General features: G+C 41.7%; 59 protein-coding genes and 1 tRNA gene (1 of these 60 only partly in view). 7 read left to right on the top strand and 53 right to left on the bottom strand.

The genetic code is table 11. The features are described from left to right. The first annotated feature begins 7 nt into the window (after positions 1-7). Positions 8-574: a DUF5606 domain-containing protein gene (locus CDW55_RS09540; RefSeq protein WP_088469498.1), complete on the top strand. Its 567-nt coding sequence runs from the start codon at positions 8-10 to the stop codon at positions 572-574. 138 nt (positions 575-712) lie between these two features. After that, positions 713-1,483, top strand: coding sequence for a nucleoside triphosphate pyrophosphohydrolase (gene mazG / locus CDW55_RS09535; protein WP_088469497.1), 771 nt, complete (start codon positions 713-715; stop codon positions 1,481-1,483). Between the two features lie 198 nt (positions 1,484-1,681). Here the strand turns inward: mazG and CDW55_RS09530 are convergent, their stop codons facing one another. From CDW55_RS09530 to CDW55_RS09390, 29 genes are all read right to left on the bottom strand, one after another. Next, positions 1,682-2,635 (bottom strand): T9SS type A sorting domain-containing protein, encoded by a 954-nt coding sequence (locus CDW55_RS09530; protein WP_088469496.1) that lies wholly within the window; start codon positions 2,633-2,635, stop codon positions 1,682-1,684. A gap of 115 nt (positions 2,636-2,750) precedes the next feature. Beyond that, complete coding sequence (locus CDW55_RS09525) at positions 2,751-3,170, bottom strand: DUF779 domain-containing protein (RefSeq protein ID WP_088469495.1); 420 nt, start codon at positions 3,168-3,170, stop codon at positions 2,751-2,753. A 66-nt stretch (positions 3,171-3,236) separates the two neighbouring features. After that, positions 3,237-4,745, bottom strand: coding sequence for an aldehyde dehydrogenase family protein (locus CDW55_RS09520; RefSeq protein ID WP_088469494.1), 1,509 nt, complete (start codon positions 4,743-4,745; stop codon positions 3,237-3,239). A 184-nt stretch (positions 4,746-4,929) separates the two neighbouring features. Continuing rightward, complete coding sequence (locus CDW55_RS09515) at positions 4,930-5,430, bottom strand: hypothetical protein (RefSeq protein WP_088469493.1); 501 nt, start codon at positions 5,428-5,430, stop codon at positions 4,930-4,932. Further along, on the bottom strand, positions 5,427-5,798 hold the full coding sequence (locus CDW55_RS09510; protein ID WP_088469492.1) for a hypothetical protein: 372 nt from the start codon (positions 5,796-5,798) through the stop codon (positions 5,427-5,429). Before CDW55_RS09510 ends, CDW55_RS09515 begins: the two co-directional genes overlap by 4 nt. 42 nt (positions 5,799-5,840) lie before the next feature. After that, complete coding sequence (locus CDW55_RS09505; protein WP_228399634.1) at positions 5,841-6,965, bottom strand: ABC transporter permease; 1,125 nt, start codon at positions 6,963-6,965, stop codon at positions 5,841-5,843. Positions 6,966-6,984: 19 nt separating this feature from the next. Beyond that, a complete protein-coding gene (locus CDW55_RS09500; RefSeq protein WP_088469491.1) occupies positions 6,985-8,085 on the bottom strand; it encodes an ABC transporter permease in 1,101 nt (366 codons plus the stop codon). Positions 8,086-8,098: 13 nt separating this feature from the next. Then, positions 8,099-8,851 (bottom strand): ABC transporter ATP-binding protein, encoded by a 753-nt coding sequence (locus CDW55_RS09495; protein ID WP_088469576.1) that lies wholly within the window; start codon positions 8,849-8,851, stop codon positions 8,099-8,101. Positions 8,852-8,896: 45 nt separating this feature from the next. Continuing rightward, the gene (locus tag CDW55_RS09490) at positions 8,897-9,823 is read right to left on the bottom strand and encodes an ABC transporter ATP-binding protein (protein ID WP_088469490.1); all 927 of its coding nucleotides are present in this window, start codon (positions 9,821-9,823) and stop codon (positions 8,897-8,899) included. A 33-nt stretch (positions 9,824-9,856) separates the two neighbouring features. Further along, positions 9,857-10,828 carry an HlyD family secretion protein gene (locus CDW55_RS09485; protein WP_088469489.1) on the bottom strand — a complete coding sequence of 324 codons (972 nt, stop codon included), beginning with the start codon at positions 10,826-10,828 and terminating at the stop codon, positions 9,857-9,859. A gap of 39 nt (positions 10,829-10,867) precedes the next feature. Next, positions 10,868-12,127, bottom strand: coding sequence for a TolC family protein (locus CDW55_RS09480; RefSeq protein WP_088469488.1), 1,260 nt, complete (start codon positions 12,125-12,127; stop codon positions 10,868-10,870). Between the two features lie 26 nt (positions 12,128-12,153). Continuing rightward, a complete protein-coding gene (locus tag CDW55_RS09475; RefSeq protein WP_088469487.1) occupies positions 12,154-12,753 on the bottom strand; it encodes a TetR/AcrR family transcriptional regulator in 600 nt (199 codons plus the stop codon). Between the two features lie 123 nt (positions 12,754-12,876). Next, positions 12,877-14,256 (bottom strand): NADH-quinone oxidoreductase subunit N, encoded by a 1,380-nt coding sequence (locus tag CDW55_RS09470; RefSeq protein WP_088469486.1) that lies wholly within the window; start codon positions 14,254-14,256, stop codon positions 12,877-12,879. 72 nt (positions 14,257-14,328) lie between these two features. After that, positions 14,329-15,822, bottom strand: a complete 1,494-nt coding sequence (locus tag CDW55_RS09465; protein ID WP_088469485.1) for a NuoM family protein — start codon at positions 15,820-15,822, stop codon at positions 14,329-14,331. A gap of 3 nt (positions 15,823-15,825) precedes the next feature. Beyond that, positions 15,826-17,721 carry an NADH-quinone oxidoreductase subunit L gene (nuoL, locus tag CDW55_RS09460; RefSeq protein ID WP_088469484.1) on the bottom strand — a complete coding sequence of 632 codons (1,896 nt, stop codon included), beginning with the start codon at positions 17,719-17,721 and terminating at the stop codon, positions 15,826-15,828. A gap of 6 nt (positions 17,722-17,727) precedes the next feature. Continuing rightward, positions 17,728-18,057, bottom strand: coding sequence for an NADH-quinone oxidoreductase subunit NuoK (gene nuoK / locus CDW55_RS09455; RefSeq protein WP_088469483.1), 330 nt, complete (start codon positions 18,055-18,057; stop codon positions 17,728-17,730). 4 nt (positions 18,058-18,061) lie between these two features. Beyond that, positions 18,062-18,556 (bottom strand): NADH-quinone oxidoreductase subunit J, encoded by a 495-nt coding sequence (locus CDW55_RS09450; protein WP_088469482.1) that lies wholly within the window; start codon positions 18,554-18,556, stop codon positions 18,062-18,064. Continuing rightward, the gene (locus CDW55_RS09445; RefSeq protein WP_088469481.1) at positions 18,557-19,105 is read right to left on the bottom strand and encodes a NuoI/complex I 23 kDa subunit family protein; all 549 of its coding nucleotides are present in this window, start codon (positions 19,103-19,105) and stop codon (positions 18,557-18,559) included. Between the two features lie 57 nt (positions 19,106-19,162). Further along, the gene (gene nuoH, locus CDW55_RS09440) at positions 19,163-20,221 is read right to left on the bottom strand and encodes an NADH-quinone oxidoreductase subunit NuoH (protein ID WP_088469480.1); all 1,059 of its coding nucleotides are present in this window, start codon (positions 20,219-20,221) and stop codon (positions 19,163-19,165) included. A 63-nt stretch (positions 20,222-20,284) separates the two neighbouring features. Beyond that, complete coding sequence (locus CDW55_RS09435; protein WP_088469479.1) at positions 20,285-21,286, bottom strand: 2Fe-2S iron-sulfur cluster-binding protein; 1,002 nt, start codon at positions 21,284-21,286, stop codon at positions 20,285-20,287. Positions 21,287-21,312: 26 nt separating this feature from the next. Continuing rightward, positions 21,313-22,173: a hypothetical protein gene (locus CDW55_RS09430; RefSeq protein WP_088469478.1), complete on the bottom strand. Its 861-nt coding sequence runs from the start codon at positions 22,171-22,173 to the stop codon at positions 21,313-21,315. 1 nt (position 22,174) lies between these two features. Beyond that, positions 22,175-23,530 (bottom strand): NADH-quinone oxidoreductase subunit NuoF, encoded by a 1,356-nt coding sequence (gene nuoF, locus CDW55_RS09425; protein ID WP_088469477.1) that lies wholly within the window; start codon positions 23,528-23,530, stop codon positions 22,175-22,177. A 93-nt stretch (positions 23,531-23,623) separates the two neighbouring features. Beyond that, complete coding sequence (gene nuoE / locus CDW55_RS09420; protein WP_088469476.1) at positions 23,624-24,133, bottom strand: complex I 24 kDa subunit family protein; 510 nt, start codon at positions 24,131-24,133, stop codon at positions 23,624-23,626. 131 nt (positions 24,134-24,264) lie between these two features. Then, a complete protein-coding gene (locus CDW55_RS09415) occupies positions 24,265-25,488 on the bottom strand; it encodes an NADH-quinone oxidoreductase subunit D (RefSeq protein WP_088469475.1) in 1,224 nt (407 codons plus the stop codon). Between the two features lie 21 nt (positions 25,489-25,509). Next, positions 25,510-26,004 (bottom strand): NADH-quinone oxidoreductase subunit C, encoded by a 495-nt coding sequence (locus tag CDW55_RS09410; RefSeq protein WP_088469474.1) that lies wholly within the window; start codon positions 26,002-26,004, stop codon positions 25,510-25,512. A 7-nt stretch (positions 26,005-26,011) separates the two neighbouring features. Further along, on the bottom strand, positions 26,012-26,569 hold the full coding sequence (locus tag CDW55_RS09405) for an NADH-quinone oxidoreductase subunit B (protein ID WP_088469473.1): 558 nt from the start codon (positions 26,567-26,569) through the stop codon (positions 26,012-26,014). Between the two features lie 42 nt (positions 26,570-26,611). Beyond that, complete coding sequence (locus CDW55_RS09400; protein ID WP_088469472.1) at positions 26,612-26,983, bottom strand: NADH-quinone oxidoreductase subunit A; 372 nt, start codon at positions 26,981-26,983, stop codon at positions 26,612-26,614. A 117-nt stretch (positions 26,984-27,100) separates the two neighbouring features. Beyond that, complete coding sequence (locus CDW55_RS09395) at positions 27,101-27,289, bottom strand: hypothetical protein (RefSeq protein WP_088469471.1); 189 nt, start codon at positions 27,287-27,289, stop codon at positions 27,101-27,103. Positions 27,290-27,313: 24 nt separating this feature from the next. After that, complete coding sequence (locus CDW55_RS09390) at positions 27,314-28,441, bottom strand: GNAT family N-acetyltransferase (RefSeq protein ID WP_088469470.1); 1,128 nt, start codon at positions 28,439-28,441, stop codon at positions 27,314-27,316. 110 nt (positions 28,442-28,551) lie between these two features. Between CDW55_RS09390 and CDW55_RS09385 the strand changes: the two genes are divergently transcribed. Continuing rightward, positions 28,552-29,259 carry a zinc metallopeptidase gene (locus CDW55_RS09385; RefSeq protein ID WP_088469469.1) on the top strand — a complete coding sequence of 236 codons (708 nt, stop codon included), beginning with the start codon at positions 28,552-28,554 and terminating at the stop codon, positions 29,257-29,259. A gap of 1 nt (position 29,260) precedes the next feature. On the opposite strand, the gene CDW55_RS09380 is transcribed toward CDW55_RS09385, so the two are convergent. The 10 genes from CDW55_RS09380 to rbfA all read right to left on the bottom strand — a co-directional run bounded on the left by CDW55_RS09380 (position 29,261) and on the right by rbfA (position 40,472). Beyond that, positions 29,261-29,863, bottom strand: coding sequence for an IMPACT family protein (locus tag CDW55_RS09380; RefSeq protein ID WP_088469468.1), 603 nt, complete (start codon positions 29,861-29,863; stop codon positions 29,261-29,263). Positions 29,864-29,865: 2 nt separating this feature from the next. Further along, positions 29,866-30,888 (bottom strand): bifunctional diaminohydroxyphosphoribosylaminopyrimidine deaminase/5-amino-6-(5-phosphoribosylamino)uracil reductase RibD, encoded by a 1,023-nt coding sequence (ribD, locus tag CDW55_RS09375; RefSeq protein WP_088469467.1) that lies wholly within the window; start codon positions 30,886-30,888, stop codon positions 29,866-29,868. A gap of 70 nt (positions 30,889-30,958) precedes the next feature. Beyond that, a complete protein-coding gene (locus CDW55_RS09370) occupies positions 30,959-31,558 on the bottom strand; it encodes a hypothetical protein (protein ID WP_088469466.1) in 600 nt (199 codons plus the stop codon). A 3-nt stretch (positions 31,559-31,561) separates the two neighbouring features. Beyond that, positions 31,562-33,565, bottom strand: coding sequence for a DUF349 domain-containing protein (locus CDW55_RS09365; protein ID WP_088469465.1), 2,004 nt, complete (start codon positions 33,563-33,565; stop codon positions 31,562-31,564). Between the two features lie 85 nt (positions 33,566-33,650). Further along, positions 33,651-34,379: a shikimate dehydrogenase family protein gene (locus CDW55_RS09360; RefSeq protein WP_088469464.1), complete on the bottom strand. Its 729-nt coding sequence runs from the start codon at positions 34,377-34,379 to the stop codon at positions 33,651-33,653. Between the two features lie 221 nt (positions 34,380-34,600). Next, positions 34,601-35,383 carry a TIGR00266 family protein gene (locus tag CDW55_RS09355; protein WP_088469463.1) on the bottom strand — a complete coding sequence of 261 codons (783 nt, stop codon included), beginning with the start codon at positions 35,381-35,383 and terminating at the stop codon, positions 34,601-34,603. A gap of 123 nt (positions 35,384-35,506) precedes the next feature. Beyond that, positions 35,507-37,552, bottom strand: coding sequence for an endonuclease (locus tag CDW55_RS09350; RefSeq protein ID WP_088469462.1), 2,046 nt, complete (start codon positions 37,550-37,552; stop codon positions 35,507-35,509). 182 nt (positions 37,553-37,734) lie between these two features. After that, positions 37,735-38,817, bottom strand: a complete 1,083-nt coding sequence (locus CDW55_RS09345) for an endonuclease (protein WP_088469461.1) — start codon at positions 38,815-38,817, stop codon at positions 37,735-37,737. Positions 38,818-38,875: 58 nt separating this feature from the next. Beyond that, positions 38,876-40,084 (bottom strand): ABC transporter permease, encoded by a 1,209-nt coding sequence (locus tag CDW55_RS09340; protein ID WP_088469460.1) that lies wholly within the window; start codon positions 40,082-40,084, stop codon positions 38,876-38,878. A gap of 25 nt (positions 40,085-40,109) precedes the next feature. Further along, positions 40,110-40,472 carry a 30S ribosome-binding factor RbfA gene (rbfA, locus tag CDW55_RS09335; RefSeq protein ID WP_088469459.1) on the bottom strand — a complete coding sequence of 121 codons (363 nt, stop codon included), beginning with the start codon at positions 40,470-40,472 and terminating at the stop codon, positions 40,110-40,112. 91 nt (positions 40,473-40,563) lie between these two features. Between rbfA and mce the strand changes: the two genes are divergently transcribed. Together mce and CDW55_RS09325 are read left to right on the top strand one after the other, a co-directional pair. Then, positions 40,564-40,962 (top strand): methylmalonyl-CoA epimerase, encoded by a 399-nt coding sequence (gene mce, locus CDW55_RS09330; protein ID WP_088469458.1) that lies wholly within the window; start codon positions 40,564-40,566, stop codon positions 40,960-40,962. Between the two features lie 75 nt (positions 40,963-41,037). After that, positions 41,038-41,111 (top strand) — tRNA-Ile (locus tag CDW55_RS09325). Positions 41,112-41,229: 118 nt separating this feature from the next. Here CDW55_RS09325 and CDW55_RS09320 read toward each other — a convergent pair. The 8 genes from CDW55_RS09320 to CDW55_RS12535 all read right to left on the bottom strand — a co-directional run bounded on the left by CDW55_RS09320 (position 41,230) and on the right by CDW55_RS12535 (position 51,135). Next, positions 41,230-41,931 (bottom strand): DUF421 domain-containing protein, encoded by a 702-nt coding sequence (locus CDW55_RS09320; protein ID WP_088469457.1) that lies wholly within the window; start codon positions 41,929-41,931, stop codon positions 41,230-41,232. Between the two features lie 87 nt (positions 41,932-42,018). Next, entirely contained in the window at positions 42,019-44,142 is a 2,124-nt protein-coding gene (locus tag CDW55_RS09315; protein ID WP_088469456.1) for a Tex family protein, read from the bottom strand. 142 nt (positions 44,143-44,284) lie between these two features. After that, positions 44,285-44,584 carry a response regulator gene (locus CDW55_RS09310; RefSeq protein ID WP_088469455.1) on the bottom strand — a complete coding sequence of 100 codons (300 nt, stop codon included), beginning with the start codon at positions 44,582-44,584 and terminating at the stop codon, positions 44,285-44,287. Between the two features lie 267 nt (positions 44,585-44,851). Then, positions 44,852-46,135, bottom strand: a complete 1,284-nt coding sequence (locus CDW55_RS09305; protein WP_143756215.1) for an amidohydrolase family protein — start codon at positions 46,133-46,135, stop codon at positions 44,852-44,854. A gap of 14 nt (positions 46,136-46,149) precedes the next feature. Next, positions 46,150-49,128 (bottom strand): amidohydrolase family protein, encoded by a 2,979-nt coding sequence (locus CDW55_RS09300; protein WP_088469453.1) that lies wholly within the window; start codon positions 49,126-49,128, stop codon positions 46,150-46,152. A 169-nt stretch (positions 49,129-49,297) separates the two neighbouring features. Next, on the bottom strand, positions 49,298-49,681 hold the full coding sequence (locus CDW55_RS09295) for a YbbC/YhhH family protein (RefSeq protein WP_088469452.1): 384 nt from the start codon (positions 49,679-49,681) through the stop codon (positions 49,298-49,300). A 42-nt stretch (positions 49,682-49,723) separates the two neighbouring features. After that, positions 49,724-50,644, bottom strand: coding sequence for an alpha/beta fold hydrolase (locus CDW55_RS09290; protein WP_143332951.1), 921 nt, complete (start codon positions 50,642-50,644; stop codon positions 49,724-49,726). Between the two features lie 281 nt (positions 50,645-50,925). Next, a complete protein-coding gene (locus CDW55_RS12535; protein WP_228399633.1) occupies positions 50,926-51,135 on the bottom strand; it encodes a YkvA family protein in 210 nt (69 codons plus the stop codon). 105 nt (positions 51,136-51,240) lie between these two features. On the opposite strand from CDW55_RS12535, the gene CDW55_RS09280 reads away from it, so the two are divergent. Then, positions 51,241-51,894, top strand: coding sequence for a DoxX family membrane protein (locus CDW55_RS09280; protein ID WP_088469450.1), 654 nt, complete (start codon positions 51,241-51,243; stop codon positions 51,892-51,894). On the opposite strand, the gene CDW55_RS09275 is transcribed toward CDW55_RS09280, so the two are convergent. Both CDW55_RS09275 and CDW55_RS09270 read right to left on the bottom strand, forming a co-directional pair. Next, positions 51,863-52,219 (bottom strand): hypothetical protein, encoded by a 357-nt coding sequence (locus tag CDW55_RS09275; RefSeq protein WP_088469449.1) that lies wholly within the window; start codon positions 52,217-52,219, stop codon positions 51,863-51,865. The genes CDW55_RS09280 and CDW55_RS09275 overlap by 32 nt on opposite strands. 36 nt (positions 52,220-52,255) lie before the next feature. Then, positions 52,256-52,711 (bottom strand): hypothetical protein, encoded by a 456-nt coding sequence (locus CDW55_RS09270; RefSeq protein WP_088469448.1) that lies wholly within the window; start codon positions 52,709-52,711, stop codon positions 52,256-52,258. 198 nt (positions 52,712-52,909) lie between these two features. On the opposite strand from CDW55_RS09270, the gene CDW55_RS09265 reads away from it, so the two are divergent. Further along, a complete protein-coding gene (locus CDW55_RS09265) occupies positions 52,910-53,500 on the top strand; it encodes a phage N-6-adenine-methyltransferase (protein WP_228399632.1) in 591 nt (196 codons plus the stop codon). Here the strand turns inward: CDW55_RS09265 and CDW55_RS09260 are convergent. The 4 genes from CDW55_RS09260 to CDW55_RS09245 form a co-directional block, all read right to left on the bottom strand. Then, positions 53,497-54,609 (bottom strand): hypothetical protein, encoded by a 1,113-nt coding sequence (locus CDW55_RS09260; protein ID WP_088469447.1) that lies wholly within the window; start codon positions 54,607-54,609, stop codon positions 53,497-53,499. The two genes, CDW55_RS09265 and CDW55_RS09260, sit on opposite strands and share 4 nt — an antisense overlap. Next, positions 54,609-54,821, bottom strand: coding sequence for a helix-turn-helix domain-containing protein (locus CDW55_RS09255; protein WP_088469446.1), 213 nt, complete (start codon positions 54,819-54,821; stop codon positions 54,609-54,611). Before CDW55_RS09255 ends, CDW55_RS09260 begins: the two co-directional genes overlap by 1 nt. 147 nt (positions 54,822-54,968) lie before the next feature. Further along, on the bottom strand, positions 54,969-55,934 hold the full coding sequence (locus tag CDW55_RS09250) for an SPFH domain-containing protein (RefSeq protein ID WP_088469445.1): 966 nt from the start codon (positions 55,932-55,934) through the stop codon (positions 54,969-54,971). A gap of 615 nt (positions 55,935-56,549) precedes the next feature. Beyond that, positions 56,550-56,599, bottom strand: partial view of a M23 family metallopeptidase gene (locus CDW55_RS09245; protein WP_088469444.1) — the final stretch only. 865 nt of this gene lie beyond the right edge of the window; the window shows 50 of its 915 coding nt (coding positions 866-915); its start codon lies off the right edge, out of view — the gene reads right to left on this strand; it ends in the stop codon at positions 56,550-56,552.

Below are 56,599 nucleotides of genomic sequence, written 5' to 3'. Positions count from 1 at the left end.
AAGAAAAATGCAGTTAGAAAAAATAATCTCAATTTCCGGTAAGCCGGGGCTTTACAAACTGATTTCGCAGTTGAAAAACGGTTTCATTATCGAAGATGTAGTTTCTAAGAAGAAAGTGAGCATCGGCAATACTTCTCAGGTAAGTTTGCTCGATAATATCGCGATGTTCACCTTTGATAAAGAAGTTCCTTTATTTGAAGTGTTCGAAAATGTTGCCAAGAACTACGATTATAAAGAAGCCATTTCTCACAAGTCTTCGGATGCGGAACTGAGAGATTTCATGGCCCAGTCGCTGCCAGATTACGATACCGAAAGGGTATATGTTTCAGATATCAAAAAACTGGCACAGTGGTATAATATCCTGAGCAAAGCAGGATACATCACCCCTGAAAGCTTCGTAAAAGCAGAAGTTCCTGCTGAGGAAAAAACTGAAGAGCAGCCTGCGGAAGTTACTGAGAAAAAAACAGCGAAAAAAACAGCACCCAAAACTGAGAAAACTGCTGCTCCTAAAGTAAAAGCTTCTACTTCTTCTGCGAAAGGTACACCCAAAAGTACCCACAGAAAAATGGGATAAACCATAGGAAATGAAATGAAAACCTTGTCTTTACCGGCAAGGTTTTTTGCATAAATGAAGTAAATTTGTAATTCGGTACCAAACATCCACCATCCATCATCCATCATCTAGCATCCAGCATCAAATATCACCCATCACATGAATACCAAACAACAGAAACTTGAAGCCTTTTCTAAGCTCCTCGACATCATGGACGACCTTCGGGAAAAATGCCCCTGGGACCGGAAACAGACACTTCAAACCCTGAGGCATCTTACCCTGGAAGAAGTGTACGAACTTTCCGATGCTTTGCTGGAAGAAGACCTGCCCGAAATTAAAAAGGAACTGGGTGATGTACTGCTGCATCTGGTATTTTACGCAAAAATTGGATCAGAAAAGGGAAGTTTCGATATTGCCGATGTCATCAACGCGCTGAATGAAAAACTCATCTTCCGTCATCCGCATATTTATGGTGATGTGGAGGTTCAGGATGAAGAGGAAGTAAAGCAGAATTGGGAAAAGCTCAAACTAAAGGAAGGCAACAAATCAGTACTTTCCGGCGTGACTAAAGGAACACCAAGTATTGTGAAAGCCTACAGAATTCAGGACAAAGTAAAAGGAATCGGGTTTGAATTTGCCAGTGCTGAAGATGCCTGGAAGAAAGTGGATGAAGAACTTACAGAATTTCACGCGGAAGCCGATCCCGACAAAAAAGAGCAGGAGCTGGGAGATGTGTTCTTTTCCTTGATCAATTATGCCAGAATTTCAGGCATCAATCCAGACTCAGCGCTGGAAAGAACCAATATCAAGTTTATTTCCCGCTTCCAGAAAATGGAGCAGCTGGCATCGGATAAAAATTTAAAACTGGAAGACCTCTCGCTGGAGGAAATGGATAAACTTTGGGAAGAAGCTAAAGTCATGATCCGATAAAGACCCATCATTATTGTGAGGGTATGTTAACATATAATTTGTTTTAGTCTTTAATTTTCGTTAGCTTTTCGCCACAAACGGACTTTTAAGGAACACTAAATTTCTGAAAGTGTAAAATAAAAGACACTTCGAGAGAAATGTCTTTTATTAAAATGATTACATATCACGTTGTGCCTCCGAATTCGGGGTGAGCAGATTTTAATTTTTCATAAATTTTGTAGATTCTGTATTCCCTTCCTTGTCCGTAAGTTTCAGAACATAAGAACCAACCGGCAGGCGCGAAAGATTGATGCTCTTTCCGGTCATTTTATCTGAAGAAACCTTTTGTCCGGCCATATTATAAACAGAATAAGAAGTAAATTCCCGTTCAGATTTTATAAACAACATGTCTTTTACAGGATTTGGGTAAATATTTACAGCCGCTCCAATTTTCACTGAATTTGTACCTAACGGACCATCTGCAGTAATTTCTACCTGTGTAAAGTTGCCCTGTAAAACGTCGCCTGTAGATTGCCAAAGTGCGGAATATAAAGTCCCGTAACCCGCCGAACTTGTAGAAGCTGCCTGAACACTTCTTGAAGAAATTCCGGTTCCGCTGTGTCGAACTTCTATCAGGAGGTTGCCACCGTTATACTGCCATGCACTTGTAAAATTAATCTTAAAACTGAAATTATTTGGATTGGAACCTACAGTTAGCGCACCTGCCGGAATCTGTAAACTTCCGGAGCGTACCTGAGTTTGTGTACCTACCACATTAGCGGCAAAATTAAGCTGTCGCTCCGCCGGTTCAACACTCTCACTCAGATAAATATCAAATGCATTCATCGTCAAATTGTTCGGTGGCCAACTGGTAGCTGTACTTGCCGGCAGCCTGAAGGAAATGGAGGTAAGGTTTTTTCCGACTAGGGAAGTAAGGAGCGTATCATCGATAATCATCTGTAACTGTCTAGCGGCATTTCCATAAGGACCGATGAATGCACTGCCCTCATTGGAATCGGGTATTACCAAAGCTGTTTGTGCCTTGGTGGTCGTATATCCGGCCATCATCATAAATCCTATGACAACGGAAGATATACGTTTGTTCAGAAGCCGCAAAGAAAGGGCTTTGGGAAGGTAATCCTGTTTTTTGAAAAGAGTAGTTTTTGTTTCCATAATTGTATATTTAGTTGATGATGAAGTTAGTAAAAAGTATGAATAATAAACCTGTCAATTAAAAAAATTAACAGCTTTTAAAAATAATATTTGCCGGGTATATCTTTATTCTGATTTAAATTTTCTGCGAATTCTCTTTTTTCTGAATCATATACTGATGATAAAGAATGGTGTCCTCCAGGTACTCCAGTTCGTCTTTACTGAAAAGTCTGTAATTCACTTTGAACGTTTTGCTTTTAGCGGTTTCAAGAGAAAATCCACCAGCACCGAAACCGTCCGTCACATCAAGTTCGAAATGGCTGTACTTCCAGTATTCAAAAAGATCATGATCGATCCAGAAATGAAAGCCCATCACCGTTCCAATACTTACGTCTTTGGTCCGCGGATAAAAATGCCCTTCACGGAAACACTGTGGCTGGGTACCTTCGCAGCAGCCACCGGCCTGGTAAAACATCAGTTCGCCAAACTCTTCAGAGAGTTGTTTTACGAGTTCCAAGGCTTTTGGAGTTACTGAAAGACGTGGGATTTTTTCCATGTTGAAACTTTTTAATTGAAATCAGAAAAAAAGACGGATTTACAATAAAAATCCGCCTATTATCATTTAGAAGAATCCTAATTTTTCTTTGCTGTAAGAAATGAGCATATTCTTGGTTTGGCGGTAATGATCGAGCATCATCTTGTGATTTTCTCTACCGATTCCCGACAGTTTGTAACCTCCGAAAGGTGCACCTGCAGGATAAGAATGGTATTGATTCACCCAAACTCTTCCTGACTGGATTGCTCTTGGTACTTGGTACAATTGGTGAGCATCTCTGGTCCAAACTCCGGCTCCTAGACCATAAATGGTATCGTTTGCGATCGCGATTGCATCTGCTTCATCCTTGAAAGTGGTTACCGCAAGTACGGGTCCGAAGATTTCTTCCTGGAAAACTCTCATTTTATTGTGGCCTTTCAGTAGGGTTGGCTGGATGTAGTAGCCGTTTTTCAATTCGCCTTCCAATACATTAGCGTCGCCACCTGTTAGCACTTTGCAACCTTCTTCTTTACCTAGGTTGATGTAGCTAAGGATTTTGTCGTACTGGATTTTCGAAGCTTGCGCACCAATCATTGTAGAGGTATCGAGTGGATTTCCTGCTTTAATGGCTTTAACACGTTCTACGACTCTTTCGATGAATTTGTCAGCAATGCTTTCCTGTACCAATAATCGGGATGGACAAGTACAGATTTCACCTTGGTTTAAGGCAAATAATGCGGCTCCTTCCAAAGCTTTGTCGAAGAAAGCATCGTCTTCATCCATCACAGATTCGAAGAAAACGTTTGGTGATTTACCTCCCAATTCCAAAGTTACCGGAATGATGTTTTCAGTAGCATATTGCATCACCAGTCTTCCTGTCGCGGTAGAACCCGTGAATGCTGCTTTTGACACTTTTTTGTTGGTAACCAGGGCATGACCTAATTCTCCACCAAAACCATTTACAATATTTACAACTCCCGGTGGAAGCAAATCGCCGATGATTTCCATCAATACTAAAATTGAGATTGGAGTACTTTCAGCCGGTTTCAGTACCACGCAGTTTCCTGCTGCCAAAGCTGGAGCAAGTTTCCAAACAGCCATCAGAATCGGGAAATTCCAAGGAATAATTTGAGCAATCACTCCTAAAGGTTCATTCACAATTAAGGAAACCGTATCATTGTCTAATTCCATTAAAGAACCTTCTTCCGCACGAATTACCCCGGCGAAATATCTGAAATGGTCAATCGCCAAAGGAATGTCGGCATTCAGGGTTTCGCGAACTGGTTTACCATTGTCCATGGTTTCTACCACTGCAATTTTTTCCAGGTTGGCTTCCATGCGATCCGCAATTTTAATGAGGATGTTGCTTCTTTCGGTAACGGAAGTTTTTCCCCAAGTTACAAAAGCCGCTTCCGCAGCATTTACTGCCATTTCCAGATCTTGTTCGTTGGAATGTGCCGCTTGGCCCATCACTGTTCCATCCAATGGGGTGATTACATCAAAATATTTTCCACTTGCCGGTGGAGTCCATTGTCCGTTAATGTAGTTGTCGTACTTTTCTTTCAGTTGTACTCTGTCGTAAACTTTTGAACTCATTGTAATATTGTTTAATTATTGTTTTTAAAATTAACATTATTCTTGCGGATGAAAAAGCCAAAATCTGTTAATTGATGTGAAATTGATAATTGGCGTCGATAGAAAATTTCAATCGAAAATATTTCTAAAGAAAAACCTCCAGAAAAAATTCTGAAGGTTGATGAATGAGGTTAATTTTAAGTTATTATTCGAAATACTGGTGGTAAGATTCCATAGAATGCTCCAGTGCTTCTGCAATTTTTTCAGCTTCCTTTTGTGTGGCCGCTTTGGCAAGCAGATTAATTTTTTTTATGTGATCGGTAAGCCAAACGTGAAGCACATCGTGAGATTTTCCGGTCATGGTGCAGCTTTTAATCAGCTGCTCATTGGCCGTTGAAAGGTCTGCTGCGAGTTTTTTGTAATCTCCGGTTTCATCGTCGTACGCATCAATGAGCTGTTCCTGTTTTTGGATGTAAGGCAGCATTTCGGTGTTGGTTTTCCATTTTTTGCCATTGTTGAGTTCCAGATTTGCACTGGTGTCGGCATGATCGTCATGGGTAGCTTCTGCCGGAGCTTCGGCTTCCGTTTCAGCTGCAACATTTTCGGTGTGATTCGTATGATCCTGATTTTCGGTAGTTTCCTGTTTCTTTTCACAGGAAATTACGATGGCCAGCCCTAAAAGTGCTGAAAGCAATGTTTTTTTCATTTTTTAAAAATTTTTATGGTTGTAAAAAGGAATAACGCAGTAATACCGACCCGAAATGCCATGGCGCCCACTGTTTTTGTTTCGTACAGACCGCCGTTACTGATGTGGATAAAGAGATAGAGATATGCTGCAATCAAAATGAAGACTGCAGTAATCAATGGAATTTTTGCCCGAAGGCTGTTTTTAAAGACTGCATAAGCAGCAACCAGATAAAGAAATCCGCACAGCCAGTTTGCCCAGACCACGACAGGAACAAAATTCCCTTCTTTTTCGCGGATGCCCAGCCAGTCGAATAAAACCGCGCTGCTCATAAAGAGGGTAACTAGACCGAAAAGAAACAGAAAAATAAGTAACAGGGTATGTTTCATGGCTTTCTAAATTTAGTGATTATATTTCAGATTACAGGGTTTTTAATTTGTTTTCCGGTAGCGCAGTACTGCCCATGTGATCACTACAAGTCCTAAAGAAACAATAAAGGCGAAATGTGGCAGCAAATCGGTGAAGCCGCTGTTTTTAAGCATAATCAGCCGGATGCCGTCAACACCATAAGTCACAGGATTGAGGTACGCGATGTATTTTGCCCAGTCGGTCATGCTTTCAACCGGCGTGAAAAGTCCGCTCATCAGCACGAAAATCATCATGAAAAAGAATACCACAAACATCGCCTGCTGCTGGGTTTCGCTGTAAACAGAAACCAGAAGCCCCACGCCAAGAATGGTGATAAGATAAACCGATACAAAAGCGTAGAGCAGAAGAAGGCTGCCTTCCATCCTGATATCATACACAAAAACCGTCACCAGTAAACCAAGGCTGAAAGCAACCATGGCCAGAATCCAGAACGGGAACAGTTTGCCGATGATGAAATCAACTTTTCGGATCGGGGAGACATTTATCTGCTCAATGGTTCCGGTTTCTTTTTCGGCTACGATGTTCAGTGCGGTAAGATATCCACCGATTAAAGTCACAAGGAAGGCCAGAATTCCCGGAACAAGAGCAAGACGGTAATTATAATGTTCATTAAACCAGAACATCGGCACGGTTTCCAGACCGGAGATTTTGCTCATACTTTTGAGTTCGGGCGACATTTTGAGTTGAATCTGCGAATTGAAATCCTGAAGAATCTGCACAAGATAACTTGCAGAAAGTCCCGCCTTTGTACCGTTGATGGCATTGATGGCGATCAGCACTTTCTGGCGGTTTTCTTTTACAATGTCTTTTTCAAAATTGTTGGGAATTTCGATGATGAGGTCGGCACGGTCTTTTTCTATTTCCTGATACGCCTGCGTGTAGTTTTCCCCATAAGCGGTCATTTTAAAATATCCTGAAGCTGTAATTTTGCGGATCAGTTCCCGCGATAAAGATGATTTGTCGTGGTCGGTCACCGCAATTTTTATGTCTTTGATTTCGTAACTCGCCGCCAACGGCAGAACCACCAGCTGTACAACAGGCATCACGAAAATTATAGCCAGAATAGCTCTGTTCCTGAAGATTTGCAGGAACTCTTTTTTGATTAATATGCGAAGGGTGCTCAACATTTTTTAAAACATTTTAAAATTACTCAAGCCGAACTTTAAACTTCCTCACGGCGATAAGGAAGAGCATCATCATCATTCCGGTAAGAACGGCGGTGTGCTTCCAGATGACTTCCAGGCCGGTGCCTTTAATCATGATATTTTTCACGATTTCATAATACCATTTGGCCGGAATCACATTCCCGATAACCTGCAGCGGTACCGGCATATTTTCTACCGGAAACATAAAGCCGCTCAGCATCAGCGTAGGCAGCATGGTGCCGACCAGCGAAATAAGCATCGCCGTTTGCTGTGTCTGGGTGAGAATGGAGATGACGATCCCAAGCAAAAGATTGGTGATGATAAAAATAATGCTGATTCCGAAAAGTAAAAACAGATTTCCTTTTATGGGTAAATCGAGACCCGTGACGCTTAAAATGAGTATGGAAATGAGTATAATAACCGAAAGGATAAAATAAGGAATCGCTTTGGCCAGAATAATCACATAAGGTTTCATGGGTGAAACCAACAGCACTTCGAGGGTGCCGGTTTCTTTTTCGCGCACAATCGCAATGGCAGTCATCAGTACACAGATGATGAGCAGGATAAAGGCCATAACGCCGGGTACAAAATTGGGCGCACCCTGAAGCTGCGGATTATAAAGCATCCGGATTTCAGGCTGTACGCCGGATGATTGAACTAAAGTTTGCTGTCCATAAAAATCAAGTATGATGTTCGACATGAAATTATAAATCTGGTTCGCCAGATTCAGGTCGGTTCCGTCGGTGATGAGTTGAAGCTGAGTTTTTTTTCCACTGCTAAGATCTTCAGAAAAACCCGCAGGAATTACCATAATCATTTTAATGCGTCCACCTTTGAATGCGTCTTCCGCTTCATGGATGGATTTCAGGTCCTGCTCGAGATCAAAATAAAGGTTGGCGTGGATTTTCGAAACCAGTTCGGTAGAAGCCTGAGATTTGTCCTGATCCAGAACACCGATCCGCGTGTTTTTCACCTCAGTACTCAGAGCGAAACCAAAGAGCAGAATCTGTACCACCGGCATCCCGAAAAGGATGAGCAGCGTCCTTTTATCACGCAGAACGTGTAAAAATTCTTTCCGGACAAAAGTTAGTAACTGTTTCACTTCATTTAATTAATTATTCCGATCGTTTTGCGCCGCGCGCCAGTTCATAAAACACTTCATCCATCGTTTGGGAGCTGAACTGTTTTTTGAGATTTGAAGGTGTATCAAGTGCTGCAATTTTTCCGTCAACCATGATCGAAACACGGTCGCAGTATTCCGCTTCATCCATATAATGTGTTGTTACGAAAACTGTTATTCCACGTTCTGAAGCTTCATAAATCAGATTCCAGAACTGGCGTCTGGTTACAGGATCCACACCGCCGGTAGGTTCATCCAGAAAAACAATCTGCGGATTGTGGAAGACAGCGACAGAAAAGGCAAGTTTCTGTTTCCAGCCTAAAGGGAGTTCAGAAACCAGTTTGTTTTTTTCTTGTTCCAGATCGAGTTTTTGCAGCAGTTCATTACATTTTGCTTTGAGTTCTTTGCGTGGAATTCCGTAGATGCCGCCGAAGAAATTAAGATTTTCGGTTACCGTGAGGTTGCCGTAAAGTGAGAATTTCTGACTCATGTATCCGATGTTTTTCTTGATTTTTTCGGTTTCTTTATAAACATCAAAATCTGCCACAGTTGCCGTCCCCGAAGTCGGGACCGAAAGTCCGCAGAACATGCGCATCGCTGTAGTTTTTCCGGCACCGTTCGCTCCCAGGAAACCGAATATTTCTCCCTTTTCCACCTCAAAACTGATATGATCCACGGCTGTGAAATCTCCGAAAACCTTGGTGATTTTTTCTGCTTTTATGGCGATATGCTTTTCTTTGGAATTCATTCTTTTGTATTTCACGATTGAAAGTTCAAATCTCATTTATAACTTTCACCTGTCTGAAAGAAGTCTTATAAAACTGTCCTCAATACTTGCTTTTACAGGTTTTATCTCAATGTCTGTAAACCCTTCGTTTTTTAGATAGTCTGTTAGAATTGCGGTGTAGAAATCTCCATTTCGGTCTACCGTCAAATGCACCGATTCTCCATAAGCATATACATTCTTTTTCTGTTTGAAATTCTCCAGTGCGCGCAATACAGCGGAAGTTCTACCTGCTTTCACTTCAAAAAGCAAATCGGGGAAACTTTCACTGATCTGCTTCGGAGTGTCAATAGAGAGGATTTTTCCATGCTGGAATAAGGCGATCCGGTCGCAAAGTGAGGCTTCATCCATATATGGTGTTGCGACTACCATGGTGATGCCCTGTTTTTTCAGACGCTGAAGCATTTCCCAGAATTCTTTCCGCGATACCGGATCCACACCCGTTGTGGGTTCATCCAGGAATAAAACCTTTGGTTTATGAATAAGCGCACAGCAGAGGGCCAGTTTCTGTTTCATTCCACCGGACAGAGCGCCGGCTTTCCGGTCTTTAAAAGGTTCAATCTGGATATAAATATCTTTGATCAGATGATAGTTTTCATTGATTGTTGTATTGAAAATACTGGCAAAGAAATTCAGGTTTTCTTCCACCGTCAAATCCTGATACAAAGAGAATTTTCCGGGCATATAACCCAGAATCCGGCGTATTTTTTTATAATCCTTCACCATGTCGAGTCCCTCAACTGTAGCGGAGCCGGAATCGGGCAGCAAAACAGTCGTCAGCATTCTGAAAATGGTGGTTTTTCCTGCACCATCTGGACCGATAAGCCCAAAAATTTCTCCCGGATTCACATCAAAACTCACATCATCCACTGCAAGAATCTTTTCATTTTTCTTGCCATAGATCTTTGTAAGGTTATTGACTTTGATGGATTTCATTTCAGCTGATTCTTTTGACTTTTTACCTGGCTCTTAAAATTTTACATCACCGTACATCCCGATTTTCAGGAGGCCGTCGTTTTTCACATGTACTTTTGCGGCGTATACAAGGTTGGCCCGCTCATTTTTAGTCTGAATGGTTTTTGGGGTGAATTCGGCTTTGGGACTGATCCAGTACACCGTTCCGGGAAGTTCTTTTGTTTTTCCGTCACTCATGTCGATGAAAACTTTAACCTGCTGACCTGTTTTTACCTGCGCCAGCTGATCGCTCGTGATAAAGATTTTTAAAATCATCAGCTCCAGATCAGCCATCTTGAAAACAGGTTTACCGATGATGGCAAATTCGCCTTCGTTCATGTATTTGGTGAGCACCATTCCTGCAATCGGACTTTCAATCGTGTTGTTTTTTAGTTGCTCATCCATTTGTTCTACTTTTTTCTGGGTAGGTTTTCTTTCGCTTAAGATGGCGCGGTTCTGAATGGATACATTTTCTTTCGCCGTCGAAATCTGCTGTTGAAGGGTACTAAGTTGAGTGCGTGCTGCCGAAATCTGTTTCTGTAAGACAAGGATCTGTCCGTTGGCGTCATCCAGCTGCTTTCGGGTGGCAGCATCTCTTGCGACGAGATTGGCGGTTCTGTCACGTTCGCGAACCGCGTTACGCAACTGTTCCTGAAGCACGGAAACATTAGCAGACTGAGCTGAGATTTGGGTCTGCAGTACCTGGATTTGTGGAACTGCGGAACCTGTTTTCTGTTCCAAAGCATCTATGCTGGCGATGACCTGTTCTTTCTGAAGTTCTATGTTTTTTGGATCAATTTCGCCTACTTTTTCATGAAGAGCGAGTTGCTGGCCTTCCTCCACCTCGAGTTTCAGAATCGTACCGGTGGCTTTGGCAGTAACGATAATTTCTTCGGCTTCAAAGGTTCCGGAAGCGTCGTATGTTGCTTCTGACTTCGAACAGCCCATTATAGTCATCAAAAACAGTAGAAGGATATATTTATTCATAACGGTAAATTTTGATGTTCATTTTCAACGCTGAAATTTTCAGTTATTAAGCTGGGCCTTTTGGTTATACTGGGTTAAGAGAAACTGAATCTCATGAGTCATTTTCTGGATTCTGGCCTGTTCTTCGGCATTTACTTCACGAAGATAGTCGCTAGTGTTGAGGACCCCGTTTTCAAGTTGCGCAAGGCTGGCTTTTTTAATGCTTTGCCTTAATGCGATGAGTTCTTCATCTTTCTGAATAAGTTTCTGTAGTTTATCCAATTCTTCATTGTTCTGGATAGTGGAAAAATTTTGGTTAAAGAGAAAGTTTTCTTTCTGAATTTCCAGATCCTGCTGCTGGGTGTTGAGTAGCGTCAGGTCATTTTTTTTGGTGTAAAATCCGGAAATGGGAAACTGCAGCCGCAGGCCGCCGATATAGAATATATCGAATTCATTGCTAAGCATATTGAAGCCCGGCTTGCCATATCCACCCTGGAAAAAAGCTCCAAGTTTGGGAAGGTTTTTAGATTCCACAAGAGACTTCTGAGTTTCCAGCATCTGTTGCTGAAGGGTGAAAAGTTTCAGTTCGGATCGGTTGTTTTCTCCGGTGAGCAGCAGTTTTTCCGGTGTTTCGAAAACTGTATTTTCACTGAAATCTTTTTTGGTAAACAGAGAAAGGGTTTCGATTAAATTTTTACGAAGTGACTGAACTTCGATCTCACGCTGTTCCAACCCAATCAATTGTGCTTTCAGCACATCAACCTGACTTCTGAAGATGATACCATATTCCAGCTGTGCACTAGCTTTCTTCAAGCCGTTTTCGATGTCGTTTTTTGTGATTTCAGTTTGCTGCAGCTGTTCCTGGCTTTGAAGAATTCCGAAATAAATCTGGTTGATTCTTTCTTCAAGTTTATCGAGCTCGACTTCGTTTTTCTGAATCTCGGTTTCTGACTGAATTTTTGCCAGTTTCTTTTGATTAGAAATCATTCCGCCATCATAAACCGTCTGTTGAATATCGGCGTAAACTTTATACTGGTCCTTGCTCAGCGGTTCCACCAAACTGTTGGGAAGTGAGAATGGCAGTTGGGTCACTTCGTTCTGGTAGGTGGCCTGGCCCACAACGCTAATCTGAGGCAGCCAGCCTTTTGAAACGTTTTCTACGGTATAATCTCGTGTCTTTTCAAGGAGTGCATTTCTTTTGATAAGCGGATAGCTATTTTTCGCAAGCTCCTGCACTTCCTCCAAAGTCGCCGTTTCCTGGGCTTTCAACTGAAAATTTAGAAGCAGCGCGACTACGATCAGGTATTTTAATGTTTTCATTTGATGGGTTTTAAATGAAAAGTCTGTTAACTGTTAAGGAACATTTTGGTCCAGAGCGGAACCAAAGTCCTACGCTCCGCAACAAATTTCTGGAATTCCTCATCGCTCAGGATGTTGAAATTTTTAAGAATAGGCTTCCCGATATAAGGGAAGGCAGTCATACTCAGGAAATTAACAATGAAGTGAAGAGGATTAAGGTCGGGTTTCTTTTCCCTGATCTGTTGGAGGAGGACTGAAGTTTTCAGAAACTGATCGACAGGAATCAGCGAAGTGATATTGGAAGGTTTTTTCTGTATTTCGCTCAGGACGAAAAGGGGAAGATTTGGATTTTTAGACAAAATCTCGAAATATTTTTCACTAACAAGATCTATTTTTTCTTCAATACTTATTTGTTCGCTGGTAATAATAGGAATGATCTTACCGAACAGGAGAACAATTTTTACTTTCATGACCTGCTCAAAAAGTTTCTCCTTACTGCGGAAATAATAATTCAGTAATGCCAGATTAATTCCGGCTTCTTCTGCAATATCTCTTGTCCGTGTTCCCGAGAACCCTTTCTCAGTAAAAACCTTTGATGCTGAAATAAGGATTTTTTCTTCGGTTGAAATGTCTTTTTCGGAATCCATGATTAAATTATTTTAGCAAAGTTAAGATTAATATTTTGATTTAATCAAATGATTAAAATATTTTTATACATAAAAAAACGCAGCTCAAAAGAACTGCGCTTTATATTTTAATGTGTGAAATTCTTACATTCCGAACTGTGTTGCGAAGAGGTCCGGGAAAATTCCTAAGGCTAACAGTGCAAAAATAATGAACACTGCAACAATGTTATAGGTTAACGGAACTCTTTCTGAAGTTTTGAAACTGCTTTCTTTCGGGAAGAACATCACCATAATGAGTCTTAAATAGTAAGCAATGGAGATCGCGGAACCCAATACTGCCACCAAAACAAGGAAAGGAGTGGTTTCTATCGCCTGTGCAAAGATGGAGAATTTTCCCATGAAACCAGCTGTTAACGGAATTCCGGCCATAGAAAGCATCGAAATAGCTGCGGCAACTGCCAATAGCGGTTCGGTATGTGCCAATCCTTTGAATGCGTTGTAAGAAGTTTCGCGTTTCAGTTTTTCAACCCAGATTAAGCACATCATTACGCCAATTGTAGCCAATGAATAGGCAAACAGATAAAAAGCAAGGTTGTAAGCAGACAGGTTGTTCAGTCCGAAGAAAATAAGGCCAAGATAACCTACATGAGAAACGGAAGAATAAGCCAGCATTCTCTTCGCATTGCTTTGGGCAAGCCCCATTACGTTGGCTAAAAACAGGGTGATGATAATGAGAACGCCAACGATGTTAATCCATTCTCCGGTGATTCCGAAAAAGCCGATCGACATTACTTTGAAGAAAGCAAAAAATGCAGAAATTTTTACAACCGACATCATAAACGCGGTAATAAGGGAAGGTGAACCCTGGTAAACATCGGGACTCCACATATGGAACGGCGCCATTGAAACTTTAAATGCCAGGGCAACCAACATTAATACTGCACCTGCATTAAACATCAGATCCTTGGAGTTTTCAAGTGAAAACTGATGAATTTTGTATAGATCGAAGCTGCCGCTGCTTCCGTAAACCAAGGCAATCCCGAATAAAAGAAATCCGGTGGCAAATGCACCCATCAGGAAATATTTAACCGAAGCTTCATTGGAGCGTAAATCTGTTTTGTTACTTCCGGCCAATACGTAAAGCGGAATAGAAAGAATCTCAACACCCAAAAATAAGGTTACCAAATTCTGGAATCCGAAAAGCACAATACCGCCACAAAGCGCAAACAGCATCAGCGCATAGAGCTCTGATTGGTGGCTGCGGTGGTTGCTGAATGAAAAACCTCCCAAAAAGAAGAGCAGAATCGTGATGACAATAGCAATCTTGGTGAAAAGAGCCGCGTTTACGGTATAGTCGAACATCGATTTGTATTGGTTAAAGAATTCCGCTTCCGGTAGAAAGCTTACATAAAATGCCACCAAAAGCCCAAGAATACTGATGTACCTTGAAAATTTTCCCTGTTCAAAAACCCCTGCAAATAATGCGACAACTGCAGTAAGGAATATGATGATTAAAACGCTCATTTAGTTTAGATTTGAGATTTGAAATTCGAGATCTGAGGTTCTTTCTCTGTCTTAAATATTAAAATTATTTTCTTAGTTCATCATCGAAGTGAAAATAAACTTCAGTGAACTGTTTACCATTTCGATAAGAGGCTGTGGGAAAAGTCCCAGCAGAATTACAAATACCGCCAAACTCGCCAGCACCGTAAATTCTACACCCGATAAGTCTTTCGCAGAAGACAAAACACTTTCATCTCCTTCACCGAACATCGCTTTTCCGTAGAATCTTAAAAGATAAACTGCGGACAGAATCATGGTAAGTCCGGCAAATACGGCTGCGAGTTTGCTATAATCGAAAACAGATTTAATCAGAATAAACTCCCCGATAAAACCATTCGTTAAAGGAAGTCCTACAGAACCAAGTAAAATTACAAGGAAAAGAACGGCAAATTTCGGTGCAACTTTAGCTAAACCACCCATTTGACGGATATCTCTTGTTTTGAATCTTTTATAAAGAATATCAGCACAGTAAAAAAGACCTACAACATTAATCCCGTGAGCGAAAGCCTGTACCATTGCTCCTTCGCCACCTTCAGTCATCAACGTACCTTTTACCGTTAAAATCGCTGATGCCATAATACCTGCTACCATTAATCCAACGTGTGATAATGATGAATAGGCGATAAGACGTTTAGCGTCATTTTGCACAATGGCAATCAGTGCGCCGTGAACAATTCCTACAATAGCAAGAACCAAAACAATTTGTCCTGAAATTCCTAAAATTGGGTCCGGTGTTATCGGTAACAGATATCTTAAAAGTCCGTACACTGCCATTTTCAGCATGATTCCCGAAAGAAGCATGGTTCCCTGAGTTGGTGAGTACGTGTACGTATCCGGCTGCCACGAATGGAACGGGAAAACAGGCAACTTCACTGCGAAGGCAAAGAAGATGAACCAGAAAATAACCGTCTGTTCAGAAGCGTTAAGGTTGGCGTTGTAAAGGTCGGTTAGTGCAAAAGACGCGGAATGTGTGTACACATAAATCAGCCCGATCAGCATAAATAATGATCCTACGAAAGTGTAAACAAAGAACCTGGTTGTGAACGCAATCTTCTTGTTTTCCTGACCCCAGATTCCGGCGATTAACCAGATTGGGATAAGGGTAACTTCCCAGAAAATATAGAACAGCAAACCGTCAAGTGCAGTGAAAACTCCGATTAACCCGAACTGCATCAACAGAATAAGTCCGTAAAAAGTATTCCTGTACCCAGGTTTCTCATTAAAGGAAGACAGAATGATGAGTGGCGTTAAAATATTGGTAAGCAGCACAAGCAGCATGCTCATCCCATCGATCCCGAAATGCAGGTTACTCTTGATAAACTGTGACCAGGGATAATTGATTTCATACTGCAGAACTCCGTCCACCGTAGGAGTGGAATTGAAATTTGCCAGCATATAAAATGAGAGAAACATTTGGGCAAATGCAAACCCCAATGCCAAATATTTACTAGTGGAGTTTTTCCACGCGAATACCACTGCAGAACCTACGAGAGGTAATAGTAACAATGTTAATAATAGATACGACATTTACTATTGTAATATAAAGTTAACAATTAAAATAATTCCGATAGCCAGAGACATGATGAGCACATAATTCTCCACGTTTCCGTTCTGGAGTCTTTTTGCTGCCCGTCCTGAATCTTCAGCGCCGCTTCCGATGAAGTCTACAAACCGGTTCAGCACGCCTTTATCGAACATATTTCCACCAACACCTAAACCTTCAATAAACCTAACGAAGGTCGCATTATTCAGCTCATCCAGGAAGAGTTTTCTGTTCGAAAGTCTTTCCCAGCCGGTATATTTTTCATCTGGCAATGCCATTTTTTTCTTGTTGACGTAAATGTTTTTTACAACGAACCAAACGGTAAAGAACATCAGAACAGTTAATGCAAGAAGGATCATTTCGGTTCCAAAATTCACTTCCGGAAGTTCAAGATCATAAACATAGATGGATTTCAGCCACTGATCAAGCTTTGCATAATTACCGTGACCGATGAAGTGGGGTAGGTTGATGAAACCGCCAACTACTGATAACACCGCCAGAACAATCAAAGGAATCGTCATGTTCGACGGACTTTCATGAACGTGATGTTTCTGCTCTTCAGTTCCTCTGAATTCTCCATGGAAGGTCAGGTAATACATTCTGAACATATAAATCGCTGTAAGCGTGGCTACCAGGAACAGGATTACCCAAAGTACCGGGTTTTTACCGTAAACATTGGTTAAGATTTCATCTTTGGAAATCATCCCTGAAAGGAACGGGAAACCTGAAATCGCAAGTGTTCCGATAAGGAAAGTAATATGTGTAACTTTAATTTTGCTTTTCAAACCACCCATAAATCGCATGTCCTGTTCGCCGCTCATTGCGTGGATTACAGAACCTGCACCTAAGAACAGCAACGCTTTGAAGAACGCATGCGTCATCAGGTGGAACATTGCGGTAGTATATGCGCCAACTCCCAGTGCAACAAACATAAATCCTAATTGCGAAACCGTAGAGTAGGCTAAAACTTTTTTAATATCATTTTGTCTGAGACCGATAAACGCTGCAACCAAAGCGGTAAGAAGCCCGATAAACAGGATTCCGTCCATGGTCGTAGGAGCAAGCGAGAAAAGGAAATTGGATCTTACCACCAAATAAATACCGGCAGTAACCATGGTTGCCGCGTGGATTAACGCAGAAACCGGTGTTGGACCAGCCATCGCATCAGGTAACCAGGTAAATAGCGGAACCTGTGCAGATTTACCCATTGCTCCGATAAATAAACTCGCTGTAATAAAGATGATTACCGGTGAATCAAGTTCAAATTTTGAGGAATTTTGAGCAACAGAAAGGAAATCTACAGCGTTGGTTTGGTAAGCGATCATTAAAATCCCGATAATCATCCCAAGGTCACCGATTCTGTTCATGATGAAGGCTTTTCTTGCCGCCGCACCATATTCTTTATTGGTATACCAGAAACCGATGAGTAAATAAGAACATAGACCGACACCTTCCCAACCGATGAAAAGGATCAAATAATTGCTGCCCATCACCAAAAGGAGCATGGAGAAGATGAACAGATTCAGGTAAGCAAAGAATTTATAAAAGCCTTTATCGTGGCTCATGTAGCCGATAGAGTAAAGATGAATCAGTGAACCGATTCCGGTAATGATCATAATCATCATTAATGACAGCTGATCGATCTGGAAGCTGAAATTAACCTGGATTCCGTTAACCCTGAACCATTCAAAAGCCCTTACAATGACCGGCTGTGAATCTGCATCAAATTTTAAAAATAAACTGACAGCAATACAGAAAGAGGCAAAAACCACGAGAGTTGCGATACTTCCTACCACCATTTTCGGCAGACTTTTTCCAAAAAGACCGTTGATCAGAAATCCGAATAAGGGTAAAAGTATAATTGCGTAAACTAAATTTTCCATCCTATATTATCCTCTTAATTTATTAAAAATACTGATGTCTACCGATTTCGTATTGCGGTAAATCATTGCGATAATTGCTAAACCGATCGCAACTTCTGCAGCAGCAACCACCATGATGAAGAACACCAGGATTTGACCGTTTCCATCGCCTTTATAGCTTGAAAATGCAGCCAGAAGCAGATTTACAGAATTCAGCATCAACTCTACACAACCCAAAATAATGATGGCGTTTTTGCGGATTAGAACCCCTAAAACTCCAAGACAGAAAAGTACAGAACTCAGTATAATAAAATACTCGAGCGGTACGGTCTGTATAAATGAATTTATTTCTCCCATAATACTATAAATCTTTTTTACCGATCAGCACTGCACCAACAATTCCTGCAAGGATAAGGATTGAAGCCAGTTCAAATGGCAATACATATTCGTTAAACAATAATCTTCCGAGGTTTTTGGTCAAGCCGATGGATGAATCTGCACCGGTTCCGAAAGTCGTCGCGTTCAGTCCTTTGAAAGCACCCAGAATTCCGATTAAAAGGATTCCTGCAGCAAAAACCCCGATGAATTTGGTGATGTTCTGCTTTTTACTTTCGTCGCCTTTATTCAGGTTAAGCATCATCAGGATATAGAGGAATAAAACCATAATCGCCCCTGCGTAAACAATCACCTGAACAATTCCTAAAAACTGAGCATTCAGTAAAACATACATTGCAGCAATCGAAAAGAACGTTACAATCAGGGAAAGAATGGAGTAGAGCGGGTTTCGGGCAAACACAAAATAGGCTGCGCTTATAATGGCAAGAAATGCCACAAAGAAAAATATAATCTGTTCCATTTATTTAACCGATTTTTTTTGTAATTCGCTCTGTCTCGCTGTAATATCAATTCTTTCATTGATTTTTTCAACAAGTTTATCTTTTCCGTACACGAAGCTTCCGCGGTTGGTTTCCACATCCACCAAACGGTCGGTAAGGTAAATCGCAGATTTCGGGCAGGCTTCTTCGCACATCCCACAGAAAATACATCGCAACATATTGATTTCGTACACCGCTGCATATTTTTCTTCACGGTACAGGTCTTTTTCCTCCCGGGTTCTTTCCGCGGCGGTCATGGTAATGGCTTCTGCCGGACATGCGACAGCACAAAGTCCGCAGGCAGTACATCTTTCACGCCCTTCTTCGTCACGTTTCAGAACGTGCAGGCCACGCCAAACTTTTGCCCTTGGCTTTTCCACCTCCGGATAGGAGTAAACTTTCCCTTTGGAACCCGCCAAAGCGTGTTTCAGGGTAATGGCCATTCCCTTCATGATTTCGGGGAGGTATATTCTTTCCATAAAAGTCATCTCTTTGTTGGAGACTACTTTTGATCTGTTGGTCAGTTTCATATTGATTTTGTTTTAGCTTGGCCTAAGCCGTGAGCATGACAACTTTTACTTTTTTAATTAGGTAAAGAAAACAATTACAGCAGCAGTAATCACAAGATTTACTAAGGCTAAAGGAATTAAACTCTTCCAGCCCAGATGCATCAACTGGTCGTATCTGAATCTCGGGATCGTCCAGCGGATCCACATAAAGATCAGGATTCCGATAATCACTTTAAAGAGCATCGCCAGGATACTTAAAATACCTGCCGTATTTTCGCCCCAGTTTTCAGATACCCAATTTATACCGGGATAGTTGAATCCTCCGAAAAACAGGGTTGCGATCAGTGCATTTGAAATGAACATATTCACATATTCCCCGAACATGTATTGCCCAAAGTTCATGGATGAATATTCTGTCATATAACCGTTTACTAGTTCAGATTCACATTCCGGCAAATCGAAAGGGTGACGGTTGGTTTCTGCCAAAGCAGCAACGAAAAAGATGATAAATGCTAAAGGCTGGTAGAAAATATTCCAGTTCATGCCGTCTGCCGGAATTAAGCCCCAGATTTTACCGGTTCCCTGTGAAGAAGTGATATAGTGAAGATCCAGACTTCCTGCCATTAAAATAATTGCAAGAAGCGAAAGACCCATCGCGAGTTCATAAGAGATCATCTGCGACGAAGCACGGATGGCGCCGATAAGCGAGTATTTATTATTGGATGCCCAACCACCGATCATCATTCCGTAAACTCCGATGGAAACCATTCCGATAAGATACAGTACGCCAACATCGATATTGGCTACCTGAATATCAAAAGAAGTTCCACCGATGTTCAGCGATTTTCCCCACGGAATTACCGCACCCGTGATCAGGGAAACGAACATGGTGATGCCAGGTCCTAAATAAAATAGGAATCTGTCGGCATTCTGGGGTACAAATCCTTCTTTAAAAAAGAGTTTTCCACCATCAGCCAAAGGCTGCAAAAGACCGAACGGTCCGGCTCTGTTCGGCCCGATTCTGTCCTGTAACGCCGCTGCCACTTTTCGCTCGCCCCAGGTAGAGTAGGCTGCTACGCCCATGGATACGGCAAAAAGAACAAGTACTAAAATGAGTTTAAAGGTAATTAATTCCATAAGTTATATCATTTGAGGTTTAAAGATTGATTTTAAATCAGTTTTAAACAGCTCATTATCAAATTAAATTATTTCGTCTTTTTCACCGATTTCTTTTGCATCGGGATTGTTCAGGAGATTAACCATATTTTTTGGCTTCTCGTAATGGTTCAGCGAGATAACCGAGTGTCTGTCGATATGTCTCGGACCTTCGATCGTCCAGTGTTTCAGGTCTTTTTTCTCGAAACGGCACTCATCACAGATCCAATCCTGTACTTCGTCGTACTGGTCTTTTCTGGCAGTAACCCTGATGATTTCTTCACCTTTCATCCAAACAACCGCTTTTCCGGCACATTTATCACATTTGCAGGTGGCGTTCATTGGTTTGGTAAACCACACTCTGCTTGCAAAACGTGCAGTTCTGTCGGTTAATGCTCCTACAGGACATACATCAATTACGTTTCCAATGAAATCACTGTCCAGAGCTTTATTTAAATTCGTTGAAATCTCTGCATGGTCACCTCTGAAGAGAATTCCGTGCTCACGGTTTTCGGTAAGCTGGTTTGCTACCAAAACGCATCGTGCACACAGGATACAGCGATTCATGTGAAGTTTAATGTTCGGACCGATATCTTCAGGCTCGAAAGTTCTTCTTTCAAATTCTGTTCTGGTTGCTTCTACACCATGCTCATAACCCAAATCCTGAAGGTGGCATTCGCCGGCCTGGTCACATACCGGGCAGTCCAGAGGGTGATTTATAAGCAGAAATTCGGTTACGGCTTTTCTTGCTTCCTGAGTTTTTTCGGAGGTAAGGTTTTTTACTTCCATACCATCCATAACACCGGTTCTGCAGCTTGCTACAAGTTTTGGCATTGGCCGTGAATCTGCATCTGAACCTTTCGATACTTCTACCAAACAGGTTCTGCATCTTCCGCCGCTGGATTCCAGAGGTTTGTAGTAACACATCGCGGGTGGTACAGATTTACCACCGATTTGTCTGGCTGCTTCAAGAATAGAAGTTCCGGGCAAAACCTCAGTGGTTTGTCCGTCGATCGTGATCTTAAATTTTTTAATTTCTTCGCTCATTATAGATGAATTCAAAAATGAATTAATTAAATTTTACGGGCATTAAAGGTATAACCAATCCCGAAATTGATCTGTCCGAAAAAGAAATCCTGGGATGCTTTATCGGGTTTATTGTTTAATGTTGTCTTAATGTCAGGCATATTGATATAGCCTAATTTTCCTTCTACTCTTGCCATCCAGTGTTTCCAGAAGACAGCGTTGATATTTGCTCTGGCATCGAGGCCGAAGCCTGCAACATGAAAACGGTCGCTTCGCTCATTGTCGAAAAGTTTTACATTACTTTTCGGAAAAAGAACACCTGCGCCTGCGCCGTAGCTCCACATCACATTTATTTTTTCTTTGCTCAAAAGCGGTTTATATTTTTCTAAACCTGCATTTACATAATTCAGTCCGTCGGTATGCTCAAACGTCAGGAATTTTGTATCAGTGAGATCAACTTCACCGTTCTGTACCATCGCCGAATATACCGGATCGGAAATATTTCCTTTAAACTTTACGGTCTGTTCCTGGTCCATCACATATTTCATATGGTCTGTACCTACAACCAGCGCCAAATTATCCTTAATGAAATATCCCAACCGGAAGTTAAACTGCGGTTTAGAAATTTGCCCCGGATCAACGTAAGCCAAGTCTAATTCGCTCGGTCTGTCGTGCGCTACCACATTTTCTAAAGTGAAATCGTAGCCGTTTCCTCTAAAGTGAATATCAGAGTTAGTAAACGCGGCTCTGTTCCAGCCCCAGAAAACGAACATCTGTCCTTTTTTCGACATCGGCTTAATACTAAAGTCGAAATCGTCAGATATTTCCTGAGTTGTATCTGTTTCCTGGGCAAAACTCAAGTTCAGTCCCAGAAAAAGGAATGCAAAAATTTTAAAGAACTTCTTCATCTTATTCTGCTTTCGCAGCTACCGGAATTGGATCCGCATAATTGGCTAAACCGTAATTTTTTGTTAATGCTTCAGGATTGTTAATATGCCATTCAAACTCATCTCGGAAATGACGGATTGCCGCGGCAACAGGCCATGCAGCCGCGTCACCCAAAGGGCAAATGGTATTTCCTTCTATTTTTCTCTGGATGTCCCACAGCAAGTCGATGTCTGCCAGGGTTCCTTCTCCGCTTTCTATTTTTTTAAGGATTTTGTACATCCACGGCGTTCCTTCACGGCATGGTGTACACTGTCCGCAACTTTCGTGGGCATAGAATCTTGCCAGCGTCATGGTGTGTTCTACGATACACTGGTCTTCATCAAGTACTTCAAATCCGCCTGATCCCATCATTGTTCCGGTTGCAAATCCGCCATCCGAGAGGGATTCATAATTCATATATCTCGGCTCACCGTTAATGGTTTTCAGCAATAAATTGGCTGGAAGAATCGGCACGGAAGAACCGCCTGGAATACAGGCTTTAAGTTTCTTCCCGTTCGGGATTCCGCCGCAGTATTCATCAGAATAAATGAATTCTTCTACGGTGATGGTCATGTCGATTTCGTAAACGCCAGGTTTGTTTATATTTCCGCAGGCAGAAATCAGTTTTGTTCCGGTAGAACGTCCTACGCCAATTTTGGCATATTCGGCTCCCGTAATGTTGATGATAGGCACTACAGCTGCAATGGTCTCTACGTTGTTTACTACGGTAGGGCTTTCCCAAAGACCTTTTACTGCCGGGAATGGCGGTTTCAGGCGTGGATTGCCTCTTTTACCTTCCAGCGATTCCAGCAGTGCAGTTTCTTCACCGCAGATATATGCACCGGCACCGCGCTGAACGTAAATCTCCAGATCGTAACCGGTTCCTAAAATATTTTTTCCTAAGAATCCGTTTTTCTTTGCTTCTTCAATGGCTTCTTCCAGAATGTCGGGAATCCAGGAATATTCACCACGGATGTAAATGTATGATGTATTTGCGCCCAACGCGAATGAAGAAACAATCATTCCTTCAATCAGAAGATGGGGCAGGAATTCCATTAAGTAACGGTCTTTAAAAGTTCCCGGTTCGGATTCGTCGGCATTTACGACCAGATATCTTGGGACACCTTCGGGTTTTGCGAGGAAACTCCATTTCATGCCTGTTGGGAATCCTGCGCCGCCACGCCCTCGTAGTCCTGAAGTTTTCACTTCTTCCACAATGGCGTCAGGGGTCATTTTCAGTGCTTTTTCAACTGCTTCGTAACCGCCCTGTTTGCGGTAAACATCGAAGTAACGGATTCCTTCTATGTGCGCGTCTTTAAGTAAAAGTTTTTTACTCATTTTCTATATGCTTATTGCAATTGGCTTTTGGCTTCTTGCCTGTAATTACTTTTTTAAATTCAATAAAAACCTTACGGTTCTGAAATCAATAGTTTAGTCGAGTGCAACGGCTCCCTGTCTGCAGAGTTCCAGGATTTCGTCAACTTTTTCCACTGTTAAATTTTCGTGATAAAATTTACCCAGCTGCATCATTGGCGCATAACCACAGGCACCGAGGCATTCTGCAGGTTTCAGGGTGAATAGTCCGTCAGCAGTGGTTTCGCCGTCTTTAATGTTCAGTTTGGTACGGATATGATCGAGAATTTTTTCACTTCCTCTGGTAAGGCAAGGGCCGGTTCGGCAAACTTCCAATACATATTTCCCCACCGGTTTCATGTTGAACATGGTGTAGAACGTTGCAACTTCGTACACTTCAATTGGTTTGATGCTGAGAATTTGGGCAACGTAATCCATCACGGGAACATCAAGCCAGCCACCAAATTCTTTCTGCGCAAGGTGAAGCACAGGAATGAGGGCAGATTTTTGCTTCCCTTCAGGATATCTTGCGATAATTTTATGTACCTGTTCTAAGGATTCAGGTTTAAAAGCAACAGTTTCGCTCATATTTTAAGATTTTAGATTTTAGATTTTAGATTTCAGATGAAATCGTTTTCTGAAAATCTTACCATTGATCTAATTTTTATGTTTGATTTTTAGATTAATTCAAAATTTATAACCTAAAATTAATAATTTTATTAAGCATCAAGCTCCCCGGCAATTACGTTCATGCTGCACATGGTAACAATCGCGTCGGAAATCATTCCGCCTTTGATCATTTCCGGATAAGCCTGATAGTAAATAAAGCATGGTCTCCTGAAGTGCAGTCGGTAAGGAGAACGGCCACCATCACTCACGAGATAGAATCCTAATTCGCCGTTTCCACCTTCTACAGCATGATAAACTTCGCCTTTCGGCACATCAGTTTCGCCCATCACGATTTTAAAGTGATAGATAAGTGCTTCCATATTATTGTAAACATCGGCTTTTTCCGGCAGATAAAATTCCGGAACATCGGCGTGGAAAGGTCCGTCCGGGAGATTTTTATAGGCTTGCTCAATGATTTTCAGACTTTCCCACACTTCCTGCTGGCGAACCATAAAACGGTCGTAAGTATCGCCGGAAGTTCCTACAGGAATGATGAAATCGAAATCGTTGTAAGAAGAATAAGGACTTGCCACACGTACATCGTAATCTACACCCGCTGCACGTAAGTTGGGACCGGTGAAACCGTAGCTTAGTGCTCTTTCGGCTGAAATAGAGCCGGCCTTGATGGTTCTGTCCATAAAAATTCTGTTTCTTTCATTCAATGCACAGAATTCACCCCAGATTTTCGGGAATTTCTTTAACCATGTCTGAAGCATTTCATGGAACTGAGGGCTGAAATCTCTTTCGAAACCTCCGATTCTTCCCATGTTTGTGGTCATTCTGGCACCACAAATCTGCTCATACATTTCGTATATTTTTTCTCTTTCCTGGAAAAGATAAGTTAAGCCTGTAATTGCACCGGCATCCATCGCGATAACCCCGTTACAGATCATGTGGTCGGCAATTCTGGCCAACTCCATCATGATGACTCTCATGTAGTCTACCCGTTTGGGAACTTCGCAGCCGATGAGTTTTTCCACCGTCATGTGCCAACCCATATTATTGATTGGGGCAGAGCAGTAGTTCATCCTGTCGGTAAGGGTAGTAATCTGTGCAAAATTTCTTCTTTCAGAAATCTTTTCAAAAGCACGGTGAATATAACCGATGGTTTGTTCTGAATGCAGAATCCTTTCGCCATCCATCGTTAGAACATTCTGAAAAATACCGTGGGTTGCCGGGTGGGTAGGCCCCAGGTTCAGCGTATATAACTGCCCGTCGATATTATCCTTTGTGTCGTTATGGCTGAGTATATTTGATAGCGCGTTGTCTTTCATAATTTTTCCGTTGATCTAAGGTTATCTTCCGAACATTTTATCGTCTTTATCTGTTCTTGTACCATCTTCGAGACGATACTCCTTCAGCATCGGGTGGTAGCCAATATCTTCCATATTAAGGATGACACGGAGATCCGGATGGCCTTTAAATTTAACTCCGTAGAATTCGAAAGTTTCTCTCTCCATCCAGTTAGCACCGGCATAGAGGTCGGTCATTGAATCTACTTCGGCATTTTCTTTTGGCATAAAGGCTTTCAGACGAATTCTGAAGTTGGTCATCATGTTATGAAGATGATAAATTACGCCGATTTCTTTTGCCGGATTTTCGGGATAATGAATTCCGCAGATATCTGTAAGGAAATTTATTTCTAAAGATGAATCTCTTAGATAGTGAATTACCTTTTTGATGTCTTCTTTTTTTATTTCTAAAGTAAGAAGATCATATGGTTCTGAATGCGAGATTACTGAATCCGGAAATTCTCTTGTAATTGCTTCTAAAACAAATTCGTTTGTCATTGCCAAATTAATTTATGCCGTAGGATTCCAGTAAGTTTTTATATTCAGGAAGATCTCTTCTGCGGATACTTTCGTTTTCGCAAAGTGCCTGTACCTGCATTACGCCTTCAATAATCTGTTCCGGTCTTGGCGGGCAGCCGGGAACATACACATCTACAGGAATAATTTTATCGATTCCCTGAAGTACAGAGTAAGTATCGAAAATGCCACCGCTGGAGGCACATGCGCCCACAGCAATCACCCATTTTGGCTCAGCCATCTGGGTATAAACCTGCTTCAGTACAGGTCCTAATTTTTTAGAAATAGTTCCGCAAACCATCAGCATATCTGCCTGTCTTGGGGAGAAGGAGTTTCTTTCCATCCCAAATCGTGAAGCGTCGTATGTCGGGTTCAGTACAGCCATAAATTCAATACCACAACATGAAGTGGCAAAAGGAAGTGGCCATAGCGAAAATTTACGTGCCATGCCTATTACACTGCTGAGTTTGGTTGCGAAAAATCCTTCGCCCTCAAAACCCTCAGGTGGTTCAGCATCCATTCTTATAATCGGTTTGTTATCTGACATTTTTGTTTCTTTTAAGATTAATTAAAATACGAAAAATGGGGTTTATTTATCCCAGTCTAAAGCTCCGCGTTTCCATACGTAAATGAAAGCGAGGAAAAATACGGAGATGAAAGTAAGCACCGCCAAAAATCCTTCTACACCAAATTCGCGCAGATTAACTGCATATGGATAGAAAAATACAATTTCGATATCGAAAAGTACAAAAAGAATTGCGGTAAGAAAGTATTTTACAGAGAAAGGAGTCCGGGCATTGCCTTCTACATCCACACCACACTCGAAGCTTTCATTTTTTTTAGTAGAACTTGCCTTCTGTCGCGGGCCTAAAAAGTGTGTTCCTAAAATACAAAGTAGTACGAAACCAAAACCAACAGCAAACTGAATGATAATGGGAAGATAGTTTTCTGGAATATTCATGCTTACATTATTTTCTCAATATGCAAATTTAATGAATAAAGATGTAAGGAAGAAATTTAACTCTAAGAATTATAATTTTATAATTAATCCCCGGTAATTTAGAATTAGTAAAAATAACTATTTCTTTCCTGTGTTTTTCATGCGCTTCAGTACGAGAAAAGCCAGATATCCGATGTATAAAAACAGGAAACTTGCGAAAAGGATATTGATGAGGCTGTTGGTGCGCTCATCAGCAACCTGAAAAAATTGATTGTAGACAATAAAACCAACAATAAGAAGCAGATAAACGGAAAGTTGTTTTTTCATTTTAAGGATTTTAAACAATAATTGTTACTGAATTTCCATTGCATAGGTTCTTCTCCGCTTGTGATTTACCGGGTTATAATCCTGCCACAGCACCTGTACGCTTTTGTTTTCTTCCAGCTCCGGATTGGTTTCAGCAAACTTAATTCCCATTTTGCTGAATCTTAAGAATATTTCTTTAAAAATAATGGCGGTAACCCCACGGCGCTGGTATTCCGGATGGATGCCGATAAGATAAAAATTCGCGCGGTCGTTTTTCTTCCCTGCCTGCAGAAAATGCCACCACCCGAAAGGCAGAAGTTTTCCTTTTGATTTCTGCAACGCTTTGGAATAAGACGGCATTGTAATCGCAAAAGCAACAAGCTGATGATTTTCATCTTCCACGCAGATCACATAATTTTTATCAATGAAAGGGAAGTATTTCTCGCGGTAAGTTTTGATCTGCTCCTCTGAAATCGGGGTGTACGTGGAGAGCGAATTATAAGTCTGATCTAAAAGCTTGAACATGGGCTCCACCAGCGGTAAAATTTCTTTTTTGTTTTTGAAGTCAATCACATTCAGTTTGTATTTCTGTGCAATCAAAGAACTGAATTTGTTAACTTTTTCCGGCAGTACGGTTGGGAAATTCATTTCAAATTCTACCCATTCTTTTTCTTTAACCAACCCAAGTTTTTCCATGTGTTTTGGGTAGTATTCGAAATTGTAAAGGCCGATCATTGTTGCAATCTTATCAAAACCCATTGTCAGCATTCCCGATTTGTCAAGATTGGTAAATCCCATGGGACCTTCAATTTTTTTTATGCCTCTTTCTTTGGCATAATTCACAGCAGTATCGATTAAAAGTTTAGATACTTCCAGGTCATCAATAAAATCGAGCCAACCGAAGCGTACTTTGCTGATGCCCAATTCTTTTTCTTCCTTATGGTTGATCATTACAGCGATTCTACCCACAATCTTTCCGTTTCGTTCCGCAAGAAACTGTTTGGCTTCTGAATACTTAAAAGCAGGATTTTCTGCGGGATTCCAGATGTTTTTTTCCTCGTTGATTAAAGGCGGTACATAATTTTTGTTATTTTTGTAAAGTTCCATAGGAAAAGTGATGAATTTTTTTAAATCCTGAACACTTTGTACTTCCTTTATTAATATTGCGGACATGCTGTTTTGTTTGAAAAAACAAAGATAAAGGATAAAAACAAATATAAAAACTTTGGCACGTTTTTTACTTTCAAATTACAGTTTGAACATTTAATAAATAAAAAGAAAAAATGACAGGTTATTATCTAATTATTGGACTCTCGATGCTTGTAAGTTGGTTGGTGTCAGCAAGATTGAAATCTAAATTCGAGCACTATTCTCAGGTTCATTTAAGAAACGGAATGTCCGGAAAAGAAGTGGCGGAAAAAATGTTGAGAGATAACGGAATACACGATGTACAGGTAATTTCAGTACCCGGACAACTTACCGACCATTATAATCCGGTAAACAAAACAGTGAATCTTTCAGAAGGAGTTTATATGCAGCGCAACGCCGCAGCAGCCGCAGTTGCAGCACACGAGTGCGGACACGCGGTACAGCATGCTGTAGGATATTCGATGCTTCAGCTTCGTTCCAAACTCGTTCCGATTGTAAGCATCAGTTCAAACCTCATGCAGTTTGTATTAATAGCGGGTATTGTGCTGATGAGTGCAACGCAAACCATAGAAAATCCGAACGGAAATACGACGGTGCTCGCGATTGGTGTTGCTATGTTCGCCGTTACCACCCTTTTCGCTTTCGTGACTTTGCCGGTGGAATATGATGCAAGTAACAGAGCAATGAAATGGTTGAAAGACACCGGAACAGTTACTTCAGAAGAATATGTTGGGGTAAAGGATTCATTAACTTGGGCAGCAAGAACTTATCTGGTTGCAGCACTCGGTTCTTTGGCACAGCTGCTGTATTGGGCATCGATGCTTATGGGCAGGAGAGATTAACCTAGTTAAACCGGAAAGAAATATTTTGCATCTCGGACAGTTGTTCCGAGATGTTTTCTTTTATGGAAGTTTTTATTTTAGCGGTGATGATACATTTCTCATCGGACAGAAAGTCCAGAATTCTTCCATCGAATTTACTGAGTAAAGTAAAGATTTGGTTTTGTTGACTGAAGCCGAAGCTTATTTCAATCTCAGACTCCAGTTCCTTTTTAACGATTTCTGCTTCCTCCAATGTAATTTTTGCAGACTCTTTATACGTTTTTACGAGACCGGAAACGCCAAGTTTTGTTCCGCCGTAATACCGAACCACAATAACTAAAACATTCGTTATTTCGTGAGCCAAAAGTTGATTGTAAATTGGCAGGCCTGCGCTTCCGGAAGGTTCGCCGTCGTCATTAGCGCGGTAATTTTCACCTTTTATGCCAAGCCGGTAGGCGTAGCAGTGATGCGTAGCTTTCGGGTGTTCTTCGCGTATTTTTTCTAAACTTTTCTTCAGTTCTGCTTCATCATCAACAGGAAAGGCAAAACCGATGAATTTGCTTCCTTTTTCTTTTAAAAGAATGTTTTCTACAGGTGATTTTATAGTATTGAAAGAAAATTCCAAGTTTAGAAGTTTTTATGAAATTCAATGATATTGTCTCTGAAATTTTTTGTTTCGAAATCTCCGTGATGAAATTCAGGTGCTTTTGTTCCGTTGGTCAACTTCAGGTTTTCATTTTTAATGATAATCGCTTCGTCCCAAATCTCTGCATCGATAAACTGTTGAAGTGTAAAACTTCCGCCTTCAACAATCACCGACTGTATTTGATTTTCATAAAGTTTTTGCATTAAATTTTCAAGAAAGTTTTCCTTTTTAATTTTGATTAATTTTATGTTACTTTCTTCTGAATCTTTTACCCCATTGAACACTAAAGTTGGCGCTTCGTTATTGTAAATATTAAAGTTTTCAGGAACCTTCAGATCAAAATCAATCAAAATTCTTACGGGATTTCTTCCTGTAATTTCCCTTGTCGTTAGCCCGGGATTATCTGTTAATGCTGTATTTGTTCCCACCAAAATTGCGTGTTCTTCACTTCTTAACTGATGAACAAACTGTTTGGTCAAACTGTTTCCGATTTGGGTAGGTTTAAAATCTTTATCCAGAAATCCGTCTCCCGACTCTGCCCATTTCAGAATGATGAATGGTCTTTTTTTCTGGTGAAACGTAAAAAATCTTTTATTCAGTTCCTGGCATTCAGTTTCTAAAACTCCGGAAATCACTTCGATTCCGGCATTTTCAATCATCATTTTTCCTTTTCCATTCACTTTTTCATGAGAATCCAGGGTGCCGATGACCACTTTTTTAAATCCGGTTTCGGTTATTTTATTCGCACACGGCGGTGTTTTTCCGAAATGAGCGCAGGGTTCCAGCGACACATAAATCGTGGCTTCTTTTAATAATGCTTTGTTTTTTACCGAATTAACTGCGTTGATTTCTGCATGGTTTTCTCCTGCCTTTTGATGAAAACCTTCACCAATTATAAGGCCGTTATGAACAATAACGCTTCCTACCAAAGGATTGGGATAAGTGTATCCCACAGCTTTTTTTGCCAGGTCAATGCAGCGTTTCATGTATATTTCGTCGGTCATCGTTGGATTTCAAGTTTTGATAACTAAAAACACCCAACAGTTGCCGGGTGTTTATTTGTAGTGGTTGTATTCATTTTCCGGGATTGGGCTGGGCAACTTTTATTTCCGGAATTTTATACTCGATCATTGTTGCCATCAAATGGTCGCGCTGTTTTGCCAGTGCTTTTGCGGCAGATTTCAGATCTCCGTACATTCTTTTTGCGTACGACATGATCAGGAAACTTTTCTGGCCTCCATTCTCCATATTTTTGAAACGGTAAATATTATATTCAATATAAGAATCGCCGTTTTCGGGAGCTTCAGAAATAAAATAATCTACGATAAACTCTTTGCCGTCCGGACTTTCGGTCACGTTAACTTTAGCGAATTTATCTTTTTTCTCCCGCTGCTGCACCGATTCAACCTTTTGTCTCACCGCAAGTTCCGTTTCGATTTCTTTATTGAAAAAAGAAAAATCCAGGAGTTGGTTGAAATTCTGCAGGTTTTCGTCTCTCGGAATGTACTGTTCCTGGAAAAGGGTTTTGGAGCGCTGTTTCGATTGGGTGATATAAAATTCGGTCCCGTCATATTCAATCGGATTCGGAAACGAAAGAATGCTCATTTCGTTTTCCTGCGCGTTGGAAAATGAGAAAGAACTGATGAAGAGTGCTAAGAATATTTTTTTAAACATTTTTTACTGGTTTTCGCCTGAAAGGATTTTGTGAAGGCTCTGTTTCATGGCTTCGAGCTGAGATTTTTTCTCATCGATTTTCTCGAAAGTATCCTTCAGTAAAGGATTGGTTCGCGAAGAATTGCTGAAAAAGCCGACATTGTTTTCCATCTTTACGATTTCTGCTTCCAGATCTGCAATCTGGTTTTTAATTTTCCGGGCTTTGTCTGTAAGCTGGTTTTCAGAAAGACCTTCTTCTTTCAGATCATATTCGTGAATTTTGTTGAGTTTCAGTTTTTCTCTCAGTGTTTTGTTGAATTCGCTGTTGATGGATAATTTTTCGCGCGGTACTTTGCCTATATTATTCCAGCTTGTTTTTATGTGTTCAATTTTTTCTACACTTCCTTCTTCATCAGAAATCGCTTTCAGTTCCTCAAGAAGCTGTTTTTTATTCTTGTAGTTTTCTTTCCAGTTGTCGTTTACTGCATTGTTTTTTTCTCTATAATTATTGAAAAAAGCGTTGCAGGCTTCACGGAATTCATCCCACACTTTATTGGTCATACTGCGCGGGACGTGGCCGATTTTCTTCCAGTCATCCTGAAGCTTTTTGAAGAGAGGCACCGCAGTTTCCCAGTCTTCAGAAAGGCTGTTGTCTTTGGCGGTCTGTATCAGTTTCAGTTTTTCCTCCAGATTGGTATGCTGCGAACTTTTCAGTCCTTTATAAAATTCGTTTTTTACGGTGTTGAAATTCCTTAAATGAAGTTTGAAATCGTTCCAATTCTGGTTGGAAACTTTTCGCGGAACACTTCCAAGCTTCAGGAATTCGCTCCTTAATTCCTCAATTTTTTTAATTGAATTTTGCCAGTAGCTGTGGTTGGGTTCTTTTTCCGGGGCAGCAAGTTTTTTTATTTGCTCGATGATTTTATTTTTCTTCTCGAGGTTGGCGTTCTGTTCTTCATCAATCTGAGCCGAAAGTTCAGATTTTCTTTCATGAATTTTATTGGAAATTTCCTTGAATTCTTCCCAGGTTTTTTCACGGAATTCTTCAGCAACCGGTTCGGCTTCTTCTTTCCAGAGTTTGTGCAGATACTGCAGTTCATTCAGTGCTTTCTGTACCGCAGGTTCGGTTTCCAGCTGTTTTGCACGCTCTATGATATGCTGGCGTTTTTCCAGATTATGGGCAAATTCCTGCTCCATATATTCTTTATTCATATCCAACATCTGATAGAATTGGTTCAGATGATGAAAATAATTGTTGTTGAGCAGTTTGAACTCGGATTTAGCGACCTGCCCGGCATTTTTCCAGGCTTCTTTTATTTCGCGGATGGCTTTAAAGAGGTTGGTTCCGGCTTCGGTATTGGAATACAGATTTTTAAGTTTTTCAATAATCTGCTGTCTTTCTTCCAGGTTTTTTGTGTGTTGTTCTTCCTGTTTTTTGCTGTACTCATTGTTTTTCTCGCGGAAAATTGTAATGAGGCCGGCAAGTCTGGAAAGATCTGGGTGCTGGAAGTGGAAATCTTCCGCCGCATTTCCTGCCGCGATGAACTCGCTTTTCTGATCTTCTGTTTCGTCTTGAATATAGTGATTTGCCTGTTCTTTCAAATGATTGAAAGTTCTGAAATGTACACCAGCATCTTCTTTATTGATGATGGCTTCCATTTCTTTAAGGATTTCGGGTAACGTTAAATGTGCAACAGATTCCAAAACTTCTTCATGATGATCTTCATGGGGTTCGCCTTCATCAGCTTTTTCAGGATCGATTTCTGAGAGTACTTTTTCGTCAGGTGCTGTTTCTGCAGATTTCTGTGTGTCTACATCGGCCTGGTGTTCCGGTTTATCCTGTAAAACTTCTTCTGTCGAAATTTCTGAATTTTTACCCGCAGGTTGTTCAGGCGATTGCTCTACAGGAGTTTCTGCCAGGGCATCTGTGTTTACTTCTGTTGTGTTTTCGGAACCATTTTCCTGGGAAACCTCTTCATGAAGTGGTTTTTTTTCATTGTTGTCAGAGACTGAATCTTCTGTGATCATAGCAAACTTGTTATTAGAATTGTGCGGCAAAACTTTATTACCGGAATTTTGACGTTAAACAGAGCACTAATTTAACTTATTTTTTTTAAAAGTTCCAAATTTCCCAGTTTTTTTCTGCCTGCTGTTCAAGCATATAGAAACCGTTCACTGTTTTGGCTCCTTTTTCAGAAGATTTTTTAATAAAACTGGTATAATTTGGATTGTAAATCAGGTCGATAACAAGGTGCTGATCGGTGATTCCATTGAAAGCAAAATCCAGGCAGTCATCCACATTCGGAAAGGTACCCACCGGAGTGCACTGGATAATAAGACGGTTTTTAGAAACCATTTCTTCCGTTACATTTGCGAAATTTAAGTCCCCGTTTCGCGAAACAGTTTGATAAGGAATGTTATTTTTTTCAAGAACATACTGTACCGCTTTTGCTGCGCCGCCATTACCTAAAACCAGCGCCGCATCCTGAAAATCTTTACGGTGAAGCAAAAGTGTTTTTTCGAATCCGAAAACATCGGTATTAAATCCTTTTTTTATCTGATCTTTAATGAAAATGCAGTTTACCGCACCTGTTTTTTCTGCCTCATCACTGAGTTCGTCCAGGTAGGGAACTATTTTTTCTTTGAAAGGAATCGTAACATTCAGTCCAACCAGGTTTTGGGTTTTAAATAAAGTTTCGATTTCCGACAGATCCTGCAGATCATATACGTCGTAAAAATGATTCTTCAGCATCAGCCGCTGAAATTTATCTTCGAAATATTTCTTGGAAAAAGAGTAGGAAATGTTCCGCCCAATGATTCCAAACTTTTTTTGCTCTTCCATGCTCCAAAAATAATGAATGCGCTTTGAAGAATTGCTATTTCAGGAATAATTTTATTTATGAGTTATATCTGTTTTTTTTAAATTCACTGTTGTTTCTTCTTCAACTATTTAAGTATTTCTAAGAATAAAATCTAAACGTTCTTCCCGTGGTAATACCGGGATGCAAAAAGGCAGGAAGAGTATTCCTGCCCTCTGATGGAAATCAGATTTCCTCTAAGTGTTTATAATCCGTCGCCGTCCAGAAGGTTTCCTAAACCGCCGAGGATGCTGCCCTGTTCTCCTTTTTTCGTGGTGCCAAACTGCAATATTCTGCTCGCAAGTCTTGCGATTGGAAGGGTCTGTATCCACACTTTTCCTGGACCGCGAAGCTGTGCAAAGAAAAGACCTTCGCCTCCGAAAATCGAGTTTTTTATACCTCCTACAAACTGAATGTCATACTGCACTTCTTTGGTGAATGCCACGATGCAGCCGGTATCGATTTTTAAGATTTCTCCGGGCTGCAGTTCTTTTTCAATGACATGTCCGCCGCTGTGAACAAAAGTCATCCCGTCGCCTTCCAGCTTTTGCATGATGAATCCTTCACCACCGAAAATGCCGGTCCCGAGTTTTTTCTGAAGTTCAATTCCTACAGAAACGCCTTTTGCGGCACACAGGAAGCTGTCTTTCTGGCAAATTACTTTACCGCCAAGTTCGGAAAGATCCAGCGGAATGATTTTACCAGAATACGGTGCCGCAAAATTAACCTGTCTTTTCTGTGATGATGTATTGGTAAAAACCGTCATGAAAAGGTTTTCGCCGGTAAGCATTCTTTTTCCGGCAGAAAACAGCTTGCCCATCAATCCTTTTTCTGTCCCGTCACCAAAGAGTGTTTCCATGGTAATTCCTTCAGTCATCATCATAAAACTTCCGGGTTCGGAGATTACGCTTTCATTGGGATCCAGTTCTATTTCTACACACTGCATTTCTTCGCCGTGAATTTTGTAGTCGATTTCGTGGTTGTTCATTTTTAAAATTATTTTTCAGTTATTAGTATTGCATAAGGGTTAATTGTTACTTTAAGCAGTCCCGGTTGAAAAAAACCGGAAGATTTTTCTTCCGGCATTTAGTTTTGAATGGAGTTCCGAAAATTACTCTACAATAAATTTGGCAGTGCTGTTTCCTGCTTTCAGGATGTAAACGCCTTTCGGCAGATTTTTTAAAGCAATCTTTCCTGAGTTTTTAAAAGGCTGCGCAATGCTCTGCACCAGTTTTCCTGTGAAATCAAAAATTTGTGCGGTTTTAATTTCAGACAGGTTTTTACCGCTTACATTTACTTCACCGTTCTTCACAGGGTTTGGATAGATGCTGATCGCATTTTTACTTGCAGAGCTTTCGTTTACACCGGCAGAGGGTGCATAACAGGTCCAGCTCATGTCATCAATTGCCACTCTGTTTGTGGTGCTTGAGTTCTGAAGTGTAATTTCTACAGGACCGGGTACGTTAATATCTGTTACTGTTGTGGTGGTAACTGTAGAACTGTATGGAACTGTTTTACCTGTATCTGTACCGTTAACAAAGATTTTTAAAGTCCCTGCTGAGCCGGAAAATTTAAGTTGAGTTGTTACTTTTAGGTTACCGATTCCGTTTGGAACTGAAAGTGCTGTAACAAAACCGTCTCTAATAGTGATGGCTCTTCCGTTAATCGTCTGGTCGGTTCTGGAGTCTTCAGATGTCCATGAAATTCCGTTGCTCGTCCAGTTATACGTAGAGTAATTGGAAGAACTTGGAGGTATGGTTTCGAAGTTTTCGTCACCGCAGTTTGCGCTTAGTGCTGTAGTGGTAGCAGTAACCGTATTACTTTGAGGCGAAACATTTCCTGCGGCATCTTTAGCTATAATATAAATAGAATAAGTGGTTAACGGATTTAAGTTAGCAATGTTCGTGGAAGTTGAACTTGTAGATCCCATAAGCTCTCCGTTTACATAAATATCATAAGATGTTACTCCTACATTGTCCGTAGCGGCTGTCCACTGTACTGCGATATTATTTGATCCGACTGAACTCACGGTTAGATTTAGCGGAGCTGTTGGCGCCTGTGTATCAGTCAACGTTGTACCGGTGGCGGTATTGCTTTGCGCTGAGGCATTGTTTGCTGCATCTACTGCGATCACGTAGAAGTTGTAGGTTGTTCCCTGGGCAAGTCCAGAAACTGTAGCTGTTGGTACATTGGAGTTGCTGTGGAAGCTTCCGTTTACAAAGATTTTATAATATGAAACACCTACATTGTCTGTTGAAGCAGTCCAGCTCAGATTAGCTGAAGCGGTGGTTGTGGAAACTACTGCTAAATTTGTAGGAGCAGAAGGTGCCTGAGTATCCAAAGTCTGGCTTCCCCAAATCAGCTGAACCCATTCCGGGTGGTCAATAAACGGATTTCTGTTTTTTTGGAAAATATAAGAAGCGTTGTTCCGCTCGATTTCTGTCGGTGAAACAGGATCCTGAGTAGACCATGCAAGCAGTACATCTCTTTCCCACGCCTGTAAACCAGGGTATGCGGAACCGCCCAGCATGTTTCCGGTAGAGAAAGATGACAACCTGCTCTCATATCTTGTCACGAAATAAAAAATCATTCGGGCGATATCACCTTTAAATTCATCAATAGGCTCAGCAACGGTTCCTCCGTAACCCGGTGAACTGCTGGGTCCTACTTTGGTCCCATTTTTCGACGTGAAAGAAGGATTGTTAACAGCCCCGAAAGGGTAGTTGCTTCGCATTCCATTCACTTTTCCGTCGGTTGGCCGTACGAAATGGATATCGCCGCGCATAGGTGCCTGCTGGTTGAAGAAACTTTGGGGAACTACATGTTCGCGGTTGTAGCAGTCGCCTTCCACACTGTAGTTGCCGCATTTTTTAATTCCGTGTCTGTACGTATAAGGATCCGTTCCGGCTGGATTCTCTGAATACATATCGAGCACGGTTCCGTCGTTTTCATAAAAGTGGTCGGAATCTGTTGTTGGATATCCGTTGTACAGACCGTCGTACCCGTTGTCTTTATGTCCGGCAGTAATAATCGCGCTGAGTTTTGTTTTCAGTGCGGCGCCGGTTAAGCCTTCGGTGCCATTGTAATATCCTGCAGGTGCCTGAGCGAGAGCAAGAGAAAACATGAAGCCAAGTAAAAGAGTGGTGAATTTTTTCATGTAAATTAAAATAAAATTGGGAGGGTAAAGTTATAAAAAAATCAAATCGGAAGAATAGATTGTTATCCACACTATTTTACGCGATTAAATAAGGATTTTTAAAAGAACTTGCTTTATGAATGAACAAAATAAAAAACCGGCAGATGCTGCCGGTTTGTAATTATTGTGATCTTTATCTGAATTTATTCTACAATAAACTTCAAAGTCTGGTCTGCAGTTTTCAGGAAATAAACACCCTTTGCTGTGCTTTTTAAAATAATTTTATTTGAATTCTTAAAAGGTTCACTGATGGTTTGCACCACCTGTCCCGAGATTGAAATAATCTGAACAGAAGAAATCTTCGCCATATTGTCTCCACTTACGGTAAGTGCGCCGTTGCGAACGGGGTTCTGGGAGATTTTCAATGTGTCTTTTTTCGCCGTATTTTCATCGGTACCCAGGGTTGAGGTCCAGATCATGGCAACATATTCCGGATGGTCGATATAAGGATTTCTGTTTTTCTGATATACATAGGCGTAGTTATTTCTTGCAATTTCTTTTGGCGAAACAGGGTCATTTTGGTGCCACAACATCAGCAGATTGATATACCACTGGTCGAAGCCACGGTTTTTGCTGCCGTCCTGTGGATTGTTTACATCGTTATAATTAAATTCCGGCAGTTGGTCTTCGTATCTTGTGATAAAATAGAGCAAACTTCTGGCAACATCACCTTTAAATTCATCAATCGGTTCAAATACAATTCCTGCAAAACCTGGGAAGTTGCTTACTCCACGTTTGGATCCGTTGGTTGAAGTATATGAAGCGGTTCCTACAGTCCCGAACGGATAATTGTTTCTCATGCCGTTTACTGATCCATCTGTAGGCAATACATGTAGATAATCATTCTTCATCGGCGCACCTTCATTAAAGAATCCCTGAGGGAAAACATGTTCTCGGTTGTAGCACTGCCCTTCAGCATTATAGTTTCCACACTGGTTGGTTCCCGGGGTATAGCTGTAAGCATCGGGACCTGCAGGTTTTTCGGAATAAATGTCCAGAATGGTATTGTCTTTTTCGTAAAATTTGTCCAAATCACCAACTTTGTAAGCTTCCCAAAGGCCTCCGTAACCATTGTCCTGATGACCGTTGGTTACAATTTCCTTGAGTTTTGTTTTCAGAGAATACCCGGTTAATCCCGTGGCTGCATCGTAATATCCGGCCGGAATCTGCGCGTTTCCGAAACTCACAGCGAAAAGCGTGATGAGTAAAATAGTAGAATTTTTCATGTGCTGAAGTAAAATTTAAGGAGGCAAAGGTAGAAAAAATTATAACGCTAAATCCTTATCAGGCAGTAAAATAAGACTTATTGATTTTTGAGAAAATCCAGGAAACCATGAAGCCGAAAACCGCTGCTGTAGCACCTACAATAAGATAGTTAATCAGGCGGATGCGAACCGGAAAAGCCAGTTCGGTTCCTGCGCCGGCTTTGAAGAAACCTGTGCTGATCTGGAAATAACTGATGGCCGTACCCAGAACCAATCCGCTCACAATACCGAAAAATACGATTAAGAGACCGGTGTAGAAATAGATGTTGCGCAATGATCTTAAATTCATTCCCAAAGAAATGAGTGATTTTGCCTGCTCTTTTTTGTCGAGTTGAAGAATGATGATTGCGCCTGCCAGATTGAAGGTGGTAATAAAAATAACCAGACTGAAGATGAGGTAAATAAAGAGTTTCTCTGTATTAATCATTTTCCAGAAAGCGGCATTTTCCTCAGATTTGGTTGTTACAATATATTTTCTGCCCAGTTTTTCCTTCAGCTGATCTTTTACTGCATCCGTCAACTCAGGGTTTCTGAGTTTAATTACGATTTTATATGCCGATTTTTTTGGCAGATCAAGCAGTTCTCTCGTCAGTTCAATGGGGGAGATAATGGTATTGTCGAGCTGGTCGTTACCGGGGAAAACTCCGGAGACAAAAATTTCCCTTTTGTTGAAGATGTCTTCTTCTTTGCTTATGATTCCGGTGCCGGATTTGGGCATCATCAGACTGGCAAAATCCGAACTTTCGCCTATGGGAATGGCGAGGCGATTATCGAGTTTATTTTCCAGCAATACTTCGTTGGAATATTTAAAACTAGGATAGGTGCCGTAGAAAATGTTCTTATCGATGGGGTTTACGAAGATATAGGCAGAATCTACGCCACGCAGGTTTGCGATATCCCCGTTTTCGCGGAAGTTGATATACACGCGCTCTTCAATTACTTTCGAAAAGTGTGCGATTTCCTTATTTTCACTCAGGATTTTGGTGGCTTTGTCGATCGAAGGGAGCGTTTTCCCCTCATTGCTTTTCACCGTAATATCTGCGTGAAGATTTGCAATAAGGTCTCTGTTAAGATCCTCAAGTCCCGAGAATACGGATATGATGATGAACATTGCCGTTACCGCAACCATCATAGCCAACGCAGCCAGCCAAGTAATGAATGTTACCGCTGTGCTTCCTTTTTTGGCCAGAAGATACCGTGTCGCTATGTAAAGGGGAGTGTTTCGCAAGGAAAAGAATTTAACTGAATTTTAATTAGAGTACCGGGTTGTCGCCTTCACCTTTCAGTTCGCGTTCAATTCGTTCCACATCATCCAGCGTGGTATCCAGATAAAAATTGATTTCAGGAATAATTCTTACCTGTTTCCCCATTTTCTGCCCCATGAAATTTCTGTACTGCGCTTTGTTTTCGTTAATTTCCTTCATAATCTGAGTGCGGAATTCCTGCGGGAATATGCTTAGATAGATTTTAGCGATGCTTAAATCTGCCGTTACCTTCACATCCGAAACGGTTACCAAAAAAGTCTGCTTGCTTTCCTTGGCCTGTTTGCGGAAGTATTCAGCGAAATCCTCCTGTATAATCTGGGCTACTTTTCTTTGTCTGTTACTTTCGTTCATGCCGCAAATTTACTATTTTTGTTTGAAATAAAATGGAAGAGCGAATCTGGAAATCTGAAGAATCAATGCTGGCCACTCAAACAAGAATATTATGAAAATTGAACACCTCGGTATTGCCGTAAAATCTTTAGAAACCTCCGATAATCTATTTGCCCGGCTTTTAGGAAAAGGATTTTATAAGCAGGAATCGGTGGAGCGCGAAGGTGTTACCACCTCTTTCTACGAAGTTGGCGAAAGTAAAATTGAACTTCTGGAAGCCACCAATCCAGAAAGTCCCATTGCCAAATTTCTCGATAAAAAAGGGGAAGGAATTCACCACATCGCTTTTGGAGTTGAAAATATTTATACCGAAATCGAAAGATTAAAGGAAGAAGGATTCATTTTTATTTCTGAAGAGCCCAAAGACGGAGCCGACAATAAACTGGTGGTTTTTCTTCATCCGAAGTCGACGAACGGTGTTTTGGTAGAATTATGTCAGGAAAAGCCTTAAAAACTTTTAGAATTTCAAAAAAATATTTACATTTGCACACTCGCAAAACAGAGGGTTTTGATCCTTTTGTTTTCTGGCCTTGTAACTCAGCTGGTTAGAGTAGCTGACTCATAATCAGCAAGTCCTTGGTTCGAGCCCAAGCTGGGCCACTTGAAATTCCGCAACCTGTTTGCGGAATTTTTTTTTTCGTTGAACAGAAAGTGTGTGCACAATGTCCTCTGTGTAGGAAAATGGTAGGAGCAGTAGGCGTTCAGTGTGACCACTTTTTTAACTGATTCTTTTCTTACTGGTAGCTTTTACCCATTCCTTTTTTTTACACTTGGGACAGACGAGCGATGATGCTGAAGTTTTATGTTCGGTGTAGGCGCAGAAAATACATGAGTAATGGCCGGCTGCATCAATTCTTTTCAGGGGGTTGTTCAAGGAGTCGGGCATTACAGAAAGTCCGGGTTTGATTTCTGCGTCTGAATAATAAAAGACGCTTAATTCGCCTGAAGTCTCTTCAATGGCGGCCTCCACCTGGCCAAGGTGAGAAATACCCTTCAACCTGAGTTCAGCAAAGAATTCGTCGCTTCCGAGATTTTCTTTTTTAAAGTTTTCCAGGACAAAAACACCGTCCTGAATAAGGCATACCGGTTTTCCTTCCAGCAGATTTTCGACTTTTTTAGATTTTCCCACGATGTAGGTGAGTGCCGCGTAGAGGACAATAATAATGAGAAAAACGAGTATCGTGAAGGCAAGTCCGACCTCTTTATAAAACATGGGATCGCCGGCTGCAGAACCCAGACCGAGGATCACCACCAGTTCAACGACCGACAGCTGCTTTACCCCACGTTTCCCCATGAACCGCAATCCGATGATGATAATCAGGAACATAATGAAAGTCCGGAGCGCAACTTCGGTGAGAAAAGACCAGTCTTCAGTGCCGAGAAACAGGGCGGACCAGTCGATGGTAATCATGTGATTCATTTTTTACTGTTTGTTCAGCTGAAGCCAAAATGATGCCTACCTGAGCACTGAACGGTCTGAATTGAACGAGGTGAAGCGTTTCCTCTGTTAAAGAATCATACTCAGCTGCACCCTCTTCCTTGCCTCATCCACTTCTGTCACCCTAACCTGAACGTGCTGATGAAGTTTCACCACCTCATTCACATCGGAAACAAAACCGTCTTTCAGCTGAGAGATGTGCACCAGTCCGCTTTCCTTTATCCCAAGGTCCACAAAGCAGCCGAATGCCGTGATGTTGTTTACGATGCCGGGAAGGATCATTCCGGTTTTCAAATCTTTAATGCTTTTAACGCTCGGGTCAAACTCAAAGATTTTGGCAGCTTTCCTCGGATCTAAGCCGGGTTTTTCAAGTTCTTTCAGGATATCTTTAATTCCTAAAATTCCAACAGTTTCTGTGACATATTTTTCAGGACTAATCAATGCAATTTTTTCTTTATTGGCGATGAGGTCGATAGTTTTAATTCCTAAATCTTTTGCCATTTTTTCAACAATTGGATAAGCTTCCGGATGTACCGCGGAATTGTCGAGCGGGTTTTTTCCATTGGCAATTCTAATGAAGGCTGCTGCCTGTTGATACGCCTTTTCACCTAGTCTCGGAACTTTTTTCAGTTGTTTGCGGTCTTCAAACGCGCCGTTTTCTGCACGGTAATTCAAGATGTTTTCTGCCATCTTTTCCCCGATTCCGGAGACGTAACTCAACAGGGATTTGCTTGCTGTGTTGAGATTGATTCCCACTGCGTTCACACATTTCATCACGGTAGTGTCCAGCTCATTTTTAAGTAAAGTTTGGTCCACATCGTGCTGGTATTGTCCGACGCCGATGGATTTCGCATCAATCTTTACGAGTTCAGCCAACGGATCAGAGAGTCTTCTGCCGATGGAAACCGCACCACGAACGGTTACATCATAATTCGGGAACTCATCTCTTGCGATTTTACTCGCTGAGTAAACAGACGCACCCGCTTCCGACACCACGAAAACCTGTGGCGGCGTATCGAAAGCGATTTTCTTGATAAAGAATTCGGTTTCGCGGCTTGCGGTGCCATTTCCAATCGAGATCGCCTGAATATTATAGGCATTGACCATGGAGCGGATTTTCTTCATGGCCATGCCTGTTTCATTCTGTGGGGCGTGCGGATAAATGGTTTCGTTGTGCAGCAGGTCACCTTTTTCGTCGAGACAAACTACCTTACAGCCGCTACGGTAACCCGGATCAATTGCCAGAATTCTTTTTTCTCCCAAAGGCGGAGCGAGTAAAAGCTGCCTTAGATTTTCAGAAAAGATATCAATGGCTTTAATGTCGGCTTTTTGTTTGGCTTCCTGCAAAGTTTCATTTGAAATGGCCGGTTCCAAAAGTCTTTTATAGCTGTCTTTAATGGCCAGCGCGATTTGGTCGGCACAGTCGCTGTTTGATTTAATGACGGCATTTTCGATGAGGTCGAGGGCTTCGTCTTTATCAATATTGACGCTGGTTTTCACGAAACCTTCCGCTTCGGCACGCAGCATAGCCAGAAGCCGGTGGGAGGGAATACGGTTGAGGCTTTCTTCCCAGTCGAAATACTGGGCGAATTTCTGTGCGGCTTCGTCCTCTTTCTTCGCTTTCACAACTTTTGAAATAATCACTGCTTTACGCTGGAAGAGCCTGCGCAGGTTTTTCCTTACATACATGTTTTCGTTGATCCACTCTGCCATGATGTCCCGTGCGCCCTGTAAAGCTTCTTCTTCCGTGGCAACCGAGTCATTGAGGTATTTGGAGGCGAGAAAATCCAGATTACCCGCTTTCTGGCTCATGATGATTTTAGCCAATGGTTCCAGACCTTTTTCTTTCGCGGCATCAGCTTTGGTTTTTCTGCGTTTTTTAAAAGGAAGATAAAGGTCTTCAAGTTCCTGAATATCGAAACTTGTTTCTATGCGCTGTTTTAAATCCGGGGTGAGTGCATGCTGCTCTTCAATGGATTTCAGGATGCTTTCTTTCCGTTTGATGAGTTCTTCAAACTGATTGTTGAGTTTAGCGATTTGTTCGATCTGTACCTCATCCAGATTTCCGGTGGCATCTTTCCGGTAGCGTGAAATGAAGGGAATGGTGCAGTCTTCGTTCAGCAGTTTAAGCGTTGCGCTGATGCTGTTTTCGGGGATCTGAAGGGTTTTCTGAATATAGGAAGTAGAAGTCATAGCAATTTTTGAGGTTGCTAAAATAGGGAGATTTCCCGGAATGACTCAAATATAGAGGGGTTAAAAGCGGTCCCGAATACAGGTTTTGGTTGGAGGTTTGAAACGCTAACCTCAGCATCAGCGAATACAGGCAGTTTTCAAATCAACTGTTAACGGTGATTTTATCAAAGACCTGTCGGGTAGAAGTTCGGTCGGAAATGGTGATGAGTTTCACATGTTCCGGCAGTACATTTTCCTTCAGATTCTGGATGAAGTTATTGGACTTTTCACCAAACAGACGCAAATCGATGATCACGGCATCCAAATCCGCTTTAGTACAGATGTTGAAGACGCTTTGGGTCTCGGTAGGCTTTACGACCTCGAATTTCTTCTGCTTCAGAAAGTTTGAAATTTTCGAGAGGGAATATATTTTATTGTCGAGGATGAGGATCTTGCTTTTCATAATTCATTTTCAGTAAGTTATGAAACTGCAATAAAAAATTATGCCAGACGTGGAATGTTGTGCTCATTTTTAATTCAAACGTTGTCACTGATTTAAAAAAAACGCTGTCAAAATGGTGGACTTTGACAGCGTCTGAAAAATTAAAAACTATTATTCCTATGCTGAGTATTTTCTTTATCCGGCTTATCTTATCAACTTTGCCAAAGTGATTTTCATGGTGACTAAAACTTTGGCAAAGTAAGAGGACGGTGGTATGTTTTAAGATTATTATTCCACTCCGGAATATTTTTCTTTATACCGCTTGTAGAGTTCCTTTTGCTGGTTGTTGAGGTCGATCTGGCGGCCATCGATAAATGCTTCGGTGACATTATTCGTCAGCTGGTCCAGCGCGTCGCCGTCGGAGATGAAGAGGGTGGCGCTTTTGCCTACTTCCAGACTTCCGTAATCCTTGTCGATGCCGAGGATTTTGGCAATATTCAGGGTGATGCTCTGCAATGCTTTTTCCTTATCCAATCCGTAGGCAGCGGTAGTTCCGGCGAGGAAAGGCAGGTTTCTGGAATCGGAGAAATCTTTTCTGGCGCTGTAATCCAGGCCATGAAGAATTCCTTGGTCTGCTACTTTTTTCGCGAATTCATAAGGAAGCCGCGGCGAGGTAGATTCGTTAGGCGGCAGCGAGTGCGGGTTGGTGATGATGAGCGGCATGCCACTTCTTTTGATTTCATCCAAAACACTTTCCAAACCGGAGTTTCCTAAAAGTACTGTTTTCTTTACGCTGTAATCCTGTACGAATTTGATGACTTCCAGAGCTTCATTCGCTCCTGCAACCTCTGCAAACAGGATCTTGTCTCCGCTCAATACGGGCGCAATCGCTTCGAGTTTATAATCTTTAATTCCTGTTTTGGGCTGATAGGCTTTCGCTCTCGCGAAGAGGGTTTTCAGTTCGTTCAGATTGGCGTCCCGGCGTTCCTTCATTTCCTTATTGCGCTTTTCATCTGTCGATTTCCGGTGTTCAGGCCAGGTGAGGTGCAGCACGTTATCGGTGGCAACTACGGCATCCTGCCAATTCCAGCCGTCGAGGTGCATCACAGAAGAGGTTCCTTTAAGGATTCCGTTCCCCAGAACAGGCTGGGTGAGCAGCACTCCGTTGGTACGTACGGTAGGAATCACATGGCTGTCGGTATTGAAAGCGATGAGGGTGCGCACTTCCGGAACAAATCCATTAGACTCCACAAAATCCACCGTGGCTTTGGTTGCCGAAACTTCCACCAAACCGAGAGAATTATTGACGAGGATGAAACCCGGATAGACATGTTTTCCGGTGGCGTTAATGACTTTTGCGTTTGCAGGAACCGGGGTGTTGATGCCTGTGATTTTTCCTTTGTCGAAAATAATGGAGGCGTTAGGAAGCACGGCTCCTGTCGCGGTATGTATTGTAGCGCCTGTAATCGCTATGGGTGCCGACTGCTTAGGTGCCGGAGCCGGCCGCTGTGCAGCCACCATCCCCGAAATGCAGACGGAGAATGATAATATTTTATATAAAGACTTTTTCATGTTTTGATTTTAGTTTAGTGTGAATGTGACTCATGTTCTTCACCTTGCAGCGTGTCGCAGTGGTAGAGGATGCGCTGTTTTTTCTCGGCGCTCTGGGTGTTGCCTTTTCCGGCATCTTCTGAGAAGAGCATTTTCTGGATGATTCTGTTTTTCTCGTCTTTCACCATCTGGTCTTTGCGTTGCTGCTGTGCGGCATCGAAATACAGAATTCCGTCTACAAAAGTTTTATCCACGGTAGCGTAAATACTTAAAGGATTATCCGTCCAGAGCACAAGATCAGCGTCTTTGCCGGGTTCAATACTTCCCACTCTATGGTCGATCTGAAGCATTTTCGCCGGATTTAAGGTTACCATTTTCCACGCTTCTTCCTGGGGAACATTTCCGTATTTCACTGCTTTACCCGCTTCCTGGTTGAGTCTTCTTGCCATTTCCGCGTCATCAGAATTGATTGCCACATTTACGCCCGCCTGCAGCAGAAGTGCCGCGTTGTAAGGGATGGCTTCGCGAACTTCTTCCTTATACGCCCACCAGTCGGAGAAGGTAGAGGCGTTGGCGCCGTGCTTTTTCATTTTGTCGGCTACTTTATAGCCTTCAAGAATGTGGGTGAAAGTCTGAACGCGGAAATCGAAACGGTCGGCCACATCCATCAGCATGTTGATTTCGCTCTGTACATAAGAGTGGCAGGTAATGAAGCGGTTGCTTTTCAGGATTTCGAGCATGGTCTCCAAACGGAGATCTTTACGGAAGTTTTTATTGGTGCTTTTTTCCTTTTCATATTCCAGCGCGCGGGTAAACCAGAAGTCGAAGGCCTGTTCCACACCTCCTCTCGATTGCGGGAATCGGTTCGGATTATTGCCCCAGTTGCTTTGCTTCACGTTTTCGCCCAAAGCGAATTTAATATAAGGTTTTGCTCCGGGGAACAGCATGTCTTTTGGATCTTCGCCCCATTTGAATTTCACCATCGACGACTGTCCGCCCACCGGATTGGCTGAACCGTGAAGCTGCTGTGCTGCCGTAACACCACCGGCAAGCTGGCGGTAGAAGTTTACATCATCAGGGTCTATGGCATCGCTCATGCGCACTTCTCCGGAGTTGTTGGTTCCGGCTTCGTTTACGCCGCGTGCAAGCCCGATATGCGTGTGTTCATCGATGATTCCGCTGGTGAGGTGAAGATTGCTGCCGTCGATTACTGTGGTGTTTCCAGAAGAAAGTCCGGTTCCTACCTGTACAATTTTACCTTTGGAGACTTTTACATCGGCATTTTTAATGATGCCTTTTGCACTGTTGGTCCATACGGTAGCATTTTTAATCAAATAATCCTGCTGGGTAGGAAGCGCTTCCGCACCGAACGCAGAAAACGGATACCAGATTTTCCCCGGTTCATCGTTTTTGGCTTTCTCCTCTTTCTTTTCTTCAGGTTCATAGGCTTTAACAAAACGGATGGTCAGCGGAACACTTCTGCCGTCTTTGTCTGTTGCCACGGTGGTGCGGTTTTTATAGTCGGTTAGCGGAAGCATCAACCGGTAATTCTGCACGGTATCATTGGGCAGTTTCAGTTCGAGCGCCATTTTATAATCGGCTACCGCCAGTTTTGCTTTCCCTTTTTTGTCGTTCTGAATGATTTCTGCTTCAGGCTTTGTGATTTTACCTTTGATCTTCACGTCATAGGTCTGGTTATTAAGCTGTACCTGATAATCGCCGCGTACGTCGGTATCGGGCATTCGGGTGATGATGTTCTGCTTTCCGGAAACCCAGTTTTCATAAATGACGGACTCTTTCGTAAAAAGGTCGTCAGAAACAATGATGAAATTCGCCATAGAACCTTTATTAAGATTTCCGAGCGAGCTGACCTGAAGAATCTGTGCAGGCTTTTCTGTAAGGGACTGCAGGATTTCTTCCTTGCTCAACCCTTTTTTATGCAGGTCACGGATGCGGTCCAGAAAGGCATTTTTATCTTTGAGTCTGGACATGGTGAGCGCAAAAGGCACTTTTTCTTTCGCCAGATATACGGCGTTGTACGGCGCCAGTTCCCAGTGTTTCAAATCTGCTACATCCAGATCCTCCACATTCATGAGATCCTGACTCTGGAACGGTTTAGGATATTCCAGCGGAAGGATGAAGGTTCCGTTGGTGGCTTTCATTTCTTTTGCGCGCTGGTACTCGGTTCCCGAACCTACAAACACAAACTGTGTGGCCGCTTCGTCACCGATGGCATCGGCACGCAGTACATCCCATTTTTCAGAAGTTTCTATAATGGTCGGGAGTTTACGGTAGCGGTTAAAGGCTTCGAGGTTGGTGTTCTTGTTTTCCAGATAACCGGATTTTGCGTACCAGTCGGCATCCAGATAAAGCTGGCGGAGCAGTGCCACCGATCCTACGAGGGAAGAAGGGTAGGCCTGGCGAGAACTTCCTTTGCTGAAGGAGAGCATGAGGCCGGCATCTTCCTTAATTACTTTTTCTGAGGAAAGCCCTTCGCCCAGGGTAATCAGGACCGCAGAACCGCGCACGATTCCGTCTTCATTAAAACTCAGTGCCGCTCCGAAGCCCTGCTTCAGGTAGTCCTGAAAATCCTTGCTTTGGTTGGTAAAACTGCTCACGGCACGGGTATCAGCTTTTACGGCATCATTATATGCTGCTGAGGTAGCATCGGTAGGCAGATAGGTGCTGCCGGGATTGTAATCGTTGCGTTTGGCCTTCTCTACGCCAATGTTTGCATAAGGATCGATAAATGAGGGATATACAAAAGCTCCGCGTCCATCGATCACCACCGCATTTTTCGGGATGCTAACTTTGCCGGAAGCCACTATTTTGCCTTCCTGGAATACCAGCACGGCATTATCTACTTTTCTTCTGTAATCCTGGTACAGCGTAATGTTTTTTACGGCGTACACACTGCGGTCTTTTCCTTTGGTATCATTAGGCCAGAAGCCGACCTGCGCCGAGCCTGACACTATAATCCCGACCGAAACCACCGAGAGTAATTTCTTTAACATGAAGTATAGGTTTTCTGATTATTGGTTAAACCGGTAAATTTATAAATATTTAGGATTTAAAGCTGCTTATTCATAAAAATAACCGCATTTTTTTGTGCGGTTGGGTGTTTTTTGTAAATATTTGTATTGATAAATCACTTGCCAGTAGCAGAAGTGGGTGGTTTACTGACTATTTATAATGGATGATTTTTAAAATCTTTCCGTCACGGGGATCAATATCAATCTCAAATGTTCCTCCCAATTTAGGCATTCCGCCAGAGAGAAACTTTTCCAGTGTACGTTGATGTAAACTTCCTTTAAGGGACCATACTTTATTTCCTAAAAGCTTAATCTCATAGGGTCTTTGATTCTTGATGTGAGATTTGCCATATGTTTTGAATAAAATTTCTTCAGCGATATCAACAGCGGTTTCTTCATTTTTAACAGTGCAGCCGTCGCAGTTGCTAACCTGCTGATTCAGCGCCGTATATCGGTCTGTACTGAAAAATGCTCTGTACACCGCTATTCCCATAACCATGAGTATCAAAAATATCACTGCTCTTTTCATTTTCATAGTATTGTCTTAATTGATACATTTTATTCAATCCGCTCAAAGTTAGCGTTCTTTTTTTATGAAAGAAAATACACTTTTCACAAACTCCTCATTATTTTCGTAGTAGAGCAAATGCCCGCCGTTGATTTTCGCCACGCGCTGGTTCGGGAATTTAAACAGTTTATAATGCTCCGGACCTACAGCATGATCCTGCGTTCCGGTCACTACCAAGACAGGGACTTTAATCCCGGGTGTCAGTTTGGTAAAATCCCCATAGTATTCACTGATGTTCCATACGTTATTCCGGAAGCCGTTTTCTTCCGGTCTTTTCTCATCAATTTTATTCAGCGTATCCATGTTCTGCTGGCTGTCGGTCAGGAGTTTGTACATCAGACCTTTCTCATTCAGTTTGCCCATGGCTTCACCCAATGCGGGCATGTACTGTCCGTCCTTAATTTCAATTTTGCTTCCGGTAAGTTGGTTGGCATACGAAACCTGACTCATCACCGAATCGTTGAGGTAAAGTGTACTGCTTACCAGGATTAAACCTTTCAGATGGCTGCCGTATTTCGCTGCGTAGCTGGTTGCGATAATCCCGCCGAAAGAGTGCGCCATAAAATATACCTTGGCTGCGCCCAGCTTTTTACGGATATCTTCAATATCCTCCACCATGCGGTTTACGGAATAATCATTGGTTGCTGAGGCTCCGGAACGCCCGCTGCCGCGCTGGTCGTAATACACCATTTTGAGGTGGGTTTCCAAACGGTTGCCTTTCAGGTTTTCGAAGGAATCGCTCCACATGCCGGGGCCGCCGTGCACATAAATGCAAAGGTCGCGAGTGCCCGAAACTTTGGTAAAAAGTTTGGTACCGTCGGAAGTTTCAGTGAAAAAGGGGGTAGTAGTTTCTGCTTTTTTAGAAATCGTTTGGGCTAAGAATAACTGCGCCAGTACAATCAATACTGCGGGGAGGTACTTTGTTATCATAGAAGAATGGTTATTAGTTTTAGTTTTTATACAGCGATTGGTAGCACCTCCGGTTTTTTTTGTTACAGGATCAAACAAAAAAAATAATAGAGAAAGCTTTGAGAACCGTCACTTAAAAATCAAACCACCGCCCCGCATACCTGAACATCACAAAAAGGCGATAGCCATACAGCAGAACAATGGGCAGGGCGTAATACCATTTTGTCGGCAGTTTTTGGTTGCTGTTGATTTTCGTTTTAATATCGGCAATTACGTATTCTGGAATCAGACTTAAAGTTGTTTTAATGAGCAGGAACAATAATGAGGTCATGCAGCAGACCGAGAACGGGGATGAAATCCGGAATCAGATCTATGGGACTCAGCAGATAGGCTATGGTGAGACCGGCCACGATCTTGGCTGAAAGTGGTGTGCGGGGGTCGAAGAGTGCGTGGTAAATGGGAACCGTTTCCTGCTTCAGTTTTTTTACGTTCTCTTTGAGCTTCTGCAACATGAACTTTAAAGTAACGAATTCTGTTCCATTTAATGCAACAAAAAATCAACGGATCAAATGTGTAACAAAACAATAATCTCCCTTACTGATTAAAAAACAATAACCGTGTACGAAAAACTGAGAACCCACAAGCTGAATCAATGGCTCATTATCCATCTGCGCTATCTGTTAGGCGTAGCTTTCCTGCCTTCCGGGCTTACCAAAATTGTAGGCAACAGATTTACCCAGATTTCAACAGATCACCCCATCGGGTTCTTTTTCGAAGGACTTTATCAGTCCGGCATCTATTATAATTTCATAGGAGTAGCACAGGTTCTTGCGGCTTTACTGTTGATGACCCAAAGATTCGCTACCTTAGGTGCAGTCGTCTATTACAGCCTTATTGTTAATATCTGGTTGATTACCGTCAGTCTGTCCTTTAAAGGTACCTGGGTCATTACGTCACTCATGCTTTTGGCCTGCACCGTATTGCTCGTCTGGGATTATCAGAAGCTGAAAGGGATCTTTGCCTACAACACCGCGCCAAAGATCACCCTATACCCCGATCCGGACCGCCTATGGCAGGCCGCAGGCATCATCTATTTCGTATTTATTCTCGCTATGTCTGCCTTTCCTGCTGACCGTCTGTTTCCGAAGATTAGCGCTGTAATGGTGGTGATCACCTTTGTCGTCTCCAATAGAATTGCCTATAAAAGATATAAAAAGGGGAGAAAGTTCATTGAAAACATCAATCCCACGATGCAACAAACGAAACAATAAATCCCAGGAACAGTAAGGTAAGCCCAATGATTCTGGTCACTTTTGCAAACTTCTGATAGTTCGTTTCGTTATTCCTTTTATCGTAGTGATCTACGATAACCGAAATAAAATTAGCCGCACCAAAAATAAAAGCACCGTAAATCAGCGTGCAGGCAGCACCGTGGAAGTGTATGCCCCTCCCGCGTTTTCCGGGAATATAAATATCATCATTAAACCATCCGTAGGTGCCGTATATAAGCAGTGCAGCCGCAAAGAGGATGCATTTCATTCTTTCCTCTTCTGAAATATGATTGGGGGTGTGGGTGTTTTCTTTTGAATCTTTCATCTAATGAAATAAGATTGGATGGGTTTGCCAACGTGATTATTTAAATTCCTCATCAAAATCCGAATCCCATTTGAAACCGTTAATTAGCCAGCCTTTGCTGTTTTTGTAGTAGGTAAATATTAATCTGATGGCAGTATATTCAAATTTCACCAGGTAAGTTTCCCGAAACCCTGCATCTTTAATATTTTGTTCCGAAACTTTTACAATAGATTCCGCTTTCCCGTAACGCTCGGAAATCAGATTAACAGACTGTATGGTTTGGGTCTTCAGGTTATTAATTTCATTCACCGGCAGTGGCCAATACGGACTGAGGATATTGAAGGCTTCTTCAATTTTATTATCCCGGAAATCCTGGGTAACACTTCTTGAAAGAAGCTTCGCGGCCTCTATATCTTTCAGTAAGGTATTCTGGCAGTAAAAGTCGGTTAAACCAAAGACGATCAATAAGGTGATTAAAGTCTTTCTTAGTAGAGACTTTATGTTTTTCTTCATATGCTAATATGATTTTTTAGAAGGTTCAAAGTCTGTGGTTTTACATGGTGGGCGAAAAGTCAGGAGACTTTGCTCACCGGGGACTTTGCGCAGCTGGGGGTGATTTCTATGCTTTTGACTGCTATTTACTTTTAAAAACAATTTTGTATTGTCAGAATATTTTAATTATATTTGCATACTATAATTATCATTTTTGTTATGAGTGCAGGAAGAACACAAAATACACAAAGTCAGAGTTGGGGCACACCGAAAAAGTATGTTAAAGCCGTGAAGGATTTTTTTAATGGGAATATTGCATTGGATCCATGTTCTAACAAATATTCGATAGTAAATGCTAATGTAGAATACATTCTGCCGCAAAATGATGGCTTATTTGATTCGTGGAATTTTCCTACAATCTATGTCAATCCGCCATACGGTTCGGATAAGGTACGAAAGACCACGATAAAAAATTGGTTGAAAAGATGTAGTGATGCTTCAGAAATACATGGGTCTGAAGTAATAGCATTAGTGCCGGTTGCTACTAATACTGGACATTGGAAAAACTATGTGTACCCTAAAGCATCGGCGATTTGCTTATTATACGATACAAGACTTAAATTTTTGGAAGATGGTAAAGATACTGGAAAGGGTGCGCCAATGTCTTGTTGCTTAATTTATTGGGGTGAAAGATATGATGATTTCTTTAATCATTTTTTAAAGTATGGAGCTGTTATAGATATAAGGCCTCTGAGAGATTTACCAATAGGTATTGATAATAATTTGACTTTGCAGTTTACTAATGATTAATTTTCAAAAGGAATTATTCTGAGTTTGTTTTTTCCGTCTGAATTTAAATAAGCAAATTTAACATATGAGTCTGTGTCTAGTTCTCTTAAAATTTTGAAATCGTTTGCTGTAAGTAATTCATCTACCGCATTTTTCACGTCGTCATTAAAAAGATAGTTTGATTTTGTGATTAATGATTGGTACCGATCTCCAAATTTTTCTTTAAATGATGTAAATAAAGAAACTATGATTTCATCTGGAATGTATAAATTATGATCGTTACACAATCTAACCATTGAGCGGGATTTCTCTTCCCAGTGACCTGCTTCCCCTATTACTAGTACGGAGATGAAGCTATCATCACCATTTTTATCAAATGAACCGAGCACCTTTTTGCGTACGTCTAATGATACAAAGCTAGCTTGTTTTGCTTTCTCTGGGGTTTGGGGACCTGCAAGTGCCTCGTTTACATTAATTTTCTTTATCTGATTATCTGTAACCGTTATTATCTGAAGAATTATACATTTATTTAATGGGTCTTCTATTTCTGAGAGCGATTCATTTGAGAATTTCAGATGGAAGTTATTCGAAATATCCGTCGCAAATAAAATTTGAGTTCCTGCCTCAACTTGTATTATGTGCTCTGTGGTTTCAATGTGTTCTGGGGAAATTATTTTATTAACCTTTATTTTGATGTTATTCTCTGACCCATCGTTGATGGCATTGACATGGATAAGCCATTTGTATGAGCGACAAGTTGGAGACATTACGAAACTATAACCTTCGGAAATATCAAATTGAGGATTCGCAGCATTAAATACTTTGAAGCTTTGTTTTATAGTTTGTTCAACTCCAACCTTTTTACATTCTATTATGCCAAAAAGTTGCTCAGATGTGCTTTTTAAAGGTGTTCCCTCGGTATCTAAATTGTAGAAAGAGAATTCTACTTTGTGTTTTGCTGATGTTGCTCCTTCAACCCCATCTTCAACAACTAGAAAACGAGTAAGATCGCTGTTGCTGTGTAGTAGTCCCAAAATTAGAATTTCGATGGCATCTCCCACCTTTCTGCCAATCTGATGACCTCCCTGTCCTAATCCTTGCGTAAACTTAAAAATATTTGATAATGCCATTAAAATAATTCTTTAATATCCACCTCCAGAGCATTGGCCATTTTTTGCACATTTATAAGAGTGATATTTTTTTCTGCTCTTTCAATCATCCCAATATACGTTCTATGTAAATCGGCCTTGTGCGCTAGTTCCTCCTGCGAAATATTCTTAATCTTTCGGAGTTGTCTAACTTTATTTCCAAAGTCTATAAGTATTTTTTTTGTGTCGTCCATTCTTTATGGTTGATTTGTAAAGCTAATCGTAGTATACAGAATGAGCAACAGACTATAGTTAGCATGTTTTGAATGTAATAAACATATCTCGCTACTCAAATCTGACTGCATCGAATCTTCTCTGCGCTTAGTTTTTTCAAATTGCGCCTATTTCCCCAAATTTAACAACGTCCCACTCCCGCTTCCAAGCGTAGTCGTCGGCATTACGCCGTCCCATTTCAGGACGCGCTGGTATTCCACATAAGTGGGCGTAATTTCCTGCTGCTTCAGGCTGATCGCCTTGGCATCGGCCTGCGCCCGGATCACAATAGAGGCTGAATCTCCTTTCGCCAGCTGGATTTTACGCTGTGCATCGGCCTGCGCGACACGTGCCTGTGCTTCCGCTTTAATCGCATCAGCATCGGCAGTTGCCTTGTCTTCAATCGACTGGCGGATGGCTTTCGGAGGCTGGATATTGGTTTTCAGCTGCGAAACCATAAACCATTTTCCGATTCTTTTATTCACTTCCGACAGGATTTCCGCTTCATAAGTTTCGCGGTTGTTGAAAAGGTAATCAATCGAATGCCGGTTCGCCACATCATTGATGGCCCCGATGATGGCATTGTTCAGCCACCCGTCCTGAATGGCTTCCAGTCCGCCTTTCTTGTAGGTAGACCTCAGGTTCGTAAACATATCCGAGGCCGTAGATTCCTTCACCGAATAGTTGAACGAAGGCTTGATCGGGCAGGGGAACCCGCCTTTGGCAACAATAATGGATTCCGGATATTCGATATGTCGCTGGTCGAGCGGAATTTCCTGAATTTCCTGGGTGTATTTGTTGTAGAACACCACCCCCGAAACTTCTTCGGTATCGGAAACGCCTCTCCGGTCGCCGAGTAAGTTGATGAGCAGGCCTTTGTGTCCCACGCTGATCACGTCGTAATTCATGGGCTGTATGAGTGCCGCGAGGGCTGCGAGCAGAATAAAGGTGACGGGCTTCCATTTCACGCCGTTGGGCATCTGTTTCCCGTTTTTATCGGGCGGGGAGTAGGTGAGGATATCAAGTTTTTTGGTAATGATTCCGATGGTCACCACAAGGGCGATGAGGACAAGAAGTAAAAATGTTAAGGACATAAATAATTTTTAAAATGTAAGTTTTAAAGATACTCATTTTGCCGAATCCTGCAAAAAGGCAAACCGTAACGCCTGACATCAACTGACGCTGCCGAACGTTTACCGCAAAAGGAACAAAAGGCTGACGGGTGAAAGCTGGTCAAAAGCGTGCAAAAAATTTAGGGATATTGAATCTTTATGGGTGATGGATGACTGCAACAAGCTCAAAAACGGAAGAAATTCTCAGCCGTCTCAACCGGATTTACTGAGTCTGAAAAACCCTCCAACATCGAACAGTATACGAACAGTGGATATACAGTGGATATACAATGGATATAGAAAGGATATAGAAAGGATATAGATAGGATATACAGATTATAGGTCAACTACGGCTCAACCTCAGCTAAGTCTTTGCTGTAAGTCGTTTTCAAGGATTTAATGGGCAGAAAACAGCAGTTTTGGGAATGATGATGAAAACATCAGCTGCTGTGAAATCAGGAAGTGTAAAAATAATAAATATTTGTCGGTTGTAAACATTTTTTGTTGTTAGAGCCTTTATTTTAACAGCTCTCCTAAAAGTAGCGCAATAAAAAAACGCCCTGCAGGTGCAGAGCGTTTTAGCAGTATGGGTATTTTCTAAAGACTCATGAAGAGTTTTGGATTTACCGGTGTATTGTTTTTGTGCA

The sequence above is a fragment of the Chryseobacterium sp. VAUSW3 genome, from assembly GCF_002205795.1.
Taxonomy (GTDB): Bacteria; Bacteroidota; Bacteroidia; order Flavobacteriales; family Weeksellaceae; genus Kaistella; species Kaistella yananensis.
Note: the sequence above shows the minus strand (reverse complement) of the source record. Positions and strands in the feature narration are given on the sequence as shown.

Bases quoted from the DNA above. Each gene is read 5' to 3' on its own strand.
- CDW55_RS09540 (WP_088469498.1), top strand. From the start codon at position 8: ATGCAGTTAGAAAAAATAATCTCAATTTCCGGTAAGCCGGGGCTTTAC.
- mazG (WP_088469497.1), top strand. From the start codon at position 713: ATGAATACCAAACAACAGAAACTTGAAGCCTTTTCTAAGCTCCTCGAC.
- CDW55_RS09530 (WP_088469496.1), bottom strand. From the start codon at position 2,635: ATGGAAACAAAAACTACTCTTTTCAAAAAACAGGATTACCTTCCCAAA.
- CDW55_RS09525 (WP_088469495.1), bottom strand. From the start codon at position 3,170: ATGGAAAAAATCCCACGTCTTTCAGTAACTCCAAAAGCCTTGGAACTC.
- CDW55_RS09520 (WP_088469494.1), bottom strand. From the start codon at position 4,745: ATGAGTTCAAAAGTTTACGACAGAGTACAACTGAAAGAAAAGTACGAC.
- CDW55_RS09515 (WP_088469493.1), bottom strand. From the start codon at position 5,430: ATGAAAAAAACATTGCTTTCAGCACTTTTAGGGCTGGCCATCGTAATT.
- CDW55_RS09510 (WP_088469492.1), bottom strand. From the start codon at position 5,798: ATGAAACATACCCTGTTACTTATTTTTCTGTTTCTTTTCGGTCTAGTT.
- CDW55_RS09505 (WP_228399634.1), bottom strand. From the start codon at position 6,965: ATGTTGAGCACCCTTCGCATATTAATCAAAAAAGAGTTCCTGCAAATC.
- CDW55_RS09495 (WP_088469576.1), bottom strand. From the start codon at position 8,851: ATGAATTCCAAAGAAAAGCATATCGCCATAAAAGCAGAAAAAATCACC.
- CDW55_RS09490 (WP_088469490.1), bottom strand. From the start codon at position 9,823: ATGAAATCCATCAAAGTCAATAACCTTACAAAGATCTATGGCAAGAAA.
- CDW55_RS09485 (WP_088469489.1), bottom strand. From the start codon at position 10,828: ATGAATAAATATATCCTTCTACTGTTTTTGATGACTATAATGGGCTGT.
- CDW55_RS09480 (WP_088469488.1), bottom strand. From the start codon at position 12,127: ATGAAAACATTAAAATACCTGATCGTAGTCGCGCTGCTTCTAAATTTT.
- CDW55_RS09475 (WP_088469487.1), bottom strand. From the start codon at position 12,753: ATGGATTCCGAAAAAGACATTTCAACCGAAGAAAAAATCCTTATTTCA.
- CDW55_RS09470 (WP_088469486.1), bottom strand. From the start codon at position 14,256: ATGAGCGTTTTAATCATCATATTCCTTACTGCAGTTGTCGCATTATTT.
- CDW55_RS09465 (WP_088469485.1), bottom strand. From the start codon at position 15,822: ATGTCGTATCTATTATTAACATTGTTACTATTACCTCTCGTAGGTTCT.
- nuoL (WP_088469484.1), bottom strand. From the start codon at position 17,721: ATGGAAAATTTAGTTTACGCAATTATACTTTTACCCTTATTCGGATTT.
- nuoK (WP_088469483.1), bottom strand. From the start codon at position 18,057: ATGGGAGAAATAAATTCATTTATACAGACCGTACCGCTCGAGTATTTT.
- CDW55_RS09450 (WP_088469482.1), bottom strand. From the start codon at position 18,556: ATGGAACAGATTATATTTTTCTTTGTGGCATTTCTTGCCATTATAAGC.
- CDW55_RS09445 (WP_088469481.1), bottom strand. From the start codon at position 19,105: ATGAAACTGACCAACAGATCAAAAGTAGTCTCCAACAAAGAGATGACT.
- nuoH (WP_088469480.1), bottom strand. From the start codon at position 20,221: ATGGAATTAATTACCTTTAAACTCATTTTAGTACTTGTTCTTTTTGCC.
- CDW55_RS09435 (WP_088469479.1), bottom strand. From the start codon at position 21,286: ATGAGCGAAGAAATTAAAAAATTTAAGATCACGATCGACGGACAAACC.
- CDW55_RS09430 (WP_088469478.1), bottom strand. From the start codon at position 22,173: ATGAAGAAGTTCTTTAAAATTTTTGCATTCCTTTTTCTGGGACTGAAC.
- nuoF (WP_088469477.1), bottom strand. From the start codon at position 23,530: ATGAGTAAAAAACTTTTACTTAAAGACGCGCACATAGAAGGAATCCGT.
- nuoE (WP_088469476.1), bottom strand. From the start codon at position 24,133: ATGAGCGAAACTGTTGCTTTTAAACCTGAATCCTTAGAACAGGTACAT.
- CDW55_RS09415 (WP_088469475.1), bottom strand. From the start codon at position 25,488: ATGAAAGACAACGCGCTATCAAATATACTCAGCCATAACGACACAAAG.
- CDW55_RS09410 (WP_088469474.1), bottom strand. From the start codon at position 26,004: ATGACAAACGAATTTGTTTTAGAAGCAATTACAAGAGAATTTCCGGAT.
- CDW55_RS09405 (WP_088469473.1), bottom strand. From the start codon at position 26,569: ATGTCAGATAACAAACCGATTATAAGAATGGATGCTGAACCACCTGAG.
- CDW55_RS09400 (WP_088469472.1), bottom strand. From the start codon at position 26,983: ATGAATATTCCAGAAAACTATCTTCCCATTATCATTCAGTTTGCTGTT.
- CDW55_RS09395 (WP_088469471.1), bottom strand. From the start codon at position 27,289: ATGAAAAAACAACTTTCCGTTTATCTGCTTCTTATTGTTGGTTTTATT.
- CDW55_RS09390 (WP_088469470.1), bottom strand. From the start codon at position 28,441: ATGTCCGCAATATTAATAAAGGAAGTACAAAGTGTTCAGGATTTAAAA.
- CDW55_RS09385 (WP_088469469.1), top strand. From the start codon at position 28,552: ATGACAGGTTATTATCTAATTATTGGACTCTCGATGCTTGTAAGTTGG.
- ribD (WP_088469467.1), bottom strand. From the start codon at position 30,888: ATGACCGACGAAATATACATGAAACGCTGCATTGACCTGGCAAAAAAA.
- CDW55_RS09370 (WP_088469466.1), bottom strand. From the start codon at position 31,558: ATGTTTAAAAAAATATTCTTAGCACTCTTCATCAGTTCTTTCTCATTT.
- CDW55_RS09365 (WP_088469465.1), bottom strand. From the start codon at position 33,565: ATGATCACAGAAGATTCAGTCTCTGACAACAATGAAAAAAAACCACTT.
- CDW55_RS09360 (WP_088469464.1), bottom strand. From the start codon at position 34,379: ATGGAAGAGCAAAAAAAGTTTGGAATCATTGGGCGGAACATTTCCTAC.
- CDW55_RS09355 (WP_088469463.1), bottom strand. From the start codon at position 35,383: ATGAACAACCACGAAATCGACTACAAAATTCACGGCGAAGAAATGCAG.
- CDW55_RS09350 (WP_088469462.1), bottom strand. From the start codon at position 37,552: ATGAAAAAATTCACCACTCTTTTACTTGGCTTCATGTTTTCTCTTGCT.
- CDW55_RS09345 (WP_088469461.1), bottom strand. From the start codon at position 38,817: ATGAAAAATTCTACTATTTTACTCATCACGCTTTTCGCTGTGAGTTTC.
- rbfA (WP_088469459.1), bottom strand. From the start codon at position 40,472: ATGAACGAAAGTAACAGACAAAGAAAAGTAGCCCAGATTATACAGGAG.
- mce (WP_088469458.1), top strand. From the start codon at position 40,564: ATGAAAATTGAACACCTCGGTATTGCCGTAAAATCTTTAGAAACCTCC.
- CDW55_RS09320 (WP_088469457.1), bottom strand. From the start codon at position 41,931: ATGAATCACATGATTACCATCGACTGGTCCGCCCTGTTTCTCGGCACT.
- CDW55_RS09315 (WP_088469456.1), bottom strand. From the start codon at position 44,142: ATGACTTCTACTTCCTATATTCAGAAAACCCTTCAGATCCCCGAAAAC.
- CDW55_RS09310 (WP_088469455.1), bottom strand. From the start codon at position 44,584: ATGAAAAGCAAGATCCTCATCCTCGACAATAAAATATATTCCCTCTCG.
- CDW55_RS09305 (WP_143756215.1), bottom strand. From the start codon at position 46,135: ATGAAAAAGTCTTTATATAAAATATTATCATTCTCCGTCTGCATTTCG.
- CDW55_RS09300 (WP_088469453.1), bottom strand. From the start codon at position 49,128: ATGTTAAAGAAATTACTCTCGGTGGTTTCGGTCGGGATTATAGTGTCA.
- CDW55_RS09295 (WP_088469452.1), bottom strand. From the start codon at position 49,681: ATGAAAATGAAAAGAGCAGTGATATTTTTGATACTCATGGTTATGGGA.
- CDW55_RS09290 (WP_143332951.1), bottom strand. From the start codon at position 50,644: ATGATAACAAAGTACCTCCCCGCAGTATTGATTGTACTGGCGCAGTTA.
- CDW55_RS12535 (WP_228399633.1), bottom strand. From the start codon at position 51,135: ATGTTGCAGAAGCTCAAAGAGAACGTAAAAAAACTGAAGCAGGAAACG.
- CDW55_RS09275 (WP_088469449.1), bottom strand. From the start codon at position 52,219: ATGAAAGATTCAAAAGAAAACACCCACACCCCCAATCATATTTCAGAA.
- CDW55_RS09270 (WP_088469448.1), bottom strand. From the start codon at position 52,711: ATGAAGAAAAACATAAAGTCTCTACTAAGAAAGACTTTAATCACCTTA.
- CDW55_RS09265 (WP_228399632.1), top strand. From the start codon at position 52,910: ATGAGTGCAGGAAGAACACAAAATACACAAAGTCAGAGTTGGGGCACA.
- CDW55_RS09260 (WP_088469447.1), bottom strand. From the start codon at position 54,609: ATGGCATTATCAAATATTTTTAAGTTTACGCAAGGATTAGGACAGGGA.
- CDW55_RS09255 (WP_088469446.1), bottom strand. From the start codon at position 54,821: ATGGACGACACAAAAAAAATACTTATAGACTTTGGAAATAAAGTTAGA.
- CDW55_RS09250 (WP_088469445.1), bottom strand. From the start codon at position 55,934: ATGTCCTTAACATTTTTACTTCTTGTCCTCATCGCCCTTGTGGTGACC.